This window comes from Acinetobacter sp. MYb191 (assembly GCF_037572605.1).
Taxonomy (GTDB): domain Bacteria; phylum Pseudomonadota; class Gammaproteobacteria; order Pseudomonadales; family Moraxellaceae; genus Acinetobacter; species Acinetobacter johnsonii.
Map to the genome: position 1 here is coordinate 1 of NZ_JBBGZP010000009.1, position 57,671 is coordinate 57,671.

Consider the following 57,671-nt stretch of genomic DNA (forward strand, 5'->3'; position numbering starts at 1 on the left):
TTATAATTATTTGAAATAATATTCAATACATTAAAAAATATACTTAATTTTCATAAAGATATAATTTTTAAATCATGTTGATGCAAAATCTTAAAGCGAGGAAAGAGTGAGGATATAGCTAAAAATGCTGTTAAAAACAGTTCGAAAATTTTATTATTATACTGTGCAATAGCACTTTGATTGAATCATTTTTAATATAATGTCAGTTGCAAGGTGACATGCTTATAGCTGTTACCTGCCTTCTTATTGGTTTTATTGATTAAAGTAGTACAAAATTAATTATTTTTCTTAATCATTTAGTTTATATTTAAATTGGTCCATAATTATTAAAATCATATAAAGCGTAGTCTATTAAAAATCTTATTAGTTGGATGTGGCTTGCTCATAATAGAAATGATAGCAACACGAACCTATCTTTATAAATGTGATGTGGTTGGTATTTATTGGTCTGCTGTGTTATTTTTTAATGCAAAATCAAAAAGCACCTTAAAATTTTAAGGTGCTTAGGTGAAAAGCGTTACTACGCATGTTCACAGTTATTGAGTTTAGTAATCCCAAAAAATGCGCTGAATTTCCTTTGCATCTTTTGTTTTTGTTAAAGCAAGTGCAGCAAGTAATTTAGCTTTTTGCGGGTTAAGATCATGTGCGACCACCCAACCATATTTGTCATCTGGTTGTTCTGCATTTCTAAGAACAAAACCTTGAGGTACGCGAGATGAACGAATAATTTGCACACCTTGTTTTTGTAGGTCTGTTAATGTTGGGACAATATAATTAGCTACAGAACCATTCCCTGTACCTGCATGAATAATAGCTTTTGCCCCTGCTTTAGCATAAGCTGTGTATGCATCCGGCAACATATTGCCTGAACCATAAACAATTTGTACCAGCGGTAAGCTATCGCCTTTAATATTTTCAATATTAAATTCTGAGCTCTTATTATGACGTTTCGCTGTGTTTCTGAACCAATATGGTTTTCCTTCGACTAAGGTCCCGAGTGCACCCCATTGGCTCATAAATGCATTGGTATGGATATTAATTGTTTTTGAAACATCTCGTGCTGCAAAAATGTCGTCATTCATGAGCACAAAAGTTCCTTTACCTTTTGCACTATCGTCGGCAGCAAGTGCAACCGCACTATAAAGGTTCAATGGGCCATCAGCAGAAAGTGCAGTACTTGGACGCATTGACCCGACCAATACGATCGGCTTGTCTGAATGGATCACTAAATTTAAAAAGAAAGCGGTTTCTTCTAGTGTGTCTGTTCCATGTGTAATCACGACACCATTCACATCAGGCTTTTTAAGTAAGTCATTGACTTGACGTGCAAGGGATAATAATTCTTTATCCGTAATACTTTCTGATGCAACTTGCATTGCCTGCACACCAGTCACATTGGCAAGGTTTTGAATCTGGGGAACCGCATTTAATAATGTATCCACAGGAACTTTTGCCGCAGTATAGGTTGCACTATTGGTAGAACTTGCTCCAGCACCTGCAATCGTTCCACCAGTAGCGACAACAACGACATTATTTTTGGCAAATGCTGCACATGGGAGTAATAGGCTTAAACTTAATGTCAAAGCTGAAATCATTTTTTTCATAGGTCATCCTTTTTGAGTCATTTTATTCTTAGCATTTTTCATACCATAGTAAAATTACTGGAAAAAGATAGGATTGTATAGATGTAGAAATTGTGTTTTGTGTCGCTCATATTTCTTAAATACGATCAATCAGCTTCTATCTTAATAAATAGCGCTACTTTAGATAAATATTGCATCAAAAAAAGTCGTAAACCTATTTTCGTTTAGCGAGTGCTGTTTGAATAACGTATTTTGCTTTGTAAGTAATGCTGAGGTAATTAGACTCTTATTTAACACTTGGAATGAATAGCTTCCAGAAGAAAACTATTCACTCCATAAAATATCTATTGCGATATCTGACTGATATACATCAGAACTTCTGAGAAATACTTAACTTATAATCTCGACCCGTACCGGTCATATACTCACCTAAATACATTTTGTAGTCTCTATTAAACAGATTATCGATCGAGAAATTTAATACAGGCCCTTTTTCCCCAATTGGCTGCCAATCTGCATATACGCTGTGTAATGAATATCCCTTGGTTTTGGGTAACGAAAATGAAGATGCAGCTATCGACTTATCATTATCAGACAAGCTTCTATCTTGTGCTGCAACAAAAATCCCTCTCCATCCCATGGTTAAGTGGTGTTCTGGAACGTTTACCCCCAAAGTTGCGGTCGCGTTTTTTTGTGGTATATATGTGATACATGTTTTTTGATCAAACCAAGGATTTACTGGGGAGTTGTCTCGTTGCCCCCGAATATAAGAATAGGTTAAACCTGTAAACCAAGTCGGCTGGTTATAGAAGACTTCAGCTTCATATGCCTTGATTGTGTAATCGGTGACATTGCGGTAGAAACCGTGATGATAATTACCATTGCAATCGCTGATGCTTCCAGTCCCTGTATTTGCATTATTCTCTGCTTGGGCTTGGCAAAATGTTGAACGGTTTCGAAATATTTCATCAGAGCCGCGGTTGCGGTGATAGGTTAAACGAACTTGTAGATGATCATCATCTGTAAACAGATCATCAAAATTCATTTCATTGCCTATACGGACAGCGAGCATTTTTTCAGGAAGTAAATAACGACTCGTAGCAGAAACATTTGTGGCTGCTGACTGAACATAGTATTGCTCATCCACGCGTGGAGCGCGCCATGTTTTACTGACATTGGCAAACCAAGTTAAGTTATCCGTTTGTGCCCAAGACATGGCTAAACGTGGAGACCAACCGGTATAGGTTTTAGTTGAATAATCATGCCCTGCCAGCGGATCGTTATATCGCGATGCTCGATTTGGTTTCCCATTATTGACAATATGATCGTAACGTAACGATGGCGTGATAATAATATTATTAAACTGGTACTGATCTTCAACAAAGGCACTCAGCATTTGCTGATCACCAGCAGGCATATAATTTGGTTCGTAATAACCAAAGTTGTAATCAGGTTTAGATGCATTGCTCTTATCAAAAATCAAAGAGTTTTGCTCCATTTTTTGATATTGCGCGCCAACTTTTAATTTGTGACGACCATATTTTGAATCTATATCGCTGATATTACTCATTTTTAATGCAGTATTAGTATAATTCACCCAACTTTCATTGCCTAAGGTTGCTGATGAACCATTGACACTCGGTAGTCGCTTATCGTGCTGAAAAGTTTTTGAATAGGAGGCCACTGCTTTGAAGTTAATATAAGGATTAAATTCTGGGTTGAATTCGTAGCCAGCAGAATAACTGGTATCTTTTTGATCACGATAAACCAATCGCCGTTTCCATGCTTCATCGTAACCATATTTTGCAATATCTGCTTGGCTTGGTACAGCATCTTGGTCACGCATGGCGGCAAAAGGTTCCCACCCTTCATGACCACTTCGCATGGCATTTAAAGAAATTTTATGTCCATCGGCAGGATAAAAATTAAATTTAGCCAAATATGTATCTTGTTCCTGAGCAGAATATAAAAACTTACTGCCATCTGGACGTTTTACATCTCCACTGTCCCGATTTGTATAGTAAAACAATCCATCAACCAAACCATTGTCAGCTCTGCCATACACGGCGCCTGTATAGGTATTTTGACTGTTATTGGAAAAGCGTGAATATTTTACAAATGCTCCAATACTTTTATTTTCACCTAGTAGATCAGCAGGATCTTTTGTTTCTAATGTCACTTTACCACCAAAGCCGCCATTCCCGACTTCAACATTGTGTGGTCCTTTGTCTACCGTTATTTTCTTTAGAATTTCAGGCTCAATAAAAACGGAACCTTGTCGGTATTTATCAAAACTTTTAACTGAGTCATCTAAGGTAATAGGAACATCGGCAACTCCGCCCCGACCAAGAATATTAATGGTTTGTCCACCTGGACGAGGTGATCCAGCAGAGCTAACACTTGGCATGTGATCTAAGAGTTGAGCAACATTATTGGCTTGATAGCGATCAATCGCTTTTTGGTTTAAGACACTTTGTCCAAACTTGACTGTATCTTCTTTTTCAGCTTCTAGTACGATTGCGGGCATTTGATAAATTTGATTATCCGGAATCGTATTTGACAAAGAATTCTTCGCTAGATTTGATTGATTTGTCTCAATGACATTTACTTGTTCAACTGAGGGCATTTCAATTAACACATATCCAGATACCGTTTTTTGTAATTTAAACGGTGTATTCTGAATTAAACGTTCTAAAAGTTGATCTAAGGTATACTGCCCCTGAATGGTTTTTACTTGATACAAATTGGTTCTAGTCGGATTAAATAACACAGATACATTGGCTTGCTGGGCAACATTGTTCAGAGCTTGAGTAAGTGTACCTGTTTGAACTTGATAATAAGAGGCTTTATGTTCACTCGCAGCATGAGTTTGTATATTCATCAAACTTGTAACGGCCAGCACTGTAGCAGTCAAAGCAAACGGTTTTATGGAATTCCAGTATAAAAACTGTGGCATTTTTCAGGTCACCCAAAGCTCAATGAAAAGTATGAGACTTTTCATATTTAAAATATGTTCTAAGCTATATAAGACGAATCAAATGAAAAAAAGACGCAGTTTTTTCTATATAAATGCTTTTAAGCAGATTTGAAATCTTAATAAACACTGAATCTTGATAAAACACCTTGCATACTTTTAGAATATACAAGGTGATGATTAAGCCGCGTTTAGCTACCTAAACTTATGTTCGTTATCTTTATGGTATTAAAAACTATATTTAATACTTGCCCCAACTGTTCGTGGTTGTGCAGCAGAACCTGTATATACGCCATTTCCAGAATTAACCAAACCTAAGTAGTAATGCTTATCTAAGGCATTTTTTGCCCAGAGCGATATATCAACGTCATTTTTACCATGTGGAATGCGAATACCAGTGGTTAGATTCAGCACCCCATAACTTGGAATTTTAGAATAAATTGAATTATTCACATCTGCAAAAGTCTCTGAACGCCAACCATAGTTAACTAAACTATAGTGCTGTGCATTGGCAAATACGTCATGCTGATGCTGAACAGTTAAATTTGCCGTCCAACGTGCTGCTCCATTGACACGATTGCCCGAAATATCACGGTAACCCTTACCATAGCCGCTATCGCTGGTCCCACCTGCACCATTAAACTCTTCAAAAGGTGTCGGTGCTGTGCCTGAGTCAAATGTTGCATCGGTATATGCGGCATTAAAATTTAGGGCGAATTGACGGCTCAGTTTCGCTTTTAAATCAATTTCAACACCTTGGCTGGTCAAGTCTCCAACGTTAGTCAGTAAGCCCACAAACTGATTACCTAGCGCAATATTGGTGACTGCCTGATAGTCCTTAATTTTGGTATAAAAGGCATTGATATTTGCATATAAACGCTGATCTAACCACGTGGTTTTTAGCCCGATTTCAATATTCTCAGCTTTTTCTGAGTCAATATTCAAAGCATTATTACCTAAAATGGCAGCAGGTGTGGCAACACTGTTGATGTTAAATCCACCTGATTTTTCTCCCGTAGAGAAGGTCGCGAAACCTAAAATGTTAGGTTTAAACGCATAGCTTGCTGTCACTAAGCCAGAAATGCTGTCATCCTTCCTTGATAGCGTTCCAGAGTTAAATGCTCTAAATAAAGGGCTAAGCGGTGCATAAATAATGGGCTCGACGTTATTTTGATTCACTTCACCACTTTTACGCTCAGAAGTTAAACGTAGCCCTGTGGTTAAATCAAACTTGTCTGTCGCATGCCAAGTCGACTGACCAAACAAAGCATAACTGTCTGTGGTTGAACGACCTGTACCTGAAAGATAGGCATTGTTGGGATAGGCCGTTGTGAGTGATGCAGCATCCGCCCCCGTACGATAAGCGTTGTTACTGGTAATATCTTGATAGAAATAATAGCCACCCACGACATAGTCGAAAGTGTCATTACTTGGTGAAGCTAAGCGAACTTCTTGAGAAAATTGATCTTGTTCAACTTCAAAACCTCCTGTAATGCCATCTAAAGGGGTAAAGTCTAAATCATTCTTAGGTTTAAAATTCCAATCTCGCCATGCTGTAATCGAAGTTAGCTTAAAGCCATTGTCAAATAACCAATTGGCTTCTGCCGAAGCAGCACTTTGGTCTACTTTGGATTGCTGTTCGGCATCGAAGTCAACCTTATAATCATAGGGATTACGGTCTATATTTTTTGCACCGAGCAATTTCGCACGCTCTGCATAGGTCGTTGCATTAGAACCCGCCACACCCAAAGGTAAATAACTGGCTGGATTGCCATTCGGATTCCAAGGTGCAAAGCTATATGGCACTAAAGAACCTGTGCTCGAATCTTCCTGATTATGCTCAGCAATAATTCTTAGACTAAAAGCATCATCGGGTTTGTATAAAAGCTGTCCTCTCGCACCAAAACGGTTAATTTCATTGAGATCTTCACCTGTGTGGGTATTTTCAACCCAGCCATCATCATGCGTCCCATAAGCTGATAATCGAACGGCTACAGTATCAGACAAAGGTTGATTGATAGTCGCTTTAGCTTGTTTATAGCCGCGCTCACCTACCGAAATCTCAGCACTCCCTTCTTGATCAAAAATGGGCTGCTTTGAGGTAATATTTAAAACGCCCGCAGTGGTGTTTTTACCAAATAAGGTTCCTTGCGGTCCTCGCAGTAAATCAATTTGTTCAATATCTAATAGGTCAAAAACCGCTTGACCAGGTCGCCCTAAATAGACGTTGTCCAAGTAAATGCCGACGCTACCTTCCAAGCCTTCATTCGCGGTATTGTTACCAATTCCTCGTACAGCCACACTAGACTGCCGTGCATGAATAAATTGTGAGGTGAAGTTTGGGAGTTGCTGTTGTAAATCTTGTACCTGATAAATCTTTGCTTCTTCCAGTTGTTTGCCTTTCAGCACGGTAATCGGTGCAGGAACTTTCTGCTCACTTTCAACCCGTCTACGCGCAGTAACTGTGACAGCCTCTAGTTGAATCGCATCTACATTTTGCTCACTGACTTTTGCTTTTTCAACTTCAGTCTGTGATTCTTCTGCATAAAGGCATTGTGATGCTGCCGCAATTGCAACAGACAACGTGGTTAATATAAATGGTCGCGATGCAACCATGCGAAATCCTGCTGCTTTCAATATATTTAAACTCATGATTTACCCCGAAAAAATTGTGTTTTAAGTCCATAGACTGTGAAAATGGTTCATTTTTAAAGTCAAAAAAATCTCTATTACTTTTCTATTGAAAAATAATGTTTAATTGACAAATAAAGGTTTTTTGGAAAATTTAAGTGCTTAGCAACATCGCTCACGCAGCAAATTTCGTGTCCATGACATCGGTGTGATGAATAGAAAAGCTGGTCGAAGGATCATGACTTTAAGAGCTCCAAATCATTGTGCTTAACTTTGGCAATATCTTTAGGGTAAAAGTACAAAGCAGCAGCCAATAACCCGAGTGCTATAACCCCACTGAGAATAGGCAGCACGGTAAGTGCAGCAGAGATTCCATACGTATCTGAAATCAGACCTGCAATAAATGGCCCCGGAATCGAACCCAATAAGTGGATGGTCATCACAGAAGTTGTGCCTGACAAGGTTCGAGCAGACACGGGAACCAATTCTTGAGTTAAGCTCAATGGGCCAGAACTACAGAAACTTAAAACTGCTCCAGCGAGGACGATCAAACTGAATTGCAGTTTTAAATCCGTCAAAAAACCAAAGGCAATTGCATAAAATACTGTAGCTAAAGCATAGCCAACCAGTGAAACGTAGAATTTTGCTTTGAAAAACCGATGCGTTAATTGGTCTAAAACCCAGCCACCGAGTGGCAAAGTAATAATACCCACCAGTAAAAATGCACTGGTCATAAGAGAGGCCTGTGCCAATTCCAAATGATGAACCCGATGCAAATAACTTGGCAAAAAGAACACCACAGGAATCCACTGCAAGGTCACGACCGCCATAGTGACATAAGTCAGTAATAACGAAGGTGTATGCCGAATCGTGTCCCAATTCTGCTTGAGCAACGCCCAACGAGATGGAGGTGTTAAAGCAAAAGATTCTGCTGAACCAGCGGTTTCAGGTTGGTTCTGTCTTGTTTCTACAGCCTGTTTAGGGAGCAAAACACTTTTATAATCACGGCCGCGATATAGCAGAAGTGCAACGGCTATTCCAGGAATCGCAAGTAAGCCCAGCGCATGCCTCCAACCATAATGCTGTGCAACATAGCCACCAAATGCAATGCCAACAGCCATACCAATCGGTTGACTGGCAGAAAAGAGACCGAGTGCTAGTTGTAATCGACGGCGCGGAAATGCAGTACTTATCCAAGAGTATGAAGCTGGAGCATATGCCGCCTCACCTACACCCACAAAAAAACGTGTGGTAGCTAACTGAGAAAAGCTAGAGCTGAATGCACCTAAAGCAGACGCAATACCCCAGAATATCCCCATCAAACTGGCAACTTTAATACGGCCATAGCGTTCAATTAGCAGTGATACTGGAAAAGCAAACAAAACCATGCCCAAAGTCAAAATAGAACTCAGTAAACCTGCCTGTGCATCACTAATACCCCAGTCTTTTTGTATATATGGCAGAATACTGGCAATAATCATCCGATCAGCAAAGTCAAAAACCATCAATAAACACAGTAGAAAAAAGACTTTCGCTGTGACCTTGCGTCCAAACAAATAGTCGAGAGTGGGTTGCTCAACTTTAGCAAATTCGGCGGGTTCTACTTCCACATGTTTAAGGTTAAGCTGCGTCATGGTATTGGCTCCGTGGGCGGGTTAAGCCTAAGTGTTCACGTAAGGTCGTCCCCTCATATTCTTCTCGAAACAAGCCACGGCGTTGTAATTCTGGAATGACTTGTTCAACAAAGTCTGTTAAACCATGTGGAAATGTAGGTGCCAAAATATTGAAGCCATCTGCGGCACCATTGTTAAACCAGTTCTCTAACTCATCAGCAATTTGACTGGCAGTGCCAATCAAAATTTTATGCCCTCTTGCCCCAGCGACTTTTTTATACAGTTGACGAATGGTTAAGTTTTCTTGGCGAGCTAAATCTATTAAGAGTTGCTGTCGGCTTTGCCAACCTTCTGTGATAGGAAACTCAGGAACCAAATCATCCAAAGAGTATTTAGAAAAATCGATATTGCCTAAAAATGCAGACAACAAACCAACGCCCACTTCTGGATCAATTAAGGACTGTAATTGTTCAAATTTTTCCAGTGCTTGCTCATAAGTTCCCGCCACGATTGGCATAATACCCGGCATGACTTTAATGCTTTCAGCATCACGTCCAAAAGCTGCTGCACGTACTTTAATATCTTGATAAAAAGCCTGAGCACCTTCTAAAGTTTGTTGTGCCGTAAATACAACTTCGGCAGTCTCTGCTGCTAAATGACGACCATCTTCCGATGAGCCTGCTTGCACGATAACAGGATAGCCTTGTACAGGTCGTGCAGACTGTAATGGCCCAGCGACTGAATAGTACTCACCCTGATGGTTTAAATAGTGTAATTTCTCTGCATCGAAAAAATGACCCGAGGTCTTATCGAATAAATAGGCATCATCATCAAAACTATCCCATAAACCTTTTACTACATCGACATATTCACGTGCACGCAAATAACGTTCATTGTGCTTTGTTTGCTCATTTAAATTAAAATTTTTGGCTTCAAAATCAGTACCTGAGGTCACTAAATTCCAACCTGTACGCCCTTGGCTAATATGGTCTAGAGATGCAAATAAACGGGCTAAATGGAACGGTGGTAGGTATGACGTTGAGATGGTGCTAATTAAGCCAATTTTCTCCGTCACTTGAGACAGCACGGATAAAACTGTTAGGGGTTCCCAATAGTACGCAGGTGCACCTTTGGCCAATAAATGAGAGGCAGCTTGTGGCCAACCTAAGCCATCTGCGAAAAAAATAGCATCAAACTTGCCTTGCTCAGCAATTTTTGCCAAGTTCTTTAAATGTTCTAGACTGGTCACATCTTCTGGATTGACATCTGGATGTCGCCAAGCAGCTAGATGATGCCCCACACTTTGCAAAAAAGCCCCTAATTTTATTTGTCTCTTTGGTTTACTCATGTTTTTCTCACATAATTTTGAGCTTACTTAAATTACAAATTCTCAAATTTCTTGATCATTTTTTGATATTTGATAATAAGAATCTAAGTAAACGATGTCGTTTACTTATGTTTTAAAAATAAGAGAAATATATTCAAATCAAAAATAATTAATCGGCATAATGTTATTCATTGTTCATATATAGTTTTCCTCAACATTATGCGCGGACAGATTGATTATTCTTTTAAATGCCCTTTTAATGGAAGTATTAGATGACGTATCAAAAAGCCAGCCAGATGACGAATGATTGTAAAAAATTAAAAAAGGTTTTGACGGGACGCCCTACACGACAGGATTCTGAAGCATTACACCAACACTTATTAAAAATTGCCTCTATTTCTTTTTTAGAAAATGGCTTTCAGGCCAGCAGTATTGAAGGAATCGCTAAAAAAGCACAGGTTTCAAAACTGACCATTTATAGGCAGTATCAAAATAAAACCAATTTATTTATTGCTGTGATTCAAGCTGGGGTTAAGCAATATATTGATGATATACGTGACTGGTCTAAAAATAAAACAGTGAATGCAGAAAGTTTATATGAACTCGGTATATTTATTGCGACACGTTGGTTTTCTTTGGAAAATATACGTTTAATACGGATAACAATTCCTGAAGTACAACGCATTCAAGAGTTGTCCGATATGATCAATAGCCTCATGATGCAAAGTCGTCAACCTGTTGAAGAGTTCTTAGAGCAGCTTAATCAGCAGGATGGTTATCACCTTGAAAATGTGGGTACTGCAACGATTCAATTTATTCAGTTATGTGTTTTTGGGCATTATTATTTGCTTAGAGATGAGTCCTATTTACCCAATACAGAACAGTTGCAAGAAAATATTCAAAATACGGTACGACTATTTTTAAATGGTTATCGCACTTTTTAGCATATTGTTATTTTATTTAGGATGAAAGCAATATGAAGTCCCTCAAAGAGTGAGGAACTGCATATTATTATTTAGGCTGCGGTTATTACCATGCTATTTCTTGACCTTGAAAGTCGACAAACTGTTGTTCATTCTTGCCAATAAAATCTTCAACCACACGTATAATGCCTGTTGTGCTTTCCTTCACGCTGATGGGTGCATGGCTTCCGCCCATTTCAGTTTGAACCCAACCTGGATGTAAGTTCAGCACGCCTATTTGGGCAGGAATTGCCTCATTTATCGCAAAGCCACGTGTGATACTGTTGAGAGCAGCCTTGCTTGCGCGATACAGCTCCATACTTCCATCATCGTTTAAAGCAACGCTTCCCATGCGAGAACTCATAAAAGCAATGACACTCTTTTCTTTCATCAAAGGAAGAAGTTTTCTCGCAATCGTCACGGGTGCAATACTATTTACCCAAAACAGATTGGCAATCTCATTGGGCGTGCATTGCTCAACGCGTTGATGTTCTGGCCCAAGAATACCCGCAGAAACCAACAGTAGATCGATTGATTTTTCATGATATTTACTAAGTAAACGGTCTGCCGTTTGTACATAGCTTAAATCTAATTCGGTTAATTCAAGTCTGTCTGGATACTCAGAGAGCAGTTGATTCAACCCTGTAGAGACTTGGGTTATGTCTCGGATGGTCGCAATAACATGCCAGTGCTGATTGAGCAACTCTCTAACTAGACCTAGACCAATCCCTCTTGAAGCACCAACCACGATTGCGCGTTTATTCTTATCATACATAAAATGTTCCTCTATCACGATAACTCAAGGTGTAAAAACGCTTGAGATCAAACCCTCAAAGAGTGCTTTGGGATATTGATTCACAAACTTAAGAATTCGCTTTGATCATAGTGCAGTAAGAATTTTTTATACAAACCTATTTCTGTAGACTTATTCAACCGTCATCATTATGTCAATGAATAAGTCCACATCTAACATCAAGCACACTAGTAATAGGTTTTCCGACGACCCAACATTGGAGAATTTAGAAAACCTAAAACCTAGCGATTTCTGTTTAGAAGTTCACAGTCCATGAAAATTGTGCTGTACGCGGTGTACCCAGAAATAAATAGTCATCCCCGAAGAAATTTCCTGCATCTCGCCAATATTTTTTATTGAACAGGTTGTCCACATTCAGGCGTAGCATATTGTCATAACCATAAGCACGGAAGTTATAAGCTGCACCTGCATCGAATACGGTATAGCCTGAAACTTTAACCGTCCCTGTTTTGTTGGCGTATTTACTGCTGCTGTATTGCATACCTGCGAGTAAACGTAAACCTTCTACTTGAGGCATTTGATAAGACACATGATTGGCAAAACGAACCGTCGGTACATTTTGAGTTTGATGTCCTTTATAAGCATCGACCTGTATATCTTCCAAACGTGAACGGGTCAGAGCCAAAGTCGATGTCATATCTAGATTTTCAGCAACGCGACCTTGCAAGCCCAATTCCAAACCTAGATTATGCTGTTCACCATCGGTGACATAGTAATTGTCTAAGTTGGTATATTGATGGTCTTGTGTTAAGTCAAACAAAGCGGCAGTAAATAGTAGCTCTTGCCATTGCTGTTTAAGACCTAACTCATATTGAGTTGAGCGTCTTGGTGCTAAAGTTTCAAAGGCATTTCCTACGATGCCTTTATCCGGATTACCATAGGCGGACCACGGCGCTTGACTGCCGTCGCTGATTCCTTTGGCATAAGAAGCATACAGATGAGTGTTCTGCCAAGGCTGATACATCAACGCGAGCTGTGGCAAGAACCGATTGAAGTCAGTGTCACGAATACTGTTGCCACCCGCAGCATAGGCACTTTCATTTAAATGTAAAAGCCTACCGCCCAGCAAAACTGACCAAGTATCATTAAATTCAATTTGATCCAACAGGTTGAGGGCTGTTTGTTGACTATCTAAAGATTTGTAATGATTACCTAAGGCTTTGTCCGTAGGCGTATAGCTAATAGGATCATTATAAATATTTCCTGAACCTATCCATTCGTTGATTGCATCATACTGAGTATGGCGTTTGTAGGCATGTGACAATTCTAAACTCAGGTTATGTTGCCATGCTCCAGTGTTGAATTTTCCGTTTAAGCCTGTTTTAAATTGATTGGTTAGATAACTGTCATCTGGGCTACGGAAATCATAAATGTCATAGTTACCATCAGTGCCAAAGGTGTAGGCAAAGGCTGAGTAATCATCTACGACCACACGGCTTTGTGAAGCAGACAAATTGCCGTTCCAATTCTCATTGATTTGATAGCTATATTTCAGACTCGTATTTAGACTTTCATTGGTGATTGGTTTGCTCCAGTTTTGATAGCCCAGTAAACGATCCCATTCCACTCCTGTCGGTACAGTTTCACCACCAAGTAGCTGATAACCAGGTACCGAACGCTGTTTTTGACGCTGTGATTCAAGATCAAATTCAAGTTTTGAACGATCTGAAATTTTCCAGTCTAAAGCCAAGGAGCCAAACAAACGTTTTCCATCGGCGTGTTCAACATAGGGGTGAATATCTTCATAAGCTGCATTCACGCGATAACCAAATTGTTGATTGTCTCCAAACCATCCACCAAGGTCAGTCGCCACACGGCTGCCGCCATGACTGTCTGCTTCAAGGGTTAAAGACTGGACATCTTGGGGGCGTTTGCTCACATAGTTCACCACACCGCCCGGCGTTGACATCCCACTTTGAATCGCACTCATGCCTTTTAGGATTTCAACTTGCTCTTTATTTTCAAGCGCTACATTTTGCTCACCGCGTAGCAAATTACCGTTCAGTAAATAACTTGATCCCGCATTTAAGCTAAATCCACGCATCACAAAGTTGGCATAGTAACCAATGGGTGCATAGCCATCCCCAACGGACGCATCGTTCTTTACCACATCGCTCAGTGTTTTCGCATGTTGATCTGCGATTAGTTCAGTAGTAATGGTGTTAATAGATGCAGGAATTGCTGCAAGGTTTTGCTGACCAAACCCAGACAAATTAACCTTGGGCTGATAATAAGCCAGTTGTTCAGTCTGGGCAGTGGTTGTAATGGTTGCGAGTTGCTCCACATCACTCTCTTCTGCCGCATGTACCCATACCGAGTTCAGTCCTAGACATGAAAATGAACCAACCGCCAATAATGCTTTTTGTAAACGAGAAAATGGATACGTTTTCACTGTCGTTGCTAACCCCAAAAGATAAATTTACAGCCTGAATTTTGCGGCATGAGTATTCACAATTTTTGTAGAATGAACAAGCACATTATTCAACATATCTCAGCTTTTTTTTAATTATCTGGCGATAGCTTTGAGCGTTCACATTTCGAAATTGAGTTTATAGTTTAACCACCTGATTTTAAATCATAACTTTGATCTGTGTTCCATACCTTTAGTCGTATTTGATACAGCATATGGTATTGGGATTTTAGCTGACTTGAAACACTGTATTGTGGATTGGAACCTAAAAGCTTAGGTTGATTTATTTCATTTTTTTAAGACATTTTTTCAACTTTAGAGTGATTTTTTAACTACAAACCCATTAAAATGTTATAACATAACAATACAAAGTCTAAACTACTCTACTTCATGATGAATAAATTCTCTCTTTTTTCCTCAAGCATATATTTAAGCCTACTGAGTTCTTTCACTTGGGCCGAAACTTCAACAGAAGTACTCCAGACCATCCAATTACAAGCCGAAACTGAGGGTGAAAACCTTCAACAAAGTACCGCAATGACTAAGTTTTCACATGACATTTTAGACGTGCCATTTAGTCGAAGTGTGTTATCCAAAGCATTAATTCAGCAACAAGATGTGCAACGTATTGACGATGCACTCACGCAAGTGAGCGGGGTCTATAGTCAAACCAATTATGGTGGCGGCTTTTGGGATAACTTTTCATTTAGAGGTTTTAGTACAGACCCCAATATTGGGGCGCAAATCATCAGAAATGGCCTGAGTGTTAACCGTGGACTCAGTGCTCCGCGAGATATGGTGAATATTGAATCCCTCGACTTTTTAAAAGGCCCAATGGCTGCGCTCTATGGCCGTGGGGAAGCTGGCGGTCTACTGAATATCAACACTAAAAAGCCTGAATGGGAAAGTTCTTCAGAAGTGAATTTACGTGCCAATAGTTTAGAAAAATACCGTGCTAGTTTTGAACATACTGCCCCAATCAGTGATGCTGTGGCTTATCGTATTGCGATCTCACATGAAGATAACCAAAGTTTTCGCGATCATGTGCAGAGTGAGCGTTGGTTTTTCTCCCCTCAACTCACATGGAAAATTTCAGATTCAACCCAGTTAGATTTTGACAGTGAATTTACCCGACAAGATGGAACCTTCGACCGTGGTGTAAGTAGTTATCAAAAACAATTTGTGATGGACCCTAAAACATTTACAGGCGAACCTGATGATGGTGATCATATTCAAAAAGATCATTTCTATCAGCTTCGACTTGCACATCAGTTTAATGATGACTGGAAAATGAATAATGCTTTCAGTGTGAAAGATACTCAGCTCAAAGGCTTTTCCAGTGAACCTCGTCGTATTCAAAGTGATGGACGAACATTAGAGCGCCAGCGTCGCTACCGTGACAATAAAAGTGATGACATTCTCTTTCAAACTGAAGTTCTTGGGACGATCCAACAAGACTGGGCCCGTCATGAAGTACTTTTGAGCACTGAACTTGGGCAGATGAAGTATCGTCAATTACAACTGCGTCGAAACCACAGTAGTAGCGTGCCAAATAGTATTGATATCTATGATCCTATTTATGGAAAATACTTACCCGAGCTTCCACTTTTCATTAACACCGAAGAACAGCAACGCTATTTTGCACTGAATCTACAAGATCAAATTTTCCTCAATGATCAATGGAGTGTGCTGTTTGGTGCGCGCTTTGATCACATCACTCAAGACTTTCAAAATAAACTTACAGATACATCCAATAAAAAGGATTTACAACAAACCAGTCCACGCTTGGGTTTAAACTATCGACTGAATGATCGTTGGTCATGGTACGCCAACTATGGAGAATCCTTTGCACTCAACAGTGGCATGGACCGAAACGGCGATGTGTTTAACCCTGAAAAAGGCAAAAGCTATGAGATTGGTGGGAAATATCAGATTACCCCACAGAGTTTGCTGAGTTTAGCCCTCTTTAAAATGGATAAAGAGAATGTCTTAACCACAGATCCAGCAGATAGTAACTATCAAATCACCGCTGGAGAAGTCTCAAGTAAGGGGCTAGAGCTCGATCTAGAGACACAACTCAATGATCAATTCGCTATACGTGCCAATTATAGCTACACAGATGCTCAAGTGGAAAAAGACCAAAGTCTTGCTAAAGGTTCACGACTCAGCAATGTGCCGAAGCACAGCGGCTCTATCAGTAGCAACTATGAATGGAACCTTGCTAATGCAGACAAAGTTGGACTCGGTGCAACGGCAATCTATGTGGGCAAACGTAGTGGACACAGTACAGATAATGGCTTCAACTTACCTGAGTATACTTTGTTGAATCTAAATGCTTATTATGCGCCAACAGATCAGCTACGCTATCAGTTCAATGTGCACAATCTCTTAGACGAAACGTACTATGTTGCAAGCTATAGCGATATGTGGATTCAACCGGGCGATCCTTTAAATGCATCTGTCTCGGTACAATGGAAGTTTTAAAGTTTAAAAAACCAGACTTGTCTCGTTAGGAGTTGAGTCTGGTAGTCAGAAAAGTAAGATTCAGATCACTTTTTGAAGTATTAGCTGCCTTAGTTTTCTTTAGCGTTACTATGTACTTACTTCAAAAAGTATTCCCAAATGATAAATCCAAGAAAAAATCCAAGAAACGAATATAAAGTAATGATAAAGAATACAAACCAAGCTCTATTTTTTTTCAGTAAAAAGTTCATTTCCAATACCTCAACGCTCTATCTATATTCATTATTCTAAGGTTTCCTATACGAAAGGACAGATACAGTTCTTTGTGAATAAAATATAACAGACTATAACAGTTTTGCCATTTTAACTCCCAAAAGCGGTCAGACTGATATCAAGTAGTATAAAAAAGTATGAGGAGACTATTTTGCCTCCCCATGCTTTAACTGATTAAGGGATTAAACTTTCGTTTCTTTTTTTGCATTCATCCAACGATACAACACTGGTAATAGCACCAAGGTCAATAACGTCGAAGAAATAATTCCACCAATCACCACAGTTGCCAGTGGACGTTGAACCTCTGCTCCTGTGCCCGTGGCAAGCGCCATTGGGACAAAACCTAAAGACGCTACACAAGCGGTCATTAAAACAGGCCTTAATCGCAAAATCGCTCCCTGCCAAACGGCTTCATGTAAGCGGTATTGCTCTCTTAGCTCTTTAATGAAAGTCAGCATGACCAAACCATTTAAAACGGCAACGCCAGACAAGGCAATGAAACCAATGCCCGCCGACATCGACAAGGGAATGTCTCTTAACCACAAGAAAAGCACACCACCAGTTAGAGCAAATGGAACGCCAGTGAACACAAGCAAGCTTTCTTTGATGTTATGGAAAACGGCCATCAGCAAAATAAAGATCGTTAATAATGCCAGTGGAATCACAATCTGCATTCGAGCCTGTGCCGAGGCCAGATTTTCAAACTGACCACCATATTCAATCCAGTAACCACTTGGTAACGGATACTGCTTAAGCTGACTTTGTACTTCTGTGACAAAAGAGCCCAAATCACGACCTTCCACATTCGCCGTGACAATCACACGACGTTTGCCATTTTCACGGCTGACTTGGTTGATGCCATCCATCATTTTTACAGTGGCAATATCGGTGAGTAAAATGCTGCCACCGTTCGGAAGCTGTATTGGCAGTTGCGCAATCCCATTGACAGTACGGTCTTGTTCACTGAGTCGAATGACAAAGTCAAAGCGGCGGTCACCCTGTAAAATTTCACCAACATTTTGTCCGCCAATGCTTGCTGACACATAGTCTTGTATGGTTTTGACACTTAAGCCATATTGCGCTGCAAAGCTTTTATCAATTTCCACATTAAGCAAAGGTAAACCCGACGTTTGTTCAACTTTGACTGCAGTACTGCCTGAAACTTGCTGAATCAATTTACTGATTTTTTCAGCTTCCGTATTTAATACTTGCATGTCATCGCCAAAGATTTTGACACCGACATCGCTGCGGACACCCGAAATTAACTCATTGAAACGCAGTTCAATTGGCTGAGAAAACTCACTGTTGTTACCAGGTAACGTTGCTAAATAGGCCTGCATACGGCTACGCAGTTCATCCAGTGTTTCTTTTGGGTTTGGCCATGCATCACGGGGTTTCAGCATGACGTAACCATCTGAAATATTTGGAGGCATTACATCGGTCGCCACTTCAGCCGTGCCTGTCCGCGCAAAAATAGCGTGTATCTCAGGGAATTTTTTCAGAAGTAGCTTTTCCGTATTTTCCTGAATACGAAGTGATTCTTCTAAACCAGTGCTTGGGGAACGCAGTTGCTGTACAGCAAAGTCACCTTCACTCAGTTGTGGTGCAAACTCACTGCCGATACGCGTTGCAAGTAATCCCGTCAACATCAATAAGCACAATGCGAAGGTCAAAACCACCGCTTTATACTGATAGGCACAGTCCAATACCCGCTGATAACGCTCTTTTAGCCACAGCATCCAACGGCTTTCAGTTTCTTTAATGTCACCTTTAACAAAAAGTGCGACAGCCGCAGGTACAAAGCTGATCGACAAAATAATGGCCGCAACGAGTGCAAGTACAACCGTCAAAGCCATTGGGTGGAACATTTTTGCTTCTACACCAGTCAGTGCAAAAATCGGTAAATACACCACCAAAATAATCAGCTGACCAAAAATAAGTGGACGGCGGGCTTGGCGCGCTGCCAAAAACACTTCTTTAAAGCGTTCCGACTGAGTTAACGGTCGTTTGAGTAATTGTTGTGCATGGGCTAAACGGCGAATACAGTTTTCAACAATTACCACTGCACCGTCGACAATAATGCCGAAATCCAATGCACCCAAACTCATCAGGTTGGCACTGATGTTCTGTTGTGCCATACCCGTTAAAGTAAACAGCATAGACAGTGGAATCACACAGGCTGTAATTAACGCCGCACGAATATTACCTAAGAATAAAAAGAGGATTACAATCACCAAGATTGCACCCTCAACCAAGTTCTTTTGCACTGTTTTAATGGCTTTTTCCACCAACGTGGTGCGGTCATAAACTGTTTCGATTCTAACGCCTTGCGGTAAACTACTTTGCACCTCCTGAATTTTGGCATCTACAGCTATAGACACCGTTCGACTGTTTTCCCCCATCATCATCATAGCGATGCCGAGTACAGTTTCTTCGCCGTTATGGGTTGCGCCTCCTGTTCTGAGGTCATGATCAATTGAAACCTGCGCAATATCCGCGACACGAATGGGGTTCCCATTTGGGCTGGCAACCATTGTATTTTCAATATCTGCAAGACTGTTGAGTGTCCCTGGAACACGCACTGTGAGTTGCTGACCATTTTCCTCAATATAACCAGCACCACGGTTTTCATTATTTTCCTGTAAAGCGGTTTGTAGTTGGCTTAAGGAAATATTCAACTGCTGCATACGGTTTAAGTTGGGAGCAACCACATAGGTTTTGTTAAACCCGCCAATACTGTTGACCTCTGCAACCCCCGCAACACGTTGCAGCTGTGGGCGAACGATCCAATCTTGGATCTCCCGCAAGTCCATCGCGCTATAAGCGGTACCATCCGCTTTTTTGGCATTCGGTTCGGCTTTAATGACCCATTGATAAATTTCACCTAAACCTGTCGAAACTGGTGACATGGTTGGGGAAACATCGCTAGGTAAGTCCGCTTTGACCTCTTGTACCCGTTGATTAATCTGCTGGCGTGCCCAATAGATGTCTGTACCATCCTCAAATACGATGGTGACTTGGGACAAACCATAACGTGAAATCGAACGTGTCAGCTGTAAATCGGGAATACCTGCCATTGCAGTTTCAATTGGATAGGTAATCCGCTGCTCAACCTCCAGTGCGGTAAAACCATTGGCTTGGGTATTAATTTGTACCTGCGTATTGGTAATATCGGGCACTGCGTCGATCGGCAGTTTTTGATAGCTATAAACTCCGACCGCAATCCATGTACAGACAAAGAGCATGACCCAAATTGCATTTTGAATAGAGAACTGAATAATTCGTTCAAACAAACCCTCAGGCTTGGGTAAATCATGATTAATGTGCATGATCAGCCTCGCCTTTTTCTAGTTCAGACTTAAGGACAAAGCTGCCTTGACTGACATAGCGTTGTCCTGCTGTTAGGCCTGAAATCACTTCCACCCATTGAGCGTCATTTGAAGCTTGCCCAAGTTGAATGGGCTGCGCTTTCAAATGCACTTGTCCTTTTTGTTCAGCGTCGACCACAAATACCGAAGTTTGGCCTTCAATGTTTTGAATAGCACTTTTATGGACGCGAAGCGCTGTTTTTGAACTAGTATTGTCTAAAAAGATATTCACTAAAACATTTGGACGTAGTTCCGCCGCTTGGCTTTTTAATTTAGCACGTACCACCAAGCGTCCTGTTTGTGCATCGGCTTGAGAGGTTAAGCTTTGGATAATGGCTTCATATTTTTGCTCAGAAGCATTCGGCTTAAATGTCAGACTCTGATTGGCTTGTAACTGACCTGAGTACTGAGCAGGCAGATTAAACTCAAGCCATAACTCTTTAAATTGTTCAATCACAAAAAGCTGATCGGCCAATTGTACGTTTTCACCCACTACGATATCTTTTTGGCTAATCACACCAGAAATGGGTGCTTTAATGGCAAAACGACCATTTACCCCACCTGTTGCACCCAATGCACTTAAACGGCTTTGCACCGATTGCACAGTAATCTGCGCTTGTCGGTAAGCATTTTCTGCTCGTTGGTAGTCTTGCTTGGCAGAAATGCCCTGTGACCATAACTGCTGTTCACGTTGATAATCTTGACGTGCCAAATCCAAACTGGCTTGTGCCATCCGCAAATTGGCCTGTTGATCGATCAGTTCAGGGACAGACAATACAGCTAAGGTTTGTCCTTTTTGTACGTTTTGACCAAGCTCAACATTCACCTGTTCCACATGCCCACCAAAGTTTGGCGAAATATGAGCTTGCTGATCGGTATTAACCACAAGCTTTCCGGGTAGAACGGTGACTTGAGACACCACACCTTGTTGAGCTGAAGCGATTTGAATGCCTTGCTCTGTCAGTTGCTGTGCCGTCAGTTGAATTTCACCTTCCTCGGCATGTCCTTTTTCTGCCTCGGACTCATCCGCGTGTTCAGATTCTTCATGTTCGGCATGCGCATGTTCATCGGTGGTTTTATCTTTTGAGCTAAACCAAATTCCTATAGCAATAAGGAGTGTTACTAGAAGCAAAAGCCCAATCATCAATGGCTGTGATATTTTTCCAAATTGGTTTTTTAGTTGCATATTATTGTGCTCCGCCAAGGATGAGGTCTTGTATTTGTGCGATTGAATTTTTACTGATTTGGCTATAAGCATCTGAACTACTGATCTGTTCGTAGCTAGTACCTAGGCTGAGTGCTTCTGCGCTCAATGCAGTCTGCCAAGCTTGACGTAATAACTGCAACTGCCCAAGGCGTATGCTTTGCAGTTGTGAGTTAGCTTGTTGGAGGTCGGTAATGGACAGCTTCCCCGCTTTAAAACCTTGCAACGTACGCACTTGAACTTGTTCTGCCAAAGTGGTTTGTTGGCTCATCGAACTGAACTGCTGTTTTAGTCCTTTGAGCTCATGCATGGCATTGGCGATATCTAAAATCTGCTGTTTTAACTCGCGCTGTTGTTGCTGACTCAACAAGCTTTGCTGGTGCTGGGCCATCGGAATGTTGTATTGCTGACGGTTAAAAATATTCAGTGGAATATCCACGCCGACACCTAATGTGGTATCGATATTTTCATTCGGTGCTTGGCTCCGTTTCATGCCGACATTTAAGGTCGGATTGGGACGTGCCTGCACTTTTAAACTTTCAATGTTTAAATTGGACTGTTGAATGTTCAGTGCATACAGCTTTTCCAACCAACCTTCAGCTATATAGCGCTGTACTGTGGCATCGCTTTGATCTGGCCATGGCATTGAGGTCGCATTGAGTTGAATATCGGCTTTGGTTTCGCCCCAAAGGTTTGAGAGTTGACGCTGTGCTACTTGTTCTGCCAGTACTGCTTGTTGGTATAAGCGCTGCATATCCAAACTTTCGATTTGCGTACGTTCATAGTCAACCAAAGCAATACTGCCCGCCTGATAACGTTTTTTGGCACTGTCTAAATTGTTTTGACTAACTTTGAGTTGTGCTGCGTACAGCGATTTTTCAACTTGTGCCAAAGCCAACTGAGACCATGCAAATTTCACTACCAATTGGCTTTGTGCTGTCCACAGTTGTTGCTGTAACTGTCCTTGTTGGTGCGCTGTTTCTGCGAGTTTTTGATTGAGCTTACGCTGTCCAAAAACATCTAAGGGCTGACTAATGGCAATACTGAGCTCACGATCAGTATCTGAACCAAAACCATCTTGATTGATATTTAAGCTAGGATTTTGCCATAGACCACTGTTTTTGATGTTCAGCTCTGTAATGCTTTGACGCTGTTGCCTAATGTCACTTTGGTTTTGATAAAGCTCTACTTTTGCCAAAGCCTCATCCAAAGTCTTGATCGGTTCGGCAAAACTCCATTGCATCGCAGCTGTTGTTATACCCACAGCAAGGGCTTGACGTATAAACGCCTTAAATTGATTCGACATGCTTTTTCCCACTAATTTTTAGAAGAAGTGGTGGGAAATGTTTTAGGCTACCCCACCATTAGCGGGGCATGTTCAGGAGGAGGATGTTGCCCCAATAAATCAGGGGCTTGATAGGCATTTTGCCAAAAAAACTGCGGGCGCTCTCGAACTTCAAGCGCGAGTGGCAGTTGATAATTTTTTTCTTTCGGAACAATCAAATGTGCCATTGAGGGCAAGTGATCTTGATGTTCTTCACCCAATTCAAACTGATCATTTGCCGTTTGAGTATGGTCATCAACACTGCTTTCCTGGTGTGCCTTATCATTAGACACACACAAGGTGGTTTGATGATGGCCAAAATGAAAACTTTGTTGTGTCACGACTTGAGCTTTTTGTTCTTCATGGACGCAAAAAGCTGCCGCCACGTTCCAAAGACTTTGGAACATGAATAAAGCAACTAAGACGCTAATCCATGTGGTAGAACGCATAATGTCGTACTGAAATAAAGTGACGCTATTGTAAAGCCTAGACTAAGTCTAAGGTCAAGTCTTTTTAATGACTATGTTCATGTGGATGGCATTCATCTTCTTCAATCTGTAAAGTCACTTGCGTAATCCCATGCTCATGCCCCAATAACTCCACAGCTTGGTGGTATAACGCTCTCTGGTCTACATCGGGTGCAATCAAATGCGCTGTTAAATGCACATTTTTAGAGGTAATGGCCCAAACTTTAAGCTGGTGAATGCCTTGTACACCCTCTAAAGCCAGCAAGTCATTGCGTAAAGATTCGATATCAATTTCACTTGGTACACCTTCAAGCAAAATATTGATACTTTGTTTCAGTAGCACCCAAGTTCGAGGTAAGACCCAAAAGCCGATCAACACCGCAATAACGGTATCTACCCACATCCAACCTGTGAAATAAATCACGAGTGCGCCAATGATCACGCCCACAGAACCCAAGGCATCACTGAGCACCTCAAGATAAGCTCCTTTCACATTTAAGCTGTCTTGGCTGCTCGACACCAAAATCTTCATTGAAATTAGGTTAATGATTAAACCCAAAGCCGCAACAACCAACATGCCTAAGCTTTGAATTTCGGGCGGCTGACTAAAACGCTGATAGGCTTCATATAAAATGTAAATGGCTACCACAAACAACATCATGGCATTAAACAAAGCTGCCAAGATTTCAAACCGTTGATAGCCAAAAGTACGTTTATCATCGGCAGGTTTTTGCCCAATTTTGATGGCTGCTAAAGCAATCGCTAAAGCAGCGGCATCGGTAAACATATGTGCTGCATCGGACAATAAAGCCAAACTTTGCGTGATAAATCCTGCAACCACTTCTACAATTAAGAAGGTAAACGTCAGAGCAAGTGCAATGGTTAATTTTTTGGCATTTTTTGCAGTCACTTCAACATGGCTGTGATCATGGTTATGAGAACCACTCATGTAGGACTCCTTATCATTCTATTTAACGGAATGCTTCAGCATTGAAATCGAAGCTTTTTTTAATTTAAAAATTACTCGATTTAGCATACTCGGTTAAAACAATAAAATCATCTTTCATGTGAATACGTCTTTATTTACGGCGTTTGTTACCTGTCAAAAACTTCATGGCCTGTGTATAGCCTGTTGGTGTAATACGCTGTACGAGATCGATAATTTTGGCATCTGTTCCAATTAAGACACGGCGCTCATCTTTTTTCACAGCCTTTAAAATGACTTGCGCTGCGACATCTGGCGGAGTTTTAAGCATTTTATTGAAAGAACGGCTGGCACGCTCAGGGTTCATACCCAATGCACGAATACTGTCACTCATTCGTGCACTATTGGCGATATTGGTACGTATCCCACCCGGATGAACACAAGTTGCACTGACGCCACAGTCTTGCAAATCTAACTCTTGACGTAGTGCCTCGGTAAAACCACGGACAGCAAACTTTGTCGCATTATAGGCACTCTGAGTAGGTTGAGCAGTGAGCCCAAATAAACTTGAAATATTCACAATATGCCCACAGCCACTTTGTTTTAAGTAGGGTAAAAAAGCTTTGGTTCCATACACCACACCCCAAAAGTTGATGTTGAAAATCCACTCGGCATCTTCATAGCTCAGGCCTTCAACAGTACTCGCTAACGCGACCCCCGCATTGTTAAAAACTAAATTGACCTGTCCGAAATCCTGCTCACTCTGCTTTGCCCAATCCTCTACAGCCTTACGGTCTGAAACATCTAGTTTTGTGAGCGTGACTGAAACAGGATAATCTTTGACGTGGTTTAAGGTTTCCGCCAAACCTTGTTCATTGACATCACTAAGCGCTAAATGTGTACCTTGCTTTGCCAGTTGAATCGCCAACTGCTGACCAATGCCTGAACCTGCGCCTGTGATCGCAGCCACTTTATTTTCAAAATTTCTCATAATGCTCTCTCAATCTCGTTTTAAACTTAAACGTCATGCTGATGGTTCAAGTGCTCTAGTCTACGCAGACAAGGTGCTATTTTAGTTAATGTACAAAAATTACAGTCATGAATGAAATGATCATTTCTAATGATTCAGTATGCATAAAATTCATGAGTGGTATTTTAAAGATCATTTTTAATTTTCTTGTATTTTCAAGTGATAGGACTCTGAAAACAAGTTACTGATATCTACATAGTGTGTCACACAGGCTTTAGACTATAACAGCCCTGAGAAATTCTGCTTCATCTGTTATATTTTTTTAATCTTGTTTTTGTATCTGTTTCATCAGTCGTTTGCTTTGCATAATGTACTCATCACCTCAGTTGAGTGCAGTAACCATGAAAGATCTAGACTCAAAAAAACCAGCAAAATATGCAGATAGTTCAATTTCAGATAAAGCTTTTAAAAACATGATTATCTGGTTTGCGATTTACTGTGGGCTTTTTTGTATAGGTGTGATTTTCTTTGTCGGTGCAGATCAAAACTACCTTCTTCAGTAAAAATCTGAAGCTTGCTACATCAACATCTAAATTCGGCCTAAAAATTAAACTCCACGAGAAAACACACTTTGGAGATTAAACCTAGACATGGGTTTAATCTCTATTTTTTTGAGTTGAAGACTAGTAAAACGGCAGTTACATTACATTTTGAATGGTTAATGTCATTACAAATGAATGACAGGGGCTGTGTAAAGATCAGATTTCAAGCCCAAATCACTAAAAATGCAGCAACCACCACCAATACAATACCGAGATGTTCAGCACGTGCCAGCTTTTCTTTAAAGAAGTAGGCTGAAATCAACATACTAAAAATAATCTCAACCTGCCCCAGGGTTTTTACAATGGGCACGGACTGTATACTCATGGCACTAAACCAACCCAGTGACGCCAAAAAACTACATAAGCTGACACGAAATGTAAGTCCAATACGCTGCCACATAGCCCATAACGTTGCACGGCGAAATATACCTAAATACATTAAAAGTAAAAAGCACTGTGTTCCAATCACCATTAAGAGCACCCAAGCTGCACGGTGAATAAACGGTAAATTATCTAGTTCTAAACTGGCCTCACGTACCAAGAGCGAGGTAATGGCAAAACATAAACCACTACCGATACCTATACATAAGGTTTGTACGGAAAAATCAGAAAAGTCCCGCCCTTTGGACATTAAAAAAACTGCAAAACCTCCGACAGCAACCCCAAACCAGCCTAAAAGGCTTAAATGATCGTATAAAAAGACCACGGCGATAATCGCGGCAAGTACTGCCTCACTTTTAGCAAGACCCACTCCAATCGCATAATTTTTTTGCTTAAAAAGCTGAACCATCAAGGCTGTTGCTGCAATTTGGCTCAACGCCGCAATAAGCACATAGATAGCAAAACGGAGATTAAAATGGACGGAATCTGTCACAGGTTGGAAATGGTAAAGACAACTGATGTAAAGCAGTGCTAGAGGTAAAGCAAAGATGAACCGCGCTAGAGTAACGCCATAAACATCTACAGTGGTACTGAGTTGCTTTTGAAAAGCGTTGCGCCAAGCCTGCATAAAAGCGGCCATAAGCGTAAAAAGAATCCATGTTATTGTCATCAAGTACTCTATATACAGTTACTTACCTAACCTAATGTAACTCGTTGATGGCAACACATGTGCTTTATTTTCATGACTTATTCTTATGTGACAAATAACTTAAGTTCTGATGAAACTTCGACTATTGCATTACATGTGCAACATCTCCTCAAAACTGAGTATGGGATAAATTAAACAACAAAGCATAAAAAACCGAAGGAGTTATCCTTCGGCTTCTATGTGAAATTTCACTTTGATCTATACAGATCAAAGTGAAAACGGATTATCATTCCAAGTATTAGAAGTTATAAATCGCAACCAAGTTCACACGATTGTCTTCACCTTTCTTACTACCATTTGCCGCAGGTACAAATGCTTCACGCTCACCGTAAACATACTCGACGCCAAGGCTAACAGGCTGAACTGGGCTATAGAATAAATTACCCCATGCTTGCCATAAGTTTTTATTGATTTTGGTATCATCAGCTACAGCATCAAGGTAGTCCTGATTTTTATCAAAAGTCATATAACCATAAGCCAATGTGCCGCGTAATTTGTCATTAAACTTTTGTGTTAAACCGACAGTAATTGAGTCAAATTCACTTTGTTCAATACTTGTGCCTGTTGCAACTACACCAGGGTTTGTAAAGGAAACAAAGCTGCTATCACCTTTGACATGGTAGTAGTCCGCTTTCACAGAAGTCACAGGGGTGATGTCAAATTTGGCACCAACACCTACGCCATACGCCCACTCTTCTTGATTTTGAATGCGTTTTTCATGCGCCATTGCACGTCCACTGACTGAAAGTGCATCATTAAACTTATGATTCAGTCGTCCTGTAAATGCAGGCATACGTTGGCTCATGCTAGCATCTTTCGGGTCTTCCACTGCCGCGACTAAGTTGGTATTTGGCGTGAATTTATGGGTATAACGCACTTGAGGGGTACGTTTAATTGAAGCACCCACATAAGCCAAAGCATCAATCGTTTCAGGGATATAGTCTGGAGTCGCAAAGTTTGACCACGTTTGACCAATTAGCCAGTTACCATAGTTTAAATACGCATGACGAATACGTAAATTATCAAGGTTTGCACCGCCTAAAAAGTCGACCTCAATTTTGGCATTTAAGTTCTGATCGGCGACTGGCGCTTTAAAGTCCAAACCTAATCGCGTTGCTGAAAGGGTTGATCTTAAACGATCGCTATTTTCAGCATTTCCTTCTAAAGGTACACTATTGATTTGGTTATAGGGCATATCACGAGCACCACCTTCAGCCTGATACGATGCGTCCGCGCGAACATTACCGTATAAGTTGAACTCTGCCCCACCTTTGGTCAAACCTAAACCCGTTTTTTCAACCGTTTTTGGCGTCGTCAACACTTGGCGTTCAACAGCGCTCAATTGAACAGCTTGCTGCTGTTGTTGCTGCGTATTCTGTTGAAGCATTTGTTTTAACGCATTAATTTCATTTCTAAGTTGCTCAATCTCTGCCGTTGTATTGGTTTGTGCATGTAATGCTGCACTACTTAACATCGATAAAGTGACAACTAAAGCGTTCTTCTTAAATTGTTTCATTTAACACGGGTCCTGTGTATTTAAGTCTGTCCTGACTTTTACTCTTTAATATTTAGCTCTCTTTTTCATCGCTGTTTTCTAACGCAATGCATTTCTTTTAATACTTTAAAATGAAACTTTTTATCGCATTAAAAATTGCGTTAATAAACAACTTATAAAAAGCAAATTGATTTTAACAGTTCATACAGTTTTTGAAATGAGCCTACTACTAATGCACTAGACTCATGGGTTTAGTATTATTTAATTGGCTGTCGATTTGACTGCATCAAACACTTGTTTTGATTTGGTTTTTTCACCATCTACAGATACTTTTAAGTTGACCATAAACACGGCCAAAGCTGCAATCACACCAGGTATCGCAATCACGAGAAAATTCATTTGATGTGGCAACTCAAAAGTTAACAATGCACCTGTCAGTACAGGTCCAACAATTGCACCAATGCGTCCAATGCCTGAAGCCCAGCCCATACCTGTAGAGCGCACCGCAGTTGGATAGAACTGTGCAACAAATGTATACAGGAGAATTTGTGAGCCAATAGTCGCTGCACCTGCAATCGCAATTAAACCGTACAGCACCATTTGTGGACTGTTGAAACCAAGTAGAATCAGTGCAATAGCACCCACGGTGAACATGGTTGTTAAAACTGGTTTTAAGTGGAAACGGTCTGCGAGGGCACCACCGCCAATCGCTCCCACCATACCGCCAATATTTAAAGCAAATAAGAAAATCATACTTGCACCAAGCGAATAACCTGCTTGAATCATCAGTTTTGGTAACCAGCTTCCAAGTGCATAGACCATGAGCAGGCACATAAAGAATGCCACCCAAAACATCATGGTGCTAAAGGTACGACCTTGTTGGAACAATGCTTTTAATGGAGCGTCATCACCAGCAACAGGTTCGTTAAGCTTAAATGTCGTTTCTGGCTGAATCGCTTGCTCCGGTGCAATTTTTTGCACAATTTCACGGACTTTTTCAGTTTCGCCTTTTTTAGTCAGGAACATTAAAGACTCAGGTAAAAACTTCCAAAGAATCGGTAAAGCCAGAAATGGAATGATGGCGATATAGAACATGATTTTCCAACCATAGTCTGTTACCAACCATGCACCCAGCAAAGCTGAGGTCATGCCACCAATGGCATAACCACTGAACATAACCGCCACGAGTGTGCTACGAATACGCTTCGGAGCATATTCAGTCATGAGTGCGACCACGTTTGGCATCACCCCACCAATGCCGAGTCCCGCAAGAAAACGTAAAATACCAAATTCGATAGGATTGCTTGCAAATGCGCCTAGAAAGGTGAAGCCACTAAAAATAGCCACACAAATCATAATGGTCTTTTTACGGCCCAATTTGTCAGACAACGTACCAAAACTCATCGCACCGAACATCATGCCAAACAAGGCTGTACTTGCAAGTAAGCCTGCTTGTACTGCACTGAGTCCCCACTCTTGCATCAGAAGTGGCAATGCCACGCCATAGATGACTAAATCGTAACCGTCAAAAATAATAATTAGTAGACACCAAATGAGTACACTCCAATGAAAGGGCGTAAATTTGGCTTCATCGACCACCGTGTTGATGTTAACTGGATTTGTATTCACTTTAAGCCTCCTGCTTGCGAATGTTTGTTGCTGTGCACATTGCAGCAAAAGTAGCTTTCTTGTCCAAAACCGAATAACTCTATATTTATACCTTTAAGGTCGGTTAAGGTTTTTATTGTTTTAAATAAATAGCTTATATAAGCCATGATTGCAGTGAGAGACAGAAAATAAGCAAAACCAAGCGATTATGACTATAAAAAAAGCCATCCCCAAGGATGGCTGAAATGGCTCGTTTTAAAATGTAGACGTTAAAAGTATTGTGGAATTTAAATCCCTAAGCTTAGATAAATGCGCGGTCATATTTGATTGCTTCAAGGTCATAGACCTGATAAATACAATCAAATAATGAACGAATGTCCTCACTTTCATCCATGGAACGAATGGCTAGAAAAATGGGGCTAGTCGCTGCATCATCTAAGATTGGAATATAGTTCAAATGAGGGAGTTGAATGGTTCGTGCACTTTCAGGAACCACACAAATTCCTTCTCCAGCGGCAACTAACCCCAGTGCCAATTGTATTTCACGGACTTCTTTTAAGTGTTTGGGTTCCAGCCCATATTCGGAAAACAGCCCTTGGACTTGAGTAGAAAAGTTTGGCTTGGGATGACTTGGATAAAGAAATAAGTTCTGATCGACCAAGTCCGACAAGTACACGCCTTGTTTTTGTGCCGTTAAAGGATGACTCGAATGTGCCGCCAACATCAACGGTTCTTCACGCAGTAAAACCCGACGCACAGCAGGATCTGAAATACGTAAGCGTCCAAAACCAACATCAATCCGCCCTTCTTTTAAGGCCTGAATTTGGTCTTTGGTACTCATTTCGATCAATTCGATTTTTAAATGTGGCTGCTGTTGGCGAAATAAATACACAATTTTAGGCAACAACCCATATAACAACGATCCCACAAAGCCCATGGTCACCGTTTTTTCAACCAAACCTACACGCTGAGTCATAGCTTTGACTTCTTCGGCATTAGACAAAAGTTTAACAGCGTGTTGATAGAAGAATTGTCCTGCTTCCGTGGTTTTGAGTGGACGGCTGCCACGTTCAAATAATTGCACCCCCAATTCAGCCTCTAGATTTTGTATCTGGCGGCTTAAAGGAGGCTGTGCAATGAATAATTTTTCAGCAGCTTTGGTAAAACTCTGCTCTTCTACAACAGCTACATAGTAGCGGAGGTGTCTCAATTCCATGACTATTTATACCTTTAAGATATATTAAAATGCTAATTTGATCTTCGACAGTTCATATTTATTCTTTTAAGGTATATCAAATCAGGTACACAACGCAAGGCTGCGCAGAGTTAAGATGTATAAATCTATAGAAACCTTACTCGTCGAAATCCCCACTATTCGCCCACACAAAATGGCGGTAGCGACTATGCAAACGCAAACGCTTGTCTTGGTGAAAATCAGCACTGAAGATGGCTTTGTCGGTTGGGGTGAAGCGACAACAATTGGCGGACTGGGCTACGGTGAAGAAAGTCCAGAAAGCATTAAGACCAATATTGAAACTTATTTTGCACCTTTATTGAAGTCCCTTAAAGCTCAAAACATCGCACAAACTATGCGTGCTTTGAAAAATAATATTAATGGTAACCGTTTTGCCAAATGTGCAATTCAAACGGCTCTACTCGACATTCAAGCGCAACGTTTAGATTTACCCCTTTCTGAAGTGTTAGGCGGCCGCTTACGTGACAGTTTACCTGTACTTTGGGTGTTGGCATCTGGTGATACTGAAAAAGATATTGCTGAAGGCCGAAAAATGATTGAGGCAAGACGCCACAATATTTTCAAACTTAAAATTGGTTCACGCCGTGTAGAAGAAGATGTTGAACATGTTCTTGCGATTAAACAAGCACTGGGTTCAGACATTTCCATCCGTGTCGATGTGAATCGTGCATGGTCTGAGCTAGATGCGATTAAAGGTATTCAACTCCTACAAAATGGTGGCGTTGACCTGATTGAACAACCCTGTGCGATCGACAACATTGATGCGATGCAGCGTTTAACACGACGTTTTGATCTTGCCATCATGGCGGATGAATCGCTCATGGGACCAAGCTCAGCTTACCGTTTAGCCAAAACCAATGCGGCCTCTGTTTTTGCAGTGAAAGTGGCTCAGTCTGGTGGACTAATTGAAGGTCATGAAGTCGCGAAGATTGCCAACTTAGCAGGCATAGATTTGTATGGCGGAACCATGCTTGAAGGTGCAGTCGGCACAATTGCTTCGGCACATTTGTTCTCGACCTTTGAAAATTTAGCTTATGGCACCGAGTTATTCGGTCCACTGCTGTTAACCCAAGATATTTTAAAAACCCCACTTCAATACACTGACTTCGCTTTGCACTTACCCCAAGGCAAAGGACTCGGTATTGAACTGGATGAAAACAAGATTGATCAGCTGCGCCGCGCTTAAGCGACGTCTTAACCGTTTAGGAGTTATACATGCTTTTTCACGTACGTATGGATGTAAACATTCCACTGGATATGCCTGCTGAAACTGCCAGTGAAATTAAAGCAGTCGAAAAAGCATATTCGCAAGAGCTACAAGCTCAAGGCAAATGGCGACATATTTGGCGCATTACAGGTCAGTACTCAAACATCAGCATTTTTGATGTAGACAACAATGAAGAGCTACACAATATTTTGCAAGGTTTACCCCTGTACCCGTATATGAATATTGAAGTGATGCCGTTAAACCGACATCCATCGTCTATTCGCGAAGATGATCGTTAATTAAATGGTCGAATAGAAACAGCTGAATCACTGACATCTAATCTACGATCCAGTGAAGGATATTAACAAGGAACGTGGCAGCTAAGCTTTTAAAGAAATCAATAAAGCTAGCCACCACACAGCAAACATACTTAAGGAGCAATAGTATGAATCGTCAACAGATTGATGCATTAGTCAAAACAATGAATGTGGATACAGCAACAGGTTCTGTAGACGCACGTACTCAACAAATTGTGGTTCGCCTATTGGGTGACTTATTCCAAGCGATTGAAGACTTAGATTTGAGCCAAACTGAAGTTTGGAAAGGTCTTGAATACTTTACGGATGCAGGCCAAGCCAACGAACTCGGTTTACTTGCGGCAGGGCTGGGTCTTGAGCACTATCTTGACTTACGTGCAGATGAAGCCGATGCCAAAGCAGGCATTACAGGCGGAACACCACGTACCATCGAAGGTCCTTTATACGTGGCTGGCGCACCTGAATCGGTTGGTTTTGCACGTATGGACGATGGTTCTGAAGAAGGCAAAATTCCGACTTTAATTATTGAAGGGACAGTGACTGACACTGATGGTCAGATTATTGAAGGTGCAAAAGTTGAAGTGTGGCATGCCAATAGCTTAGGCAACTACTCTTTCTTCGATAAGTCACAATCAGACTTCAATCTACGTCGTTCAATCATTAGCGACCAAGATGGTAAATACGTTGCTCTCACCACGATGCCTGTCGGTTATGGTTGCCCACCAGAAGGGACAACTCAATTTGTATTGAACAAGCTAGGTCGTCATGGCAACCGCCCTTCACATGTACATTACTTCGTCTCTGCACCAGGCTACCGTAAGTTAACTACGCAATTTAACATTGAGGGTGACCAATACCTGTGGGATGACTTTGCATTTGCAACACGTGAAGGCTTGGTGGCTACCGCTGTCGATATTACCGATGAAGCTGAAATTGCACGCCGCGGTTTAACAGGTCCATTCAAACACATTCAATTCAATGTTGAACTGGTGAAAGATCAAGCGGCTGCACCATCAACTGAAGTTGAACGTCGTCGCGCTAGCGCTTAATTACCCTTGGAACCGAAATAGCCACTGCAAAGTCGCATTTCGGGGACTTCCTCACTTTTGGAAAGTCGGAGAACGGACATGCCACGTATCCCAGTTATTAATACTAGCCATCTCGATCGTATCGACGAATTACTTGTCGACAACTTTGAAACAGGCGAATTCAAACTTCATCGTTCAGTGTTTACTGATCAAGCCCTTTTTGACCTAGAAATGAAGTATATCTTCGAGGGTAACTGGGTTTACTTGGCACACGAAAGCCAAATTCCAAATAACAATGACTATTACACGACGTATATTGGCCGTCAGCCGATTCTGATTGCACGTAACCGTAATGGTGAACTGAATGCCATGGTCAATGCCTGTTCACACCGTGGTGCACAGCTTTGTCGTAATAAACGTGGCAATAAAGCAACCTATACATGCCCTTTCCACGGTTGGACATTTAACAACTCAGGCAAGCTTTTAAAAGTTAAAGATCCAGCAGATGCAGGTTATTCAGACTGTTTTAACCACGAAGGTTCACATGATCTGAAAAAAGTTGCACGTTTTGGCAACTATAAAGGTTTCTTGTTCGGTAGCTTAAATCCAGATGTTCCCTCTTTAGAAGAATACTTAGGCGAAACCAGCAAAATCATTGACATGATTGTGGATCAATCTGAGCAAGGTCTTGAAGTTTTACGTGGCGCGTCTACCTACACTTATGAAGGCAACTGGAAACTCACTGCAGAAAATGGCGCAGATGGTTATCACGTTTCAGCGGTGCACTGGAACTATGCAGCGACCACTCAACAACGTAAAGAAAAACAAGCGGGTGACAACATCCGTGCCATGAGCGCAGGCGCTTGGGGCAAACAAGGCGGTGGTTCATACGGTTTTGACAATGGTCACATGCTGCTTTGGACACAATGGGCGAACCCAGAAGACCGTCCAAACTTCCCGAAAGCTGACGAATACTCTGAAAAATTTGGCGAAGCAATGTCGAAGTGGATGATTGAGCGTTCACGCAACTTATGTCTTTATCCGAACGTCTATTTGATGGATCAATTCGGTTCACAAATTCGCGTACTTCGCCCAATTTCAGTTAATAAAACTGAAGTCACGATTTACTGTATCGCACCTGTAGGTGAAAACGCGGAAGCTCGTACACGCCGTATTCGCCAGTACGAAGACTTTTTCAATGCCTCAGGTATGGCAACACCAGATGATTTAGAAGAATTCCGTGCATGTCAAGCGGGCTACGCAGGCATTGAACTGGAATGGAATGATATGTGCCGCGGTTCAAAACATTGGATTCATGGCCCAGATGATGCTGCCAATGAAATTGGTCTAAAACCAAAGCTTTCAGGTGTCAAAACTGAAGATGAAGGCCTCTACCTTGCTCAGCACCAACACTGGTTAGACATGATGAAAATTGCAATTGCCAATGAAAAAGCACTGGCTGTTGAAACTGCAAATGAACAAGGAGAAGTGGCATGAATGCTCCTACAACACTTAACACCGTTAGTATCGAACAAGTCAGTCAGTTTCTGTATCAAGAAGCGCGTTTTTTAGATGATGAACAATGGGATGATTGGCTTGCATGTTATGCCCCTTCAGCATCATTTTGGATGCCTGCATGGGATGACGACGATACCCTGACGACAGATCCGCAGTCTGAAATTTCCCTGATTTACTACCCAGACCGCCAAGGTTTAGAAGACCGTGTGTTCCGTATTAAAACTGAACGCTCTTCTGCAACGATGCCAGATACACGTACTTGTCACAATGTGAATAATATCGAAGTGATTGAGCGTGATGGCGAAAAAGTTACCGTCCGTTTTAACTGGAATACGCTGAGCTTCCGCTACAAAACCAGTTATAGCTACTTTGGTATGTCGCGTTATGAAATTGATTTTTCAGGTGAAAAACCACAAATTTTAAGTAAATACGTGGTCTTGAAAAACGATTATATCAACCAAGTGATTGATGTTTACCATCTCTAAATTAGCCACACATCCTTAGTATGCTTTCAGCCAAATGGAGTTTTGGCTGAGAGTTCCAAGTTTTAAAGTTTTTAAAGGATATTCAGCCATGTCAAACCACAATGTTGCACTTCAATTTGAAGATGGCGTAACGCGTTTTATTACAGTGACTCAAGGTGAGTCTTTATCAGATGCCGCTTACCGCCAAAAAATTAACATTCCGCTAGACTGCCGTGATGGTGCATGTGGGACTTGCCGCGCTTTTTGCGAATCTGGTAGTTATGACATGCCTGAAGAGACGTATATTGAAGATGCGTTAACACCAGAAGAAGCGGAACAAGGCTATATTTTAGCTTGCCAATGCCGTCCAAGCTCGGATGCCGTGTTCCAAATTCAAGCTTCATCTGAAGTCTGCAAAACCGAAATTCACCAGTACCAAGGTACTTTAGTCGCTGTCGAAAACTTATCAGAATCGACCATTACTTTTGATATTCAACTTGATGAAGGTCAACCTGATATTCATTTCCTTGCTGGTCAATATGTCAACGTCGGCATCCCAGAGACAGCAGAAACGCGTTCCTATTCATTTAGCTCGAAACCGGGCAACCGTCTAACGGGCTTTGTGGTCCGTAATGTGCCGAATGGCAAAATGAGTAGCTTTTTAAGTAGTACTGCCAAAGCGGGCGATAAAATGACTTTTACAGGCCCATTTGGTAGCTTCTATTTGCGTAATGTGGTTCGTCCTGTTGTCATGCTTGCAGGCGGTACAGGTATTGCCCCTTTTATGTCTATGCTGCAGATTTTAGAAGAAAAAGGGGCTGAACACCCTGTTCGTTTGGTGTTTGGTGTTACCAATGACTTCGACTTAGTTGCTTTAGAACAACTGGATGCCCTCCAAGCTAAACTTCCATGGTTTGAATACCGTACCGTGGTTGCAAGTCCAGACTCTGCGCATGAGCGTAAAGGTTATGTGACTGGGCACATTGACAATGAATGGCTCAATGGCGGTGATGTTGATGTCTACCTTTGTGGTCCTGTCCCTATGGTTGATGCTGTTCGTGGTTGGTTAGATAGCGAAGGCGTAAAGCCTGCAAACTTCCTGTTTGAAAAATTCTCAGCAAACTGATTGGGGCCACTTATCATGTCTGATCGTCAAAGATTTTTAAACAAAGTCGTGATTGTGACTGGTGCCGCTCAAGGCATTGGTCGTGGGGTTGGACTCCAAGTGGCTGATGAAGGCGCACAAGTTGTCTTAGCCGACTTATCTGACTATGTCGATGAAACATTAGCAGAAATTGAAGCGCATCAAGGCGATGCAATAACAGTCAAAGCTAACCTTGAAACCTTCGCAGGTGCTCAAAGTGTTGTAGACAAGGCACTTGAAGTCTATGGCCGTGTCGATGTGCTCATCAACAACGTCGGCGGTGCAATTTGGATGAAACCTTTTGAAGAGTTTTCTGAAGAAGAAATCATCAAAGAAGTGAATCGCTCATTATTCCCAACGCTGTGGTGTTGTCGTGCTGTTTTACCTGAAATGATTAAAAATCAGAAAGGTACGATTGTAAATGTGTCTTCTATTGCGACTCGTGGTATTAACCGTGTGCCCTACTCGGCTTCCAAAGGTGGGGTAAATGCCCTTACTGCATCACTGGCTTTTGAGCATGCCAAAGATGGGATCCGGGTGAATGCAGTTGCGACAGGTGGAACCGAAGCACCGCCGCGTAAAGTGCCACGTAATGCAAATCCACTGTCTGAAAATGAAAAGTCGTGGATGCAACAAGTGGTCGATCAAACCATTGATCGTAGTTTTATGAACCGTTATGGCACGATTCAGGAACAAGTGAATGCGATTGTATTCCTTGCTTCAGATGATTCGTCATATATGACAGGTACAGTTGTTCCTGTCGGCGGTGGCGATCAAGGCTAATTGATCGTCACAAAACTTTATATACAGGATCATGTCTGCATGGAGGCAAATGAATGGCTACCCTGTTTAAAACTTTGAAAGAAGATTGGTCTATTTCAGCCACTGTCGCAGGATTTTTGGCGGTGCTTATTTCCTATTCAGGACCACTCATTATCTTCTTTCAGGCTGCGCAACAAGCTCAGGTTTCCCCGTCCATGATGATTTCGTGGATTTGGGGTATTTCTATTGGGGCAGCCGTGGCAGGAATCTTCCTTTCCATTAAGTTCAAAGTCCCTGTAATTACCGCATGGTCTGCGCCGGGTACGGCTTTGTTGGTCACGCTGTTCCCGAATATCAGCCTGAATGAAGCAGTAGCCGCTTATATCACCTCAGCCGTGGTGATTTTCCTGATTGGGGTCAGTGGTTACTTCGATAAATTATTGAAATGGATACCGCAGTCGGTAGCCGCCGGGATGATGGCAGGTATTCTTTTTCAGTTTGGTTTAGGTCTGTTTAGTGCCACTAACAGTATGCCGATTATTGTATTTAGCATGTTGTTTGTCTTTTTAGTCGCAAAACGAATTTCCCCACGTTATAGCATGCTTTGGGTGCTGCTTTCTGGTGTGGCCTTGAGCTTTGGGCTTGGTGAAATGAATGCGGTGAGTTTAGATGTTCAACTTGCTATTCCTCAGTTCATTAGCCCTGAATGGACTTGGCACTCCACCTTGAACCTTGCCCTGCCTCTGATTTTAGTCAGTCTGACGGGACAGTTTTTACCGGGCATGGCCATCATGAAACTGAGTGGTTATGACATGCCTGCTAAGCCAATTATTACCACCACCAGTATTGCGTCTTTAGCTGTTGCATGTGTCGGCGGTATCACCATTGTTTTGGCGTCCATTACCGCTGCACTGTGTATGGGCAAAGATGCGCATGAGTTAAAAGAAAAGCGTTATATCGCAGGCGTTGCTAACGGCATTTTCTATATTTTAGGTGGGTTATTTGCAGGCAGTATCGTTCTGCTCTTCAGCTTGCTGCCAAAAGAGCTTGTTGCCGCTTTGGCTGGCTTGGCCTTATTGGGTGCAATTTCAACCAATATCGCTGTAGCCATGAAAGATGAATCTCAACGAGATTCTGCACTCATTACTTTTTTAGCTACAGCTTCAGGTATGCACTTTTTAGGTCTAAGTTCCGTTTTTTGGGGCATCGTCATTGGTTTAACTGCGCATCTGATTTTAACCAAACGCAGCCCTGACGTTTCAGCTTTAGCTTCAACACCAAGCTCCAATCCAAGTTCTAAAAGTTAATAGGTACGTTGTGCCTAGGACAATATTATGATTGATAAAAGTTCAGCTTCTTTAACAGAAGCACTTTCGCAAATAAAGGATGGTTCCACCATCATGATTGGTGGTTTTGGTACAGCAGGACAACCTGCTGAACTGATTGATGGCTTAATTCAACTCGGCATTAAAGACCTCACCATCGTCAGCAACAATGCTGGGAATGGTGACTATGGTTTAGCCAAGCTGCTGAAAGCGGGTGCCGTGAAAAAAGTCATCTGTTCATTCCCGCGTCAGTCCGATTCTTGGGTCTTCGATGAACTCTATCGTGCAGGCAAAATCGAATTGGAACTGGTGCCTCAAGGCAATTTGGCCTGCCGCATTCAAGCCGCAGGTATGGGACTTGGCGCAGTGTTTACCCCAACTGGCTACGGTACTTTATTGGCTGAAGGCAAAGAAACCCGTCACATCGACGGTAAAGATTATGTACTGGAATATCCAATCAAAGCCGACTTTGCTTTGATTAAAGCCCAGCAAGGCGACCGTTGGGGTAACTTGGTTTACCGCAAATCGGCACGTAACTTTGGCCCGATTATGGCGATGGCCGCAGGTGTAACCATTGCGCAAGTCTCAGAAGTGGTGGAACTGGGTGAATTAGACCCTGAACACATCATCACCGCAGGTATTTTTGTTCAACACGTGGTACAGGTTCAACCTGAACCAGTTGCTGTGTAATCGGGAGAACATCATGAGCTATCAAAAACTCAGCCGTAACCAAATTGCAGAACGTGTCGCACAAGATATTCCCGATGGTGCCTATGTCAATCTTGGGATCGGTTTACCGACCAAGATTGCCAGCTACCTCCCGTCAGACAAAGACGTGTTCTTACATTCTGAAAATGGTTTATTGGCTTTTGGTCCACCGCCAGCCGCAGGTGAAGAAGACCCAGAACTGATCAACGCGGGTAAAGAATATGTGACCATGCTACAAGGTGGCAGCTTTTTCCATCATGGGGATTCGTTTGCCATGATGCGTGGTGGTCACTTAGATATTGCAGTCCTTGGCGCCTTTCAAGTGGCGGCCAATGGTGATTTGGCCAATTGGCATACCGGTGCACCTGATGCAATTCCAGCAGTGGGTGGTGCCATGGACTTAGCTGTTGGTGCTAAGAAAGTCTTTATCACCACTGACCATACCACGAAACAAGGTGAACCAAAGATCGTGGCTGAACTGAGCTATCCCGCGACAGGTTTGAAATGTGTGGATCGTATTTACACCGACCTGTGTGTGATTGATGTCACTGCAGAGGGTTTAAAAGTGATTGAAAAAGTCGACGGCTTAAGCTTTGCAGAATTGCAGGCGATGACGGGTGCTCCGTTGGTGGATGCGACACAGTAAATTTCAGAAAAATTTGCTAGAGCTTATAGTCATCAACAACCTGTCGAGTGCTTTAAAAGTATTGTTTTTGCAACAGCAGTGGAAAATTGCTGCGAGTGAACAGGTTTTGTTGATGACAAAATTTTTGGTCACTTTTTTAAAAAAGTGACAAGAACGAGCTACTTCTATTTGACTGAACACGGTAAGACTCCGTCGTGACTAGATACAGTTGATCTATCAGCAGAGTCCCGTTTTAAAGGACAAGATTAAAAATGAAAAATGCTTATATTATCGATGCCATCCGTACCCCATTTGGTCGTTATGCTGGAGGTTTAGCCCCAGTACGTGCCGATGACTTGGGTGCTGTGCCAATTCAAGCCTTGATGCAACGCAACCCCAGTGTAGATTGGACCCAAGTTGATGACGTGATCTATGGTTGTGCCAACCAAGCGGGAGAAGACAACCGTAATGTTGGACGTATGTCGGCACTGCTTGCAGGTTTACCGATTGAAGTGCCTGCTACAACTGTGAACCGTTTATGTGGCTCATCTTTGGATGCGATTGCCATGGCAGCCCGTGCAATTAAAGCTGGAGAAGCCAACCTGATCATTGCAGGTGGCGTAGAAAGCATGTCACGTGCTCCGTTTGTGATGGGCAAATCAGAATCAGCGTATGGGCGTAGCCAGAAGATTGAAGACACCACCATGGGCTGGCGTTTTATCAATCCTAAGCTGAAAGCGATGTATGGTGTAGAGACCATGCCGCAAACCGCGGAGAACGTGGCACAACAATTTCATATTGATCGTGCAGATCAAGACCATTTTGCCTTGGCGAGTCAACAGCGCACCGCAACCGCGCAAGCTCAAGGCTTTTTTACACATGAGATCATCCCTGTGAATATTCCACAGCGTAAGGGTGATCCGATTGTGATCGATACCGATGAACATCCACGTGCATCGACCACCTTGGAAGGTTTAGCCAAACTTAAGCCAGTTGTGACAGCAGAAGGCACCGTTACTGCGGGGAATGCGTCAGGTATCAATGACGGTGCGGCTGCTGTACTGATCGCTTCAGAAGCAGCGATTGAGCAGTACCAACTTAAACCACGTGCCAAAATCATTGCTTCAACAGCAGTGGGTGTAGAACCACGCATTATGGGCTTTGCACCTGCACCTGCCATCAAAAAGTTACTGAAACAAGCCAATCTGACATTAGAGCAGATGGATGTGATTGAGCTGAATGAAGCCTTTGCTGCACAAGCACTGGCCGTTACCCGTGATTTAGGTCTGGCAGATGACACCACACAAGTGAATCCGAATGGTGGTGCGATTGCGATTGGTCATCCACTGGGTGCATCGGGTGCACGTTTAGTCACCACGGCCTTAAACCAATTAGAACAAACGGGTGGAACCTATGCGCTATGTTCAATGTGTATTGGGGTCGGTCAAGGCATAGCAATGATTATTCAGCGGGTTTAACCGTGGTGTTTCTGCTCATAACGCTTTTTGCTGATAACAACAGTGGAAACACTCAAAATTTTTAATGAATTAAGGAAAAGCATATGCCAAGTTTTACTTCAAATAATGCCGAAATTCACTATCAGACCTTTGGTGACCCAAAAAATCCCGCGATCGTTTTTTCAAACTCGCTAGGCACAAACTTCAACATGTGGAAACCACAAATTACTTTTTTCCAAAAAAACTATTTTGTGATTTGCTATGACACTCGCGGGCATGGTCAGTCTTCTTCGCCTCAAGGGCCTTATGATATTGAACAACTTGGTCTAGACCTGATCCATTTACTGGATCATTTAAACATTGAGAAAGCCATTTTTTGCGGTATCTCAATGGGCGGGCTTACAGGTCAGTGGTTAGTCATTCATAAACCTGAACGTTTTCACCGTGCCATTGTATGTAATACCTCAGCCAAAATTGGCAATGAACAAGCATGGAATGATCGCGCGTCATTAGTACGTACCCAAGGTTTAGAACCCATTGCATCGACGGCTGCGAGCCGTTGGTTTACCGAACCCTTTATCCAAAGCAACGCAGCAACTGTAGCAGCGCTTTCAAACGACTTAGGTGCTGGCAGCCCAGAAGGTTATGCGAGTTGTTGTGAAGCTTTGGCTAAAGCGGATTTACGTGAAAAACTCGAAAGTATTCAAGTGCCTTTACTTGTGATTGCAGGGCGTAAAGACCCCGTAACAACAGTCTCAGATGCACAGTACATGGTGAATCACATCCGAAGTAGTGCCCTATTTGAAATCGATGCCTCTCATATTTCAAATATCGAACAGCCCAAAGCCTTCAATCAGGCCATCTTAGACTTTATTGCTTAATGCTCTAGATCTGAACTCAAAACAGCCCTACATGGGCTGTTTTTTAGTACCTATCTAAAGAAAGCGATAGGAATACGTAAAACTCATTATTAAAAATATGCTGGCTTTAGCTCATTTTATTTTTCCTCTTAAAATCATCAAAACTCAAAAATTGTATATAAAACAAACTGAAATTATTATGATTGCAAAATCATATCTTCGAAATTTCACTTATTGCCAATCCTAAACTCACTAGATCCCATCATGTAAAGCCGAATCTACACAGCTAAAATGAGCAAAATAGCCAATTCTTTTCTTTTATAAATTTTCTCGCACAGCAAATGCCCATACGCAATAGGAGGATATTTTTTCAATACATTCTGCTACTCAGCAATTTTTCTACAGTCTTTTGCTTATTTAACGGCAAAATTTATCAGCAAGGAGGATGCTGAAAAGCCCCTTTAGAAACCTGAACTTTCCTCTTACTGTTTCAAGTTTTTCAGTTTTTTGCTAAAAGTTAATGACGTCAGCTAAATAGATGTTAACAACAGACAAAAACGTCCATATACATTTTAACGTAACAAGTTGATGTTTTAATTGATGAAAGTGATATTCTTTAAGTTCAAAATTGATCCAATAAAGCTTAGCAACTGAATTGATCATGGTCGTCAAGCTAACCAAAAGAGCTAGAATAAATTGATCAGATAATGTACAGATACAAACCATATCAAACTTCAGCTTTATTTTGATATACAGTTTAGCCATATAAGAAATGATCTAGATCTCATGTAGCGTGAGCTACCGACTAAGAAGTCTGAGTTGCCCTCTTTTCAAGACTTGAGTTGTACCTGTGGCATAAAACGGAAACAAATCTGCTGCTTTTGGTCAATTTGGCTTACAATGTAAAAAAGAGTAATAATCCGAAAATTTGTAATCTTTTAACATTGCCAATTCCTTGCAAAATTTACATTATATTGCCGAAGTTTGGCACTAAGCATCTACGTCAATTCAAACAAACTATAAAAAAAATGTAGAACTTTATGCCATAATACGCAAACTTTGCAGCCATCTTGCAAAGATTTATTGCAATTTATAAATGGAGCAAGCTAAATGAGTTCGACCATTTTGGTTATTCATGGACCGAATCTAAATTTGCTAGGAAAGCGCGAACCAGAAGTATATGGTTCTCTAACGCTGAACGACATCAATCAGCAACTCATTGCACAAGCTGAAAATGCTTCAATTTCTCTCGACACTTTCCAAAGTAATTGGGAAGGTGCCATTGTTGACCGTATTCATCAAGCCCAAGCGGATGGCGTCCAATTTATTATTATTAACCCTGCTGCACTCACGCATACCTCTGTTGCTCTACGTGATGCCCTGCTTGGTGTAGCCATCCCATTTATTGAAGTTCATTTATCAAATGTTCATGCGCGCGAAGCGTTTAGACATCATTCATATTTATCAGATAAAGCCGTTGGTGTTATTTGTGGCTTAGGTGCTCAAGGTTATAGCGCTGCGCTCAATTACGCTCTCACTAAAATTCAACCCTCTACGCAATCATAATTAGGAATACTGTCACATGGATATTCGTAAAATCAAGAAACTCATCGACCTGATGATTGAATCTGACTTACAAGCGATTGAAGTTAAAGAAGGCGATCAATCGATTGCGCTGACTCGTCGCAGTCCAGTTGTTGCAGCTGGTGCTGCTGTTGCTATGGCAGCTCCTGTTGCTCAAGCGCCAGCGGCTAAAACACCACGTGGTGCTGTAGAAACCTCTCCAATGGTTGGTGTGTTTTACGCTGCTCCAAGCCCAGGTGAAGCGCCATTTGTTAAAGTCGGTCAAACCATCACTGCTGGTGAAACACTGGGTATTATCGAAGCAATGAAAATCATGAACCCGATTGAAGCAACGCAAAGCGGTGTGGTTGAAGAAATTTTAGTGAAAAACGGCGAAGTGATCCAATTCGGTCAACCATTATTCCGCTACCGCGCGTAATAGACGGGGACTTATAATGTTGCAAAAAGTTTTAATTGCAAACCGTGGTGAAATTGCCCTGCGCATCACCCGTGCCTGCAAAACTTTAGGAATTAAGACTGTAGGGATCTATTCAGATGCTGACAAAGACTTAATGCACCTACGTTTTGTAGATGAAGCTGTATGTATTGGACCAGGTGCGAGCAGTGAAAGCTACTTGAACATTCCTGCCATTATTACAGCAGCTGAAATTTCAGGTGCAGATGCCATTCACCCAGGTTATGGCTTCTTATCAGAGAATGCTGAATTTGCTGAAATTGTAGAAAACTCAGGTTTTATTTTTATTGGACCACGCCCTGAACATATTCGTTTGATGGGTAACAAAGTTTCTGCGATTACTGCAATGCGTAAAGCAGGTGTTCCAACTGTACCGGGTTCTGCAAATGCGGTTACACCGCAAAATGCACTGGCTGAAGCTAAAGAAATTGGTTTCCCATTGATCGTGAAAGCTGCTTCTGGTGGTGGTGGTCGTGGTATGCGTATTGTAGAACGCGTCGATACCCTGCTTGAATCCGTTCAAGCCGCACAGCGTGATGCTGAAATGTGGTTTGGCGATGACACGGTGTATATGGAACGTTTCCTACAAACACCTCGTCACGTTGAAGTCCAAGTTCTTGCCGACGGTAATGGCCACGCGATTCACCTCTATGACCGCGACTGCTCTTTACAGCGTCGCCATCAGAAAGTGTTAGAAGAAGCGCCAGCGCCAAATTTACCTGAACAAGCACGTGCTGACATTTTAGAAGCTTGCGTAAATGCTTGTAAATTAATGCAGTACCGTGGTGCAGGTACATTCGAGTTCTTGTTTGAAGATGGTGAATTCTTCTTTATTGAGATGAATACACGTGTTCAAGTTGAGCACCCTGTAACTGAAATGGTGACAGGTATCGACATTATTGAACAACAGCTCCGCATTGCTGGTGGCTTAGGTCTTGAAATTGAACAAGATCAAGTTGAAGTCAAAGGTCATGCGATTGAATGCCGTATCAATGCTGAAGATCCAACGACCTTCTTACCTTCACCGGGTAAAATTGAGAATTTTTATGTGCCAGGTGGTGCAGGTATTCGTCTTGATTCACATATCTATCAAGGCTATAGCATTCCGCCCTACTATGACTCGATGATTGCAAAGCTGATCGCACACGGTAAGGATCGTAAAACATCACTTGCACGCATGCGCCAAGCGCTTGATGAAATGATTTTAACCGGTATTAAAACCAATATTCCATTGCATAAAGATTTGATTCTTCAAGATGAAAAATTCTGTGAACAAGCAATGGATATTCACTACCTTGAAAAGCATTTGTTAAAGCAAATTGAAGGTAATCAAGACAAATAATAGTTTTCTTGATCCTTAAATAAAAAACCGCGATAAATCGCGGTTTTTTATTTATAAAACAATTAAGGTAGTACACGACGTAGCGTTGCAAAGCATTGTTGTGCTTTATCATTGGCACAAAAATTAATAGTCGATGGACTTTGCCATTTCACAAAATACTGAGACATTTCACCTGTTTGATCTTCTTGAGATCCAGAGCAATCCACTTGGTTATTATCAAATTTGACTTGTAAAATCAAAGCAGGTAATTGCACATTTTTGTCGGTTGATGGCTGGTAATCATAAATTCCCGTGGACCATTCTTCCCCACTTTTAATCACAACATCACTATTACTTTTAAAATTATAGTATTCAACGCATTTACGATTATTTGGAATTTCCATTCCCCATAAGCCCACAATTTCAGGGCGAGTCGTTACACGAATATTATTTTGATTTGATGCTTGAGTATCCTCAGCCTGACTCGGCGTATTTGCCATAAGCACTGATGAAGTTAACATGAATAACATGCCGAGTAATGTTTTTTTCATACAAGCCATAATGTTTTTAAGCGTCCCACTAAATTAGCATATTTTGATTCAAAACATCATTTTATAACCATTTCATAACAATCTATTTTTTGCTATGCATTGCAATCTTAATTTAACAAAACGATTTATTGTTAGCACTAGACAAATCCTACTTTCAGAATCGAAAAAAGACCGCTTAAGCAGTCTTTTTTGTATTTCTTGATATTTGAATTTAAGCTACCGGTGCCAGTGTAAACAGCACCTGACCTGTTTTTACCGTTTGCCCTTTTTCAATGGTAATGGTTTCAACCTTCATCCGCTCAGGTGCAATAATAGGAATTTCAATTTTCATGGCTTCAATCACGGCCAAAGTTGCCCCTTCTTCCACAATGTCTCCAGAGGTACATTCAATTTTCCAAATAGAACCTGGCATGTGCGACTCGACTGCACAGCCACCTTCAGGAATTTGAATTTCACTGTCATCTAAAACAGCATCTAGGCTTTCAGAAACATATTCAGCCAAACCAGCCTCATGCCAGCGACGGCGTTCCTCTTCAAAGTTTGCTTGCTGTACCGCTTTAAAACTCGAAATGGATGCTGCATTTTCAATGAGGAAGTCATTGTATTCTTTTAAATTTAAAACCCCATCTTCTACACGAAGCTTTAAGCGTCCTGCTTTAAAGTCTTCCCGCATTTGCATTAGTTCTGTTTCAGACACTTCATAAAATTTAATTTGATCAAAGAAGCGCAGTAGCCATGGTTTTCCTTGTTCAAAGTCTGGATTTTTGCGGAAACGACTCCACATTTGGGTTGTACGTCCAACAAACTGATAACCGCCCGGGCCTTCCATGCCATAAACACACATATATGCCCCACCGATGCCGACTGCATTTTCAGGCGTCCATGTACGTGCAGGATTATATTTGGTGGTCACTAAACGATGACGTGGGTCCAGCGGCGTTGCCACAGGTGCACCCAAGTACACATCTCCCAAACCCATCACCAAATAATTGGTGCTGAATACGATATCCTTCACTGCTTGCTTTGAGTCTAAACCATTGATACGACGAATAAACTCTACATTGTCAGGACACCACGGCGCATCTGGACGTACTGTTTGCATATAACGTTCAGTCGCCAACTGAGTTTGTGAGTCCTCCCAAGCCAAAGGCAAATAGACTGTGCGCGAAGGCACTTCCATTGCGGTCACATCAGGCAATTCACTTTCTGCCCGTTGTAATAATGCTAACAAATGTTTCTGATCAAGTTTTAATGAGTCAAAGTGAATTTGTAGCGAACGAATCCCTGGTGTTAAGTCTATAATCCCTTCGATACTTTGGTCTTTAACCCATTGCATTAAAGCATGAATACGGAAGCGTAAATTGAGATCTAAAACCAACTCTCCATATTCAACCAACAGATAACTATTACCTGCAGGACGATAAGTCACATCAGGTCTAGCGTTGTCACCTTTTAATGTCGCTAAAACGGCATCTGATAAGGTCTCCATTTCAGCATGAAAGCTTGGAGAAAATTCTACATTTTCAGTCGTATCCGCTGTTAACGCTGCGCTATATTTTTGATTTAATACTTGTGCTTGATCATAAGAAATTGGGATAAATTTAACTTTATCGCCCGCTTTAAGCTGACCAATTTTCCAAAGTTCCGAGCTGACAACCACTGCTGGGCAAACAAAACCGCCCAAGCTTGGACCATCGGGTCCTAAAATAATTGGCATATCTCCAGTGAAGTCAATCGCGCCAATGGCATAAGCATTATCATGAATATTCGAAGGATGCAGCCCTGCTTCACCACCATCGGTACGCGCCCATTCAGGTTTTTCACCGACTAAACGAATGCCTGTTCGACTTGAGTTAAAGTGAATTTCAAATTCTTGCTCAAAGAAGCGCTCAATATCTCGTTTGGTGAAAAAGTCTGGCGCACCATGCGGTCCATACATCACTGCAATATTCCAAGTGTGGCTAAAGCTTGGCACCTGTGCTGCACTGAGCGCAACAGTTCCTGCTGTAGTATAAGCTGTAATCGGCAGCATATCTCCAATGAGTAAATTTCGTCCCGCATGACCACCAAACTGACCTAAAGTAAAAGTCGCTTGCGAACCTAAGTAGGTAGGTACATTCAACCCGCCTTTAATGCCAATATAACTGCGACAACCTGTGGTGATTTTACCCGTTTTAAGAATTTGCCCTTTTTTAACATTAAGGGTCTGCCACATGCCAACGTCGACACCATCCAATGTCGCAAGCATGTCGCCACCCGTAATCACGATTTGGCTATCACAGTGAAACTTTAAAGTTGGGCCTTGCAATGTACATTCTAGCCCTGCGGTATTAAATGGATTCCCCAATAGTTGATTGGCTACATTTAAAGACAAAGGATCAATCGCACCTGATGGTGGAACACCAACATCCCAGTACCCCAAACGACCATTGACATCTTGTATTGACGTTTGAATACCGGACTGTAATACCTCAACTTTTTGGGTTTTCCACTCAAAAGTATTTAAGAAACGTGTAGTCTGTGTCCCTGCTTTAAACACTTCACAGTCAATAATGTTTTGTAAATACTCAAGATTGGTTTCAATTCCTGCCACTGAAGTTTGTGCCAAAGTATCGCTCATGGTTTGAATTGCACTTTCACGGTTTTCGTGAGTCACAATAATTTTGGCAATCATCGGATCATAAAAGGAAGACACGTTTGAACCTGTTTCTACCCATGTTTCATTACGCGCTTGCGGATCAAACTCGACATAAGTCAATAAGCCAGCACTGGGTTGAAAGTTTTTAATTGGATCTTCAGCATATAAACGAACTTGGATCGAATGGCCTTTAGATCTAAGCGGCTCTGTTGGCACAGTCCAGTCACGGCTACCTAAAGTGACCATCCATTCCACAAGGTCTACAGCAAACACTTGTTCAGTCACGCCATGTTCAACTTGTAGGCGTGTATTCACTTCTAAGAAGTAGAATTGCTGTGTGTCAGTATCCATCACAAATTCAACCGTACCTGCCGAACGGTAATTCACCGACTGCATCAGTTGAACCGCAATACCCTGAATATAGTCACGTTGTTCATCATTTAAATGCGGCGCTGGGGTCTCCTCGATTACTTTCTGGTTACGGCGCTGTACTGAACAGTCCCGCTCTCCCAAAGCCAAAACCAAACCTTGGCCATCACCAAAAATTTGGACTTCAATATGACGCGCATTTTCCACAAACTTTTCTAAATACAAACCTGCGTCTTTAAAATTCGCTTGGGCCAAATAAGATACCGTTGCATAAGCATCTTTCAGCTCCGCCTCATTCCACACCAAACGCATACCAATCCCACCGCCACCTGCGGTACTTTTCAGCATCACGGGATAACCGATACGCTTTGCTTCGATCAGTGCTTCCGCTTCATCTGCTAAAAGCTGGCTACCTGGTAACAATGGCACGTTCGCCTGAATCGCTAGTTCACGCGCAGTATGCTTTAAGCCAAAACTACGCATTTGTGCAGAATTCGGCCCTAGAAACACAATGCCCTGTGACTCGCATAAATCACAAAATTCAGCATTTTCAGACAAGAAGCCATAACCAGGGTGAATGGCCTCAGCACCTGCTTCTTTCGCGACCTGTAAAATTTTTTCAATATTTAAATAACTTTGACTGGCTGGGCTATCCCCGATAAATACTGCTTCATCGGCCAAAGTTACATGTAAGGAATCACGATCTGCTTCTGAATACACCGCAACAGACTGAATGCCTAAATTCTTTAATGTACGAATTACTCGGCAGGCAATTGCACCACGGTTGGCGATGAGAACTTTTTTAAACATGCTGATTACTCCTTGCCTTCACGTACAATCAGTTGAATTTTGGTTGGGTTATAGGCATTACAGGGGTTGTTCAGTTGTGGGCAGTTAGAAATCAGCACGATGAGATCCATCTCTGCTTGAATTTCAACATATTTACCCGGCGCCGATATTCCATCGTCAAACTTGAGATGCCCATCACTGCTCACGGGTACATTCATAAAGAAGTTAATATTCGGCCCAATATGACGAACATTTAGTCCATGCTTTTTCGCGATTGGGTGCATAGCTAAAGCTGTCATAAAGTTATTACGGCAACTGTGCATCGGAAATGTGTCGTGTGCATAACGTACGGTGTTACTTTCACATGAACAAGCACCGCCTAAGGTGTCATGACGACCACAGTTATCATCATGGATCGTTGCGATTTTGTTGCCATAGTTGGTATATAGAGCTGTGCCTTTTTCTAGATAAATCTGCTGATTAATGGCTAGAGTATCGGTTGCGCTGTAACGTTCTTCAGGATTGTTTGCAGAAATAAATAAAGTATCGACTGCTTGGTTGCCTTCGAGGTCAATAATGCGGAAATACTGCCCTTTCTGGACTTCACACATCCATGCTTCGCCCGCTGGACAGATTTCATTTAAAACGGTTTGATTAAATGCTTGTAAACTGGTCATGCGTATTCTCCTCGGGCTTAAGCAGCATCAAATGCGTAATAACGTGCGTTGTTGTGAAAACCGCGTTGGTTTTGTGAGCATGAATCACGACAGACATCGTGTACTGCTAAAGCGGAGGCTTTGAATAAGCGCATTTGAATATCGGCTGGCTGATACTTTGCTGCTTGGCTCAAACCATGTGGCGCAGCAGATAAGAACACCAGACAGTCCATCTCAAAACGCAGTTCAATAGTTTGATGGGTATTATCGACATCGATATAAGATAAGTTGCCTGCATCATCAGGGCGAACTTTAGAGAATAGGTTGACCGTAGCTGACAGGTCGGCTTGACCTAATGAGAACTTGGTCATTTCAAGTAACAGGCTGTCGCGTCCACTTCGATACATCTCATTTCGTGTATCTTGAAAAGTTTGAGTGCCGAATTGTTTTTGGATCTGTTCTGTGCGACTCGGACCACATAAGGCATCATTCCAACCATGATCATCATGAACAATTGAAGCCATAACCCGACCTAAGTCCGAATACAACACATGCCCTGTACTTAGAAATGCCGTATGCTGTGCCTTTAAGCTATCTGGCATATTAAAACGTTCGAGCTTATCTTCACTGTTGACACAGAAAAGTGAAACGTTGGCTTGTGCCCCTAAGGCTTTAAACTGTAAAACAGTGCCGCGTTGAATACGTCCAGACCAGTGATGCCCACCCGGTAAAAGTTCAGTCCATAGTGCGTTATCGTCGTGATAAGTTATTGTGCTCATGCGCTTCTGCCTAAATCGTAACTGTTTACCTCCCGGGCTTTTATCCCTCCGTGTAGCTCTTTCGAACCGTGAACTCTCGGTCGCAGACATACATAAAATAGATATGTATCGGAACCCTAGATCACTCTTTCAGATTAGACGATGCAAAGGCTGTGCCAATTTAGTATTACGATTTTTAAACTTCGTAATACTATTTATGAGCAATAAATGGGCACTTTAGATTTCAAGCACGCATATTTTCGCTATGCGCACTAAAAAGCATCAAATTTTAAGAATTACTTCATTAAAATTTCATGGAACATGTGACGCAGCCACTGATGACTGGTTTTGTGATGACAAGACATATGCCAATACTGTTTCACCCCATAACTTGGGAAGGCAATTGGCGCATTGAAGATCTTTAAATTGCCACGTGAAAGCAGCACTTCACTTAAATAATACGGGACTGTCGCAATTGCATCGGTTTCTTGTACCACCAAGCCGACGCCTAAATAGCTCGGTAAACGCATCAAAATGTCACGTTTTAGTTCTAAATTAAGCAGTTCATTTTCAATATGGTAATGCCCCATGCCCGCATCAATATCGATATGTGACTCAGCCAAGTACTGTGCTGTGCTGATACTGTCACCTGTCAAACGCGGATGATCTTTGGCAGCAATCACCACATAATACTGCTCGAACAGTTGCTGTTGATAAAAGCCATTTTCCAATTGAGGTAAAAAACCCAGCGCCAAATCAATCTCACCATTTGCCATTTGATAACTGGTTTCAGAGGTGATCGGACGGATATTCAAACGAATATGCGGCGCATGTTTCTTTAAGTATTGCGAAATTTTCGGCAACAACACCAAATGTGAAACATCGGTCATGGCCAAACTAAACTGTTGCTGTGAAGTGGCTTGGTCAAAATCAATCGTAAAATTATTAATGATTTCAACCTTGTTTAAAGCCTCACTGACCAACGGAAATAACTGTTTCGACAGCTCAGTTGGCACCATTTCATTGCCAATCCGTAAAAACAGCGGATCATTATAATGTTGGCGAATTTTATTCAGAATGTTACTCACCGTCGGTTGACTCATTTCTAGATGATCAGCCGCCAGTGACACACTTTTAAACTTATAAACGTAAAAAAAGATACTGAGTAATTTACAGTCCAGTTCAAACACGAAAAAAATGTTCCTTATATGTATGGTGATGGTAGACGATCCATCATCTACCCATTATAGCGATGATCCAATGCTCAAAACTTACTTTTACAGGCATCTAGGTCTAATATCAGACGTTTCAGCAATAAAAGTACATTAATTATACCTTTAGCTGTACTGAACAATCGATGCTTTTCCTGAAAATTTATGTCGCTTAATTTGCATGTATTTTACATAACAAAAAAGGCCCGAATCAATCGAACCTTTGATGAAATCAACCATGCCGAATTATAGCTATTTAAAGTATTTTCTTCACAGGCACAGCTAAGGATATTACAGCTTTAGTCCAGCAGCTCGACGGCAATAGCAGTCGCCTCACCACCACCAATACATAAAGCAGCTACACCCTTTTTCCCACCAGTACGTTTCAAAGCATGCAGTAAAGTCACGATAATACGTGAACCAGACGAACCCAATGGATGACCAAGTGCACAAGCGCCCCCATTCACATTGACTTTAGCAGGGTCTAAATGAAAACTATCAATTGCAAGCATTGTGACCATCGCAAATGCTTCATTGACTTCCCACAGATCCACATCACTCGCAGACCAGCCTGCTTTGGCTAAAACTTTCTCAATGGCACCTACAGGGGCAATGGTGAACTCAGATGGATGCTGGGAATTACTTGCATAAGCCACAACTTTTGCCAATGGCTTGAGACCACGTGCGTCAGCAACTTCGGATGAAGTTACAACCAGTGCCGAAGCACCATCCGAAATAGAGCTCGAATTTGCCGCAGTAATCGTGCCGTCTTTTTTAAATGCCGGACGTAAAGTTGGAATTTTATCTACTTTGGCATTGAGCGGTTGTTCATCTTGATCAACCACAACATCGCCTTTACGGCTACTTACCGTCACAGGCACGATTTCATCCTTAAAGAAACCACATTGAATCGCAGCAACGGCTTTATTTAAAGAACCAATGGCATATTGATCTTGCTGCTCACGGGTATAGCCTTTTTTATCTGCCATTTCTTGAGCAAGTACACCCATCGACAGACCTGTTTCAGCATCTTCTAAACCTTCTTGGAACATGTGATCGGTTGTTTTACCATGTCCCATACGGTAGCCCGCGCGTGCTTTTTCAAGTAAGTACGGCGCATTTGACATTGACTCCATACCACCCGCCACTACAATCTCAGCTGAACCCGCTTTAATCGCATCAGCCGCTTGCATGACGGCTTTCATACCAGAACCACAAATTTTATTGATGGTTGTTGCACCCGTTGAGTCAGGTAGACCCGCCATACGCATTGCTTGACGTGCAGGGCCTTGTTTTAAACCTGCTGGAAGTACACAACCAAAGATCACTTCATCCACATCGGTTGGCTGTAAGCCAGAACGGTTTAACACTTCTTTAATTGTCACCGCACCAAGTTCAGGCGCGGTACAGCTCGACAGTGAACCTTGAAAACCACCCATTGCTGTACGTACACCGTCTACAATAACAATCATTTTCTATTTCATCCTTTTTCGCGGTTTATTTGCTTTAAGCCCAATTAAAAGGCTTAAAGACATTCCCTATCTATTTTTTCATATTACAAAGGGGTTAATCGTTTCAGATCTTATTTTAATGTTTTTCATAGTGCTACCGTCTCAAAGCGAGTCATCTATAAAGACATTAAAACAAACACACATGAATAAGACATCGATCCATACGACAGATGATCCATTTATCAACCCACACTGCATTTAAGGCTTTAGCACTAAAGGTTCTCATCTCTAAGAACACAGTGGCTATACTGACAATAGTGTAAAAATCACGAAAAAGGAATGCAATGGACCAAATTTGATCTCTAGAGATCAAATTTATTGACAACGAAATGCGAAAATGTTCCTGAATTTATTTCTATTGTTGAACAAGTGGATATTTTTAAAACGATTGTAGTAATATCCAAGACCTTAGTTGAATTTTCATTTTCAACCAAGTTCAATAGCCTCTCTATAGTTCTCATGGAATACACTGGAATAAGCCAATGACTTCAGTACGCCAACAAAATTTTCTATTACGCAAAGAGAAAATTTTAGCCATGGCTGAGACTTTATTATTAGACAATAATCAAGACATCACCTTAAGCGAATTAGCAACGGAACTCGATATTGCGAAGGGTACGATCTACAAGCATTTCAAAAGTAAAAATCAACTTTATTTAGAGCTGATTATCTTGAATGAAACTCGCCTGCTAGAAATTTCTCAAAAGCATAACAACGATATTAAAACGTATGTTTCCGAATACATGCTTTATAATATGTTGAACTCGAACCGTACGATTTTACTGCACGTTATTGAAGAACGTTTAACCAATAACGAACGTAAACTCAAAGAACTTTTTGAGAAGCTCTATCAAATACGTGAGCAACGTATTATCGAAATTAAAGACATGACTTTTGACTACTTAAAGTCTTTAGACAGCGCAATGTCCATTCGTGATTATTTATCTTATGTATGGACAGTAACCTACGGTGCGTCATTGTTACTCAATTCAACGCATTATCAAAAATCAATCGGTTCACGTGAGCGTCTGATTAAACTGTATGTCAACCAAGCCCTCATGACACCTGATAAAATTTCACATGCAGCCCTTTAAGTTTCTAAATGGTATAAAAAAAAGCTAAACATTTTATGTTTAGCTTTTTTTATCCAGTAAATTAGTCTACGGAAATATCTTCAAACAAAACTGAAGATAAATAACGCTCACCACCGTCAGGTAAGATTACTACAATGGTTTTACCTGCATTTTCAGGGCGTGCTGCAAGTTCAGCTGCTGCTGCCATCGCTGCACCACTTGAAATACCCACCAAAATCCCCTCTTGACTTGCTGTTTTACGCGCCCAATCAATTGATGTTGCTGCATCAATTGGCATCACTTCATCGACCAAGTCGAGGTCTAAGTTTTTAGGAATAAAGTTAGCGCCAATGCCCTGAATTTTATGTGGTCCAGGCGTCAAAGCTTCGCCTCGTTTGGTTTGACCAATAATCGGCGATTCAGCAGGTTCTACCGCAACTGAGTACAGGGCTTGTTTTTTTACTTTTTCAAAATAACTTGAAATCCCTGAAATTGTACCACCCGTCCCTACACCCGCAACTAAAATATCAACTTTACCACCTGTTGCGTCCCAAATTTCTGGGCCAGTGGTTGCTTCATGAATAGCTGGGTTTGCTGGGTTTTCAAACTGTTGTGGCAAAAAATAGGTTTCAGGATTTTCATCCAACAAACGCTGTGCTTCTTCTACCGCACCGCGCATCCCTTTTGCAGGATCAGTAAGAACCAAGTTCGCACCCAAAGCTTTCATCACTTTACGACGTTCGATACTCATGCTTGATGGCATAGTTAGAGTTAACGTATAACCTTTTGCAGCAGCAACGAATGCCAAAGCAATGCCTGTATTGCCACTGGTTGGTTCGACAATGTGCATTCCCGCTTTCAGCACACCGCGTGCTTCCGCATCAGCAATCAGCGCAGCTCCAATACGACATTTTACTGAAAATGCAGGGTTACGGCTTTCAACTTTGGCTAAAACGGTGGCTGAACTTTGTATAATTCGGTTAATACGAACCAATGGTGTGTTACCTATCGCTTCTGCATTATTACTATAAACCGCTATCCCTAAATTATTAGGCGTTGGAAAAGCTGAGTCAGTACTCATACCAATGTTTCCTATGTTGTTTTTAATGATCTATTCATTATCATACCCTGATTTTTAAATGCAAACTGACATTTGGTCGGGCTTATGTTTTTATTTGATAAATAAATCACTTAAACAGAAAAAGCATGAGTTTTCCCATGCTTTTTCCCCAAGCGACCAGCTTAAACGAGCCTTACACTATTCCACTTTTCTAACTGTGTAATGGCCGCGCTAAAGTCTACTTGTGCAGCCTGTTCTCTATCTGTTTTTAAGAACAGTTCTTGTGCCATTTGAAAAATAGGTGTTTTCATCTGTCCTTCTTCGGCCAGATCTACCGCAATACCAATGTCTTTTTGCAACAGGTTTAAAGCAAAAGTTTTTTGAAAAGTTCGACTCAAAACTTTTTGCGCCATCACCGTTTCAGACATGGTACTTTTACCACTGGAGTGATTAATACAACTCAATGCTCCAGCCAAGTCAACGCCTCGATTCTTCAAAATAGACAAACCTTCAGACAGTGCCCATAAATGCGTTGCCATGAGCGTATTGTTCACCGCCTTAACCGCAAAGCCTGCACCACTTTCCCCAACGTATTCAATTAGCCCTGCAAATGCCTGAATAATAGGTTTTGCCCTTTCAAATCCAGCGATATTACCACCCACCATAACCGTCAAAGTACCGCGTTCAGCACCAACGGTTTGACCCGAAACAGGTGCATCTAAGTAAGTTACTCCACGTGCTGCCAAATCAGTGGAAATTCGCTGCGCAGACTCAGGCACTCCACTGGTACAATCCACCCATAAACTTCCAAATTTGGGTGGATGTAACGCCATTAAAGCTTCAACATCTGCACTGGTCGGTAAGCATGAAAATATCACATCGGCTTGCATCGCTTGTTGAAGTTCAACCTGCAAAGTACAGAA

General features: G+C 41.7%; 45 protein-coding genes and 1 riboswitch (1 of these 46 running past the window's edge). Of the genes, 19 read left to right on the forward strand and 26 right to left on the reverse strand.

Annotated features, from left to right (window positions below; all coding sequences use genetic code 11):
• Positions 1–545: 545 nt before the first annotated feature.
• The 5 genes from WH214_RS05100 to WH214_RS05120 all read right to left on the reverse strand — a co-directional run bounded on the left by WH214_RS05100 (position 546) and on the right by WH214_RS05120 (position 10,149).
• On the reverse strand, positions 546–1,604 hold the full coding sequence (locus WH214_RS05100; RefSeq protein ID WP_339422767.1) for an asparaginase: 1,059 nt from the start codon (positions 1,602–1,604) through the stop codon (positions 546–548).
• A 349-nt stretch (positions 1,605–1,953) separates the two neighbouring features.
• Complete coding sequence (locus WH214_RS05105; RefSeq protein WP_339992967.1) at positions 1,954–4,539, reverse strand: TonB-dependent hemoglobin/transferrin/lactoferrin family receptor; 2,586 nt, start codon at positions 4,537–4,539, stop codon at positions 1,954–1,956.
• A gap of 246 nt (positions 4,540–4,785) precedes the next feature.
• Positions 4,786–7,209 (reverse strand): TonB-dependent receptor, encoded by a 2,424-nt coding sequence (locus WH214_RS05110; protein ID WP_339422769.1) that lies wholly within the window; start codon positions 7,207–7,209, stop codon positions 4,786–4,788.
• A gap of 215 nt (positions 7,210–7,424) precedes the next feature.
• Positions 7,425–8,822 (reverse strand): MFS transporter, encoded by a 1,398-nt coding sequence (locus tag WH214_RS05115; RefSeq protein WP_339422770.1) that lies wholly within the window; start codon positions 8,820–8,822, stop codon positions 7,425–7,427.
• Complete coding sequence (locus WH214_RS05120) at positions 8,809–10,149, reverse strand: LLM class flavin-dependent oxidoreductase (protein ID WP_339422771.1); 1,341 nt, start codon at positions 10,147–10,149, stop codon at positions 8,809–8,811. Before WH214_RS05120 ends, WH214_RS05115 begins: the two co-directional genes overlap by 14 nt.
• Positions 10,150–10,400: 251 nt before the next feature.
• Between WH214_RS05120 and WH214_RS05125 the strand changes: the two genes are divergently transcribed.
• A complete protein-coding gene (locus WH214_RS05125) occupies positions 10,401–11,072 on the forward strand; it encodes a TetR/AcrR family transcriptional regulator (protein WP_339422772.1) in 672 nt (223 codons plus the stop codon).
• A gap of 85 nt (positions 11,073–11,157) precedes the next feature.
• Here the strand turns inward: WH214_RS05125 and WH214_RS05130 are convergent, their stop codons facing one another.
• Both WH214_RS05130 and WH214_RS05135 read right to left on the reverse strand, forming a co-directional pair.
• Entirely contained in the window at positions 11,158–11,865 is a 708-nt protein-coding gene (locus tag WH214_RS05130) for an SDR family oxidoreductase (RefSeq protein WP_339422773.1), read from the reverse strand.
• A 274-nt stretch (positions 11,866–12,139) separates the two neighbouring features.
• Positions 12,140–14,296, reverse strand: a complete 2,157-nt coding sequence (locus WH214_RS05135; RefSeq protein WP_339422774.1) for a TonB-dependent siderophore receptor — start codon at positions 14,294–14,296, stop codon at positions 12,140–12,142.
• A gap of 408 nt (positions 14,297–14,704) precedes the next feature.
• Between WH214_RS05135 and WH214_RS05140 the strand changes: the two genes are divergently transcribed.
• Positions 14,705–16,798 carry a TonB-dependent siderophore receptor gene (locus tag WH214_RS05140; RefSeq protein ID WP_339422775.1) on the forward strand — a complete coding sequence of 698 codons (2,094 nt, stop codon included), beginning with the start codon at positions 14,705–14,707 and terminating at the stop codon, positions 16,796–16,798.
• 116 nt (positions 16,799–16,914) lie between these two features.
• On the opposite strand, the gene WH214_RS05145 is transcribed toward WH214_RS05140, so the two are convergent.
• The 7 genes from WH214_RS05145 to WH214_RS05175 form a co-directional block, all read right to left on the reverse strand.
• A complete protein-coding gene (locus WH214_RS05145) occupies positions 16,915–17,028 on the reverse strand; it encodes a hypothetical protein (protein WP_010326689.1) in 114 nt (37 codons plus the stop codon).
• Positions 17,029–17,232: 204 nt separating this feature from the next.
• Positions 17,233–20,379 carry an efflux RND transporter permease subunit gene (locus tag WH214_RS05150; RefSeq protein WP_339422776.1) on the reverse strand — a complete coding sequence of 1,049 codons (3,147 nt, stop codon included), beginning with the start codon at positions 20,377–20,379 and terminating at the stop codon, positions 17,233–17,235.
• Positions 20,369–21,604: an efflux RND transporter periplasmic adaptor subunit gene (locus WH214_RS05155; RefSeq protein ID WP_339422777.1), complete on the reverse strand. Its 1,236-nt coding sequence runs from the start codon at positions 21,602–21,604 to the stop codon at positions 20,369–20,371. The genes WH214_RS05150 and WH214_RS05155 overlap by 11 nt, the downstream gene beginning before the upstream one ends.
• A gap of 1 nt (position 21,605) precedes the next feature.
• A complete protein-coding gene (locus tag WH214_RS05160) occupies positions 21,606–22,928 on the reverse strand; it encodes a TolC family protein (protein ID WP_339422778.1) in 1,323 nt (440 codons plus the stop codon).
• A 47-nt stretch (positions 22,929–22,975) separates the two neighbouring features.
• Complete coding sequence (locus tag WH214_RS05165) at positions 22,976–23,395, reverse strand: cation efflux protein, CzcI-like (RefSeq protein WP_339422779.1); 420 nt, start codon at positions 23,393–23,395, stop codon at positions 22,976–22,978.
• 64 nt (positions 23,396–23,459) lie between these two features.
• Positions 23,460–24,362, reverse strand: coding sequence for a cation diffusion facilitator family transporter (locus WH214_RS05170; protein WP_339422780.1), 903 nt, complete (start codon positions 24,360–24,362; stop codon positions 23,460–23,462).
• Between the two features lie 130 nt (positions 24,363–24,492).
• Complete coding sequence (locus WH214_RS05175; RefSeq protein WP_339422781.1) at positions 24,493–25,329, reverse strand: SDR family NAD(P)-dependent oxidoreductase; 837 nt, start codon at positions 25,327–25,329, stop codon at positions 24,493–24,495.
• A gap of 380 nt (positions 25,330–25,709) precedes the next feature.
• On the opposite strand from WH214_RS05175, the gene WH214_RS05180 reads away from it, so the two are divergent.
• Entirely contained in the window at positions 25,710–25,871 is a 162-nt protein-coding gene (locus WH214_RS05180; protein ID WP_004979714.1) for a hypothetical protein, read from the forward strand.
• Positions 25,872–26,073: 202 nt separating this feature from the next.
• Here the strand turns inward: WH214_RS05180 and WH214_RS05185 are convergent, their stop codons facing one another.
• The 4 genes from WH214_RS05185 to WH214_RS05200 all read right to left on the reverse strand — a co-directional run bounded on the left by WH214_RS05185 (position 26,074) and on the right by WH214_RS05200 (position 31,319).
• Positions 26,074–26,961, reverse strand: a complete 888-nt coding sequence (locus WH214_RS05185) for a DMT family transporter (protein ID WP_339992973.1) — start codon at positions 26,959–26,961, stop codon at positions 26,074–26,076.
• A 277-nt stretch (positions 26,962–27,238) separates the two neighbouring features.
• Positions 27,239–28,516 (reverse strand): DcaP family trimeric outer membrane transporter, encoded by a 1,278-nt coding sequence (locus tag WH214_RS05190; protein ID WP_339422783.1) that lies wholly within the window; start codon positions 28,514–28,516, stop codon positions 27,239–27,241.
• Between the two features lie 240 nt (positions 28,517–28,756).
• Entirely contained in the window at positions 28,757–30,124 is a 1,368-nt protein-coding gene (locus tag WH214_RS05195; RefSeq protein WP_058869586.1) for an MFS transporter, read from the reverse strand.
• 280 nt (positions 30,125–30,404) lie between these two features.
• The gene (locus WH214_RS05200) at positions 30,405–31,319 is read right to left on the reverse strand and encodes a LysR family transcriptional regulator (protein ID WP_005399482.1); all 915 of its coding nucleotides are present in this window, start codon (positions 31,317–31,319) and stop codon (positions 30,405–30,407) included.
• Between the two features lie 115 nt (positions 31,320–31,434).
• Here WH214_RS05200 and WH214_RS05205 point away from each other — a divergent pair, with 115 nt between their 5' ends.
• From WH214_RS05205 to accC, 15 genes are all read left to right on the forward strand, one after another.
• On the forward strand, positions 31,435–32,544 hold the full coding sequence (locus WH214_RS05205; protein WP_339992976.1) for a muconate/chloromuconate family cycloisomerase: 1,110 nt from the start codon (positions 31,435–31,437) through the stop codon (positions 32,542–32,544).
• 29 nt (positions 32,545–32,573) lie between these two features.
• Positions 32,574–32,864 carry a muconolactone Delta-isomerase gene (catC, locus tag WH214_RS05210; RefSeq protein ID WP_004979726.1) on the forward strand — a complete coding sequence of 97 codons (291 nt, stop codon included), beginning with the start codon at positions 32,574–32,576 and terminating at the stop codon, positions 32,862–32,864.
• A gap of 146 nt (positions 32,865–33,010) precedes the next feature.
• Entirely contained in the window at positions 33,011–33,931 is a 921-nt protein-coding gene (gene catA / locus WH214_RS05215) for a catechol 1,2-dioxygenase (RefSeq protein ID WP_004693187.1), read from the forward strand.
• A gap of 78 nt (positions 33,932–34,009) precedes the next feature.
• On the forward strand, positions 34,010–35,407 hold the full coding sequence (gene benA, locus WH214_RS05220) for a benzoate 1,2-dioxygenase large subunit (protein WP_339422784.1): 1,398 nt from the start codon (positions 34,010–34,012) through the stop codon (positions 35,405–35,407).
• Positions 35,404–35,913 carry a benzoate 1,2-dioxygenase small subunit gene (gene benB, locus WH214_RS05225; RefSeq protein ID WP_339422785.1) on the forward strand — a complete coding sequence of 170 codons (510 nt, stop codon included), beginning with the start codon at positions 35,404–35,406 and terminating at the stop codon, positions 35,911–35,913. Before benA ends, benB begins: the two co-directional genes overlap by 4 nt.
• A gap of 88 nt (positions 35,914–36,001) precedes the next feature.
• Complete coding sequence (gene benC, locus WH214_RS05230) at positions 36,002–37,018, forward strand: benzoate 1,2-dioxygenase electron transfer component BenC (RefSeq protein WP_339422786.1); 1,017 nt, start codon at positions 36,002–36,004, stop codon at positions 37,016–37,018.
• Between the two features lie 15 nt (positions 37,019–37,033).
• A complete protein-coding gene (gene benD, locus WH214_RS05235) occupies positions 37,034–37,819 on the forward strand; it encodes a benzoate diol dehydrogenase BenD (protein WP_339992979.1) in 786 nt (261 codons plus the stop codon).
• 53 nt (positions 37,820–37,872) lie between these two features.
• Complete coding sequence (benE, locus tag WH214_RS05240) at positions 37,873–39,105, forward strand: benzoate/H(+) symporter BenE (RefSeq protein WP_339422787.1); 1,233 nt, start codon at positions 37,873–37,875, stop codon at positions 39,103–39,105.
• Positions 39,106–39,132: 27 nt separating this feature from the next.
• Positions 39,133–39,813 carry a 3-oxoacid CoA-transferase subunit A gene (locus WH214_RS05245; RefSeq protein ID WP_004693199.1) on the forward strand — a complete coding sequence of 227 codons (681 nt, stop codon included), beginning with the start codon at positions 39,133–39,135 and terminating at the stop codon, positions 39,811–39,813.
• A 13-nt stretch (positions 39,814–39,826) separates the two neighbouring features.
• Positions 39,827–40,477, forward strand: a complete 651-nt coding sequence (locus WH214_RS05250; RefSeq protein WP_339422788.1) for a 3-oxoacid CoA-transferase subunit B — start codon at positions 39,827–39,829, stop codon at positions 40,475–40,477.
• A 251-nt stretch (positions 40,478–40,728) separates the two neighbouring features.
• Complete coding sequence (gene pcaF, locus WH214_RS05255; protein WP_339422789.1) at positions 40,729–41,934, forward strand: 3-oxoadipyl-CoA thiolase; 1,206 nt, start codon at positions 40,729–40,731, stop codon at positions 41,932–41,934.
• 83 nt (positions 41,935–42,017) lie between these two features.
• On the forward strand, positions 42,018–42,794 hold the full coding sequence (pcaD, locus tag WH214_RS05260; protein WP_259233962.1) for a 3-oxoadipate enol-lactonase: 777 nt from the start codon (positions 42,018–42,020) through the stop codon (positions 42,792–42,794).
• Between the two features lie 1,089 nt (positions 42,795–43,883).
• The gene (gene aroQ, locus WH214_RS05265; protein ID WP_010326669.1) at positions 43,884–44,339 is read left to right on the forward strand and encodes a type II 3-dehydroquinate dehydratase; all 456 of its coding nucleotides are present in this window, start codon (positions 43,884–43,886) and stop codon (positions 44,337–44,339) included.
• A gap of 16 nt (positions 44,340–44,355) precedes the next feature.
• Positions 44,356–44,775: an acetyl-CoA carboxylase biotin carboxyl carrier protein gene (gene accB / locus WH214_RS05270; RefSeq protein ID WP_062034808.1), complete on the forward strand. Its 420-nt coding sequence runs from the start codon at positions 44,356–44,358 to the stop codon at positions 44,773–44,775.
• Between the two features lie 16 nt (positions 44,776–44,791).
• Entirely contained in the window at positions 44,792–46,153 is a 1,362-nt protein-coding gene (accC, locus tag WH214_RS05275; RefSeq protein ID WP_005399493.1) for an acetyl-CoA carboxylase biotin carboxylase subunit, read from the forward strand.
• Positions 46,154–46,215: 62 nt separating this feature from the next.
• Here the strand turns inward: accC and WH214_RS05280 are convergent, their stop codons facing one another.
• The 6 genes from WH214_RS05280 to WH214_RS05305 all read right to left on the reverse strand — a co-directional run bounded on the left by WH214_RS05280 (position 46,216) and on the right by WH214_RS05305 (position 54,576).
• Positions 46,216–46,683, reverse strand: coding sequence for a hypothetical protein (locus WH214_RS05280; protein ID WP_010326667.1), 468 nt, complete (start codon positions 46,681–46,683; stop codon positions 46,216–46,218).
• Between the two features lie 211 nt (positions 46,684–46,894).
• Positions 46,895–50,500, reverse strand: a complete 3,606-nt coding sequence (gene uca, locus WH214_RS05285) for an urea carboxylase (RefSeq protein WP_339992983.1) — start codon at positions 50,498–50,500, stop codon at positions 46,895–46,897.
• A 5-nt stretch (positions 50,501–50,505) separates the two neighbouring features.
• Entirely contained in the window at positions 50,506–51,156 is a 651-nt protein-coding gene (locus WH214_RS05290; protein WP_339422791.1) for an urea amidolyase associated protein UAAP2, read from the reverse strand.
• Positions 51,157–51,173: 17 nt separating this feature from the next.
• Positions 51,174–51,914, reverse strand: coding sequence for an urea amidolyase associated protein UAAP1 (locus WH214_RS05295; RefSeq protein ID WP_339422792.1), 741 nt, complete (start codon positions 51,912–51,914; stop codon positions 51,174–51,176).
• A gap of 27 nt (positions 51,915–51,941) precedes the next feature.
• Positions 51,942–52,045: riboswitch (guanidine-I (ykkC/yxkD leader) on the reverse strand.
• 144 nt (positions 52,046–52,189) lie between these two features.
• The gene (locus tag WH214_RS05300; protein ID WP_004979763.1) at positions 52,190–53,083 is read right to left on the reverse strand and encodes a LysR substrate-binding domain-containing protein; all 894 of its coding nucleotides are present in this window, start codon (positions 53,081–53,083) and stop codon (positions 52,190–52,192) included.
• Positions 53,084–53,403: 320 nt separating this feature from the next.
• Positions 53,404–54,576 (reverse strand): thiolase family protein, encoded by a 1,173-nt coding sequence (locus WH214_RS05305; RefSeq protein WP_339422793.1) that lies wholly within the window; start codon positions 54,574–54,576, stop codon positions 53,404–53,406.
• Positions 54,577–55,097: 521 nt separating this feature from the next.
• Between WH214_RS05305 and WH214_RS05310 the strand changes: the two genes are divergently transcribed.
• Positions 55,098–55,709 carry a TetR/AcrR family transcriptional regulator gene (locus tag WH214_RS05310; protein WP_339422794.1) on the forward strand — a complete coding sequence of 204 codons (612 nt, stop codon included), beginning with the start codon at positions 55,098–55,100 and terminating at the stop codon, positions 55,707–55,709.
• Positions 55,710–55,770: 61 nt separating this feature from the next.
• Here the strand turns inward: WH214_RS05310 and cysK are convergent, their stop codons facing one another.
• Together cysK and WH214_RS05320 are read right to left on the reverse strand one after the other, a co-directional pair.
• On the reverse strand, positions 55,771–56,769 hold the full coding sequence (gene cysK, locus WH214_RS05315) for a cysteine synthase A (protein WP_339422795.1): 999 nt from the start codon (positions 56,767–56,769) through the stop codon (positions 55,771–55,773).
• Positions 56,770–56,930: 161 nt separating this feature from the next.
• Positions 56,931–57,671 carry the 3' portion of an NAD(P)-dependent oxidoreductase gene (locus WH214_RS05320; RefSeq protein ID WP_445206352.1) on the reverse strand. 96 nt of this gene lie beyond the right edge of the window, so 741 of the gene's 837 nt are visible here — the last part of the coding sequence; its start codon lies off the right edge, out of view; it ends in the stop codon at positions 56,931–56,933.

What these genes read in the sequence shown, in the direction of transcription:
- WH214_RS05170 (WP_339422780.1), bottom strand. Translation starts at nt 24,362, where the DNA reads ATGAGTGGTTCTCATAACCATGATCACAGCCATGTTGAAGTGACTGCA.
- WH214_RS05310 (WP_339422794.1), top strand. Translation starts at nt 55,098, where the DNA reads ATGACTTCAGTACGCCAACAAAATTTTCTATTACGCAAAGAGAAAATT.
- WH214_RS05130 (WP_339422773.1), bottom strand. Translation starts at nt 11,865, where the DNA reads ATGTATGATAAGAATAAACGCGCAATCGTGGTTGGTGCTTCAAGAGGG.
- WH214_RS05205 (WP_339992976.1), top strand. Translation starts at nt 31,435, where the DNA reads ATGTATAAATCTATAGAAACCTTACTCGTCGAAATCCCCACTATTCGC.
- WH214_RS05150 (WP_339422776.1), bottom strand. Translation starts at nt 20,379, where the DNA reads ATGCACATTAATCATGATTTACCCAAGCCTGAGGGTTTGTTTGAACGA.
- WH214_RS05245 (WP_004693199.1), top strand. Translation starts at nt 39,133, where the DNA reads ATGATTGATAAAAGTTCAGCTTCTTTAACAGAAGCACTTTCGCAAATA.
- catC (WP_004979726.1), top strand. Translation starts at nt 32,574, where the DNA reads ATGCTTTTTCACGTACGTATGGATGTAAACATTCCACTGGATATGCCT.
- accC (WP_005399493.1), top strand. Translation starts at nt 44,792, where the DNA reads ATGTTGCAAAAAGTTTTAATTGCAAACCGTGGTGAAATTGCCCTGCGC.
- accB (WP_062034808.1), top strand. Translation starts at nt 44,356, where the DNA reads ATGGATATTCGTAAAATCAAGAAACTCATCGACCTGATGATTGAATCT.
- WH214_RS05305 (WP_339422793.1), bottom strand. Translation starts at nt 54,576, where the DNA reads ATGATTGTTATTGTAGACGGTGTACGTACAGCAATGGGTGGTTTTCAA.
- WH214_RS05190 (WP_339422783.1), bottom strand. Translation starts at nt 28,516, where the DNA reads ATGAAACAATTTAAGAAGAACGCTTTAGTTGTCACTTTATCGATGTTA.
- aroQ (WP_010326669.1), top strand. Translation starts at nt 43,884, where the DNA reads ATGAGTTCGACCATTTTGGTTATTCATGGACCGAATCTAAATTTGCTA.
- benC (WP_339422786.1), top strand. Translation starts at nt 36,002, where the DNA reads ATGTCAAACCACAATGTTGCACTTCAATTTGAAGATGGCGTAACGCGT.
- WH214_RS05165 (WP_339422779.1), bottom strand. Translation starts at nt 23,395, where the DNA reads ATGCGTTCTACCACATGGATTAGCGTCTTAGTTGCTTTATTCATGTTC.
- WH214_RS05250 (WP_339422788.1), top strand. Translation starts at nt 39,827, where the DNA reads ATGAGCTATCAAAAACTCAGCCGTAACCAAATTGCAGAACGTGTCGCA.
- benD (WP_339992979.1), top strand. Translation starts at nt 37,034, where the DNA reads ATGTCTGATCGTCAAAGATTTTTAAACAAAGTCGTGATTGTGACTGGT.
- WH214_RS05125 (WP_339422772.1), top strand. Translation starts at nt 10,401, where the DNA reads ATGACGTATCAAAAAGCCAGCCAGATGACGAATGATTGTAAAAAATTA.
- WH214_RS05155 (WP_339422777.1), bottom strand. Translation starts at nt 21,604, where the DNA reads ATGCAACTAAAAAACCAATTTGGAAAAATATCACAGCCATTGATGATT.
- cysK (WP_339422795.1), bottom strand. Translation starts at nt 56,769, where the DNA reads ATGAGTACTGACTCAGCTTTTCCAACGCCTAATAATTTAGGGATAGCG.
- benA (WP_339422784.1), top strand. Translation starts at nt 34,010, where the DNA reads ATGCCACGTATCCCAGTTATTAATACTAGCCATCTCGATCGTATCGAC.
- WH214_RS05185 (WP_339992973.1), bottom strand. Translation starts at nt 26,961, where the DNA reads ATGACAATAACATGGATTCTTTTTACGCTTATGGCCGCTTTTATGCAG.
- WH214_RS05180 (WP_004979714.1), top strand. Translation starts at nt 25,710, where the DNA reads ATGAAAGATCTAGACTCAAAAAAACCAGCAAAATATGCAGATAGTTCA.
- catA (WP_004693187.1), top strand. Translation starts at nt 33,011, where the DNA reads ATGAATCGTCAACAGATTGATGCATTAGTCAAAACAATGAATGTGGAT.
- benB (WP_339422785.1), top strand. Translation starts at nt 35,404, where the DNA reads ATGAATGCTCCTACAACACTTAACACCGTTAGTATCGAACAAGTCAGT.
- WH214_RS05115 (WP_339422770.1), bottom strand. Translation starts at nt 8,822, where the DNA reads ATGACGCAGCTTAACCTTAAACATGTGGAAGTAGAACCCGCCGAATTT.
- WH214_RS05295 (WP_339422792.1), bottom strand. Translation starts at nt 51,914, where the DNA reads ATGAGCACAATAACTTATCACGACGATAACGCACTATGGACTGAACTT.
- WH214_RS05175 (WP_339422781.1), bottom strand. Translation starts at nt 25,329, where the DNA reads ATGAGAAATTTTGAAAATAAAGTGGCTGCGATCACAGGCGCAGGTTCA.
- WH214_RS05280 (WP_010326667.1), bottom strand. Translation starts at nt 46,683, where the DNA reads ATGAAAAAAACATTACTCGGCATGTTATTCATGTTAACTTCATCAGTG.
- WH214_RS05290 (WP_339422791.1), bottom strand. Translation starts at nt 51,156, where the DNA reads ATGACCAGTTTACAAGCATTTAATCAAACCGTTTTAAATGAAATCTGT.
- WH214_RS05145 (WP_010326689.1), bottom strand. Translation starts at nt 17,028, where the DNA reads ATGAACTTTTTACTGAAAAAAAATAGAGCTTGGTTTGTATTCTTTATC.
- WH214_RS05110 (WP_339422769.1), bottom strand. Translation starts at nt 7,209, where the DNA reads ATGAGTTTAAATATATTGAAAGCAGCAGGATTTCGCATGGTTGCATCG.
- WH214_RS05100 (WP_339422767.1), bottom strand. Translation starts at nt 1,604, where the DNA reads ATGAAAAAAATGATTTCAGCTTTGACATTAAGTTTAAGCCTATTACTC.
- pcaD (WP_259233962.1), top strand. Translation starts at nt 42,018, where the DNA reads ATGCCAAGTTTTACTTCAAATAATGCCGAAATTCACTATCAGACCTTT.
- WH214_RS05120 (WP_339422771.1), bottom strand. Translation starts at nt 10,149, where the DNA reads ATGAGTAAACCAAAGAGACAAATAAAATTAGGGGCTTTTTTGCAAAGT.
- WH214_RS05140 (WP_339422775.1), top strand. Translation starts at nt 14,705, where the DNA reads ATGATGAATAAATTCTCTCTTTTTTCCTCAAGCATATATTTAAGCCTA.
- uca (WP_339992983.1), bottom strand. Translation starts at nt 50,500, where the DNA reads ATGTTTAAAAAAGTTCTCATCGCCAACCGTGGTGCAATTGCCTGCCGA.
- WH214_RS05105 (WP_339992967.1), bottom strand. Translation starts at nt 4,539, where the DNA reads ATGCCACAGTTTTTATACTGGAATTCCATAAAACCGTTTGCTTTGACT.
- benE (WP_339422787.1), top strand. Translation starts at nt 37,873, where the DNA reads ATGGCTACCCTGTTTAAAACTTTGAAAGAAGATTGGTCTATTTCAGCC.
- WH214_RS05200 (WP_005399482.1), bottom strand. Translation starts at nt 31,319, where the DNA reads ATGGAATTGAGACACCTCCGCTACTATGTAGCTGTTGTAGAAGAGCAG.
- pcaF (WP_339422789.1), top strand. Translation starts at nt 40,729, where the DNA reads ATGAAAAATGCTTATATTATCGATGCCATCCGTACCCCATTTGGTCGT.
- WH214_RS05160 (WP_339422778.1), bottom strand. Translation starts at nt 22,928, where the DNA reads ATGTCGAATCAATTTAAGGCGTTTATACGTCAAGCCCTTGCTGTGGGT.